Consider the following 54,406-nt stretch of genomic DNA (forward strand, 5'->3'; position numbering starts at 1 on the left):
CGAACAATTGTTGAGAAAACCCCCGTGCCTTTCGGCACGGGGGTTTTCTGCGTTTACAGGCCTTAGGACAGGTCCCTGGGGCGTATATGACGTGAGGGCGGTCGTACTGGGGCGCTAGCGTGGCCGGCATGAGTAGCTATGTGATCCGGTCCGTGCGCGCCGAGGAGTGGCCCGCTGCCAAGGAGCTGCGGCTCGCGGCGCTGCGGGATCCGGTGGCGCACCTCGCCTTCCTGGAGACGTACGAGGAGGCCGCGGCCAGGCCGGACTCCTTCTGGCAGGAGCGGACGGCGGGGGGCGCCGAGGGGGCACAGGGGACGCAGCAGATCATCGCCGAAGGGCCGGACGGGCAGTGGGTGGGGACGCTGACCGTCCTGATGGAGGAGCCCGGGACGACGGACTGGGCCGGGTTTCCGGTGGAGCGGAAGCAGGCCCATGTCGTCGCGGTGTTCGTGCGGCCCGAGGAGCGCGGGAGCGGGCTGACCGAGGTGCTGTTCGACGCCGGCGTGGAGTGGGCCTGGGAGCGTGGGGCGGAGCGGGTGCGGCTCATCGTGCATGAGGAGAACGGGCGGGCGCAGCGGTTCTACCGCAAGGTGGGGTTCGTGCCGAGCGGGGTGACCGTGGCGTTGGGGGACGACGAGGACCGGGAGTACGAGTTCGTTCTCGACCGGGTGCGGGACTGAGGGGTCTCACACCGGGAGTTCGGCGTTCGGCCAGCGGGTGCGGGCCTGTTCGCGGGAGCGGAGCAGGGCCAGCGTCGGCAGGCCGCGGTCCGCTCCGGTGGCCAGCAGCTCCGGCAGCTGGGGAAGCGGGGCCACGGCGGCCACGTCGTCCAGGACGAGTGTGAGTGGTGGGTCGAGGCGACCGGAGGATGACCGTCCGGCCATGTGCCGGCCGCGCTCGACCACGCTTGAGGTGAGGGCCGTGAGGAGGGGCATCGCGCCCGGGTTGGTGCGCGGGTCCTCGATGGATTCACCCACCACGTAAAGCGTGCCCCCCTCGTCCACGAAGGAATCCAGGGCGAGGGCATCGGTTCGGTTGGGGGTGCAGGCCTCGCGGACGTTGACCGTGAACAGGGCGGACAGGGCCCGGCTGGTCAACTCCTGGGCGATGTCGCGGCGTTCGGGGTGGGCGGTGAGGGCGGCCTCCAGCTCCCCCGCGGCGCCGGGAGCCGCCTTGGGATGCGTACGGAGGGTGCGTACGGCGTCCTGGACCTGGGTGCCCTGGCACCAGCGGTGGACGTGGCGGATGGTGCGGCCGTCGATGGCGGCGGCGTGCAGGTAACTCCGCAGGAGCGTTTCGGCCACGTCGGTGAGGGCCTGGTCCATTTTCGCGGTGGGGCGGATGGGGGCGAGCAGGGCGGTGGCCCGCGCCGCCGCGGCCGGTCTGTGCTCGCAGCCGGAGGTGGGGGACCAGTGGAGGCGGGACGGGGTGTCACAGAGGTGGGTGGGGTCGTAGACGTGGACCGGGCCGAGCTTGGCCCGGGCGTCCTTGGTGTCCTGCCAGATCGCGGGGTTCGAGGTGACGATCAGGGCGGGGCCCTCCGCGTCGCGCACGGCCTGGATCGCGGTGGGGTGGCGGGCCGGCGGGGGGCCGTAGTGCACTGTGCCCGCGGTGGGGGCGGCCTCCCATCCGCCGGTACGGGCGCTGTCGGCCAGGGAGGTGAGGGGCTGAGTGGGGGGCTGGGTGGAGGGCTGCGTCGTGGGGCGGGGGTCCGTGGGCGGCGGCGGGGCCGTGTGGGGGTGGGCTTCGGCGTACGTCGGCGTGGCGGGGGGCGGCGGTGCGTGCGTGTGGGCGGGGTCGTAGGGGACCGGGGGCTGGTGTGCCGGTCCCGGGTCCGTCGGTCGCGGCGCCGGGATGTCGTGGGGTGTCGCGCTCGGCGGTGTCGTGAGTGCCGCCCGCCTTCTCGCCCGGACGGCTCTCCAGCGGGCCACGGTGCCCAGGACGAAGACCGTCAGGACGATCAGGATCATCAGCTGGCCGATGAGCAGGCCCCAGAACAGGCCGTAGCCCGAGAGGCCGGTGGCGTCGGCCTCCGGCCAGGCGCCGGCGAGGTCGTGGGGCCGGGCGACGAGGTGGCGCATGGCCAGGGGGGTGCGGGCGAAGGTGACGCCCGTGGGCCAGGCTCCGTGGGCGAACAGAGCGGCCAGGCCGGTGGCCGTCCAGACCATGACGGTCATGCCGAGGAGGAAGGCGAGTATGCCGACCAGCAGGCCGTCGGGAATGCCTCCCTGGCCGTCCGGCCGGCGGTCGCGCTCGTCAACCGGTCTCATGCCGCTCTCCTACGCCACCGTCGACTCGGACGAGTCGTCCAGATCGAGGTGCTGTTCCATGAAGGCCGCCGCCCGTTCCTCCGCCTCCAGCTCGGCGGCGCGCAGGGCGTCGTCCGCGAGCTGGTGGTCGATGGACGACTCGGTCATCGCGCGGTCGGTGAAGACCAGCGGGCGTTCGGTCTCCGTGATCAGGTGTTTGACGACCTGGACGTTGCCGTTGACGTCCCAGACCGCGATGCCGGGGGTGAGGCTCGGGATGATCTCGACCGCCCAGCGGGGCAGGCCGAGCACCCGGCCCGTCGCTCTGGCCTCGTCCGCCTTCTGGGCGTAGATCGTCCGGGTCGACGCCATCTTCAGGATCGCCGCGGCCTCCTTCGCCGCCGCCCCGTCCACCACGTCGGACAGATGGTGGACCACCGCCACGAACGACAGGCCCAGGCGGCGGCCGAACTTCAGCAGCCGCTGGAACAGCTGGGCCACGAACGGGCTGTTGATGATGTGCCACGCCTCCTCCACCAGGAAGATGCGCTTGACGCGGTCGGGGCGGATCCAGGTGTGCTCCAGCCACACGCCGACGATGGCCATCAGGATCGGCATGGCGATGGAGTTGCGGTCGATGTGGGACAGGTCGAAGACGATGAGGGGGGCGTCGAGGTCGATGCCGACCGTCGTCGGGCCGTCGAACATGCCGCGCAGGTCACCGTCGACCAGGCGGTCCAGCACCAGCGCCACGTCCAGGCCCCACGCCCGTACGTCCTCTATGTCGACGTTCATCGCCTCGGCCGACTCCGGCTCGGGGTGCCGTAGCTGATCGACGATGTCCGTCAGGACGGGCTGGCGGTCGACGATCGTCTCGTTGACGTAGGCGTGCGCCACCTTCAGCGCGAAGCCCGAGCGCTCGTCGAGGCCGTGCCCCATCGCGACCTCGATGATCGTCCGGAGCAGCGCGAGCTGGCCGGTCGTCGTGATCGCCGGGTCCAGGGGGTTCAGGCGGATGCCGTGGTCCAGGGCCGCCATCGGGTCGAGCCGGATGGGGGTTATCCCCAGCTCCTGCGCGACGAGGTTCCATTCGCCGACGCCGTCCTCGCCCTGTGCGTCCAGGACGACGACCTGGCGGTCGCGGAAGCGCAGCTGGCGCAGGACGTACGTCTTCTCCAGTGCCGACTTGCCGTTGCCCGACTCGCCGAGGACCAGCCAGTGGGGTGCGGGCAGCTGCTGGCCGTACAGCTGGAAGGGGTCGTAGATGTAGCCCTTCCCGGAATACACCTCACGGCCGATGATGACGCCCGAGTCGCCGAGGCCGGGGGCGGCGGTCGGGAGGTAGACGGCCTGGGCCTGGCCCGTGGAGGTGCGCACCGGCAGGCGGGTCGTCTCGACCTTTCCGAAGAGGAAGGACGTGAAGGCGTCGGTGAGGATGGACATCGGATCCCGCATGCGGCAGCTCCTCTACCTTCGAATGCCGGTGGCGAACGGGAGCGTGTTCACGAAGGCGCGATGGTGCTCGCGGTCGCACCACTCCAGCTTCAGGTACGACTTTCCGGCCGAGGCGCGGATGGTCCGCTTGTCGCGGGCCAGCGCCTCGGGAGAGCGGGAGGAGACGGTGATGTAGCCGACCAGGTTGACGCCGGCCGCGCCGCTCGCGAGGTCCTCGCCGCGCTGGTCCAGACGGTTGTGGGCGGCGATGTCGCGAGGGTCGACGGTGCGGTTCATCTTGGCGGCGCGGGACGCCTCGGCCTCGTCGTTGGTCTTCTCGGTGAGCATGCGTTCGATGGCGACCTCGGTGGGTTCCAGGTCCATGGTGACGGCGACCGTGCGGATGACGTCCGGAGTGTGGACCAGGAGCGGGGCCAGGAAGTTGACGCCGACCGGGGTCATCGGCCACTCCTTCACCCAGGCTGTGGCATGGCACCAGGGCGCGCGGGTGGAGGATTCCCGCGTCTTGGCCTGGAGGTACGTCGGCTCCATCGCGTCCAGCTCGGCCGGCCAGGCGTTGCGCTTGGTCATCGCCTGGATGTGGTCGATGGGGTGGTCCGGGTCGTACATGGAGTGGATGAGCGAGGAGAGACGGCCCTGGCCCAGCGGTTGGCGTACGCGGATGTCCGCCTCCTGGAGGCGGGAGCAGATGTCCGTGAGCTCGCGGGCCATGACGACGGCGAGGCCGGCGTCCCGGTCGAGCTTGCGGCCGTTGAGCGGGCGGGCCGCGCGTGCCATGGCGTGGGCCTCGGCGGCGAGTTCGCGGGTGTAGTGCATACAGGCGACGAGGTACGCGCGGTGCTGCTCGCTGCTCGTCGACACCATCGACTGCAGCTGCTCGTACGACTGCTGAAGCCACGCCGGCGCCTTCTCGTCCCCGCGTACGGTGACGTCCTTGGCGTGCGCGTCCGGGTCGGCGGGGAGGGTGCGGGCGAGCATCTGGATGCGGGTGACGAAGCCGTCGCCGTTGGCCACGTGCTTGAGGAGGGTGCCGAAGCGGTCGACGAGGGCTTCCTGGTCCTCGGAGTCGCGCAGACCGACGCCGGGGCCCTCGATCTCGATCGCCGCCGTCACCGTACGGCGGTCCGCGTGCAGCAGTACGGCGATCTCGTCGGGGCCGAACGGGGCGGCCAGCCACGTGATGCGGCCGATGCCGGGCGGCGGGCCGACCTCCACCTCGCGGCCGTCCAGGCGGATGCCGGCCTCGACGACGCCGGAACGGTAGGCGGCGCCCTGCTTGGTGATCCGCTTGTAGCTGCGGTTGATCTCGAACCACTTGTAGAACGTGCGGCGCTTGTACGGCACGTAGACCGCGGCCAGCGCGAGCATGGGCAGGCCCATCAGCAGCACGATGCGCAGGGTGAGCACCGGGACGAGGAGCCCGCACATCATGCCGAGGAACGCGCCGACGATGATGAGCGCGATCTCACCGGTCTCGCGGTTCCGGCCGACGATCGCGTTCGGCCGGGCGCGGCCGATCAGATACGTACGGCGGGGCGTGACCGGATGGGACACGTGGGACTCGGTCGTCAACGCCCTTCACCTCCCGTGCGGTTGGTACTGCTGTTGCGGGTGTTGCTGGCGTGGGGGGTGTTCACCGGGCTGCCCGCGCGGGGAGCGGGGGCGGCGGAGGGGACAGATCCGCCGCCTCCGCTCGGGGTACGCGTGCTGTGCGCGGCGACACCGCCGGACGCCGGGTTGCTCGGGCGGGCTCCGCCCGATCCGCCCTGGCCTCCGCCGCCGTTGTGGTCGGCGCGGGTGCTGTGCGTCTTGATGCCCTGCGCGACGAGGGTCGCGGGGGAGGTCATGACGGCCGCGGCCTTGCCCTCGGCGCCCTGCATGATGCGGTTGCCGCGGGAGCCCGCGATCTCGTCGCCGAAGCCGGGGACGAAGCGGTAGATCATGCCGCTGGCGAAGATGGCCAGCAGGATGATGGCGAGGCCGGAGACGATCGCGGCGACCGAGTCGGGGCCGTCGTCGGCGGCGAGGGCTCCGGCGAGGCCGAGGACGATCACGATCACCGGCTTGACGAGGATGACCGCGATCATCACGCCCGCCCACCGGCGGACGTGGCCCCACAGGTTCTTGTCGACGAGGCCGGCGTACACGACGACGCCGAGCAGGGCGCCGACGTACAGCAGGACGGCCCTGAGGTACAGCTCCAGGTAGAGGATGCCGGCCGCGACGATGGAGACCAGCGACACCAGCATCAGCATGATCGGGCCGCCGCCGATGTCGTCGCCCTGTTCGAGTGCCTGCGAGAAGGTGCCGAAGAACGCGTCCGTCTGGTTGCCCGTCGTCTTCGCGAGCACGTCGCTGATGCTGTCCGTCGCGGAGACGACGGTGTAGAGGATCAGCGGGGTGAAGGCGGAGGCCAGCACGGTGAGCCAGAGGAAGCCGATCGCCTCGGACAGCGCGGTGGCGAGGGGGACCCCGCGCACGGCCCGCTTGGCCACGGCCAGCAGCCACAGCAGCAGCGTGAGGACGGCGGACGCGGCGAAGACGACGGCGTACTGCTGGAGGAACTTCGGGTTGGTGAAGTCGACGTTGGCGGTCTCCTTCACGGCCGTGGAGAGCTGCTTGACGGTCCAGGAGGCGGCGTCGGCGCAGCCCCTCGCGAGGGAGGAGAGGGGGTCGAGGGTGTCGGTGAGGGTGTCGGTGCCGGGGGAGCGTTGTGAGGGGGCGCTGCCTTGTTCGCAGTACTCCTTGGCGGGGCCGCGGATGAGGTCACAAGGGTCGTTGCTCCCCGACGGAGTCGGAGTCGGAGTTGGAGCGGCGGCGGCGCGGGTGGCCAGGAGCACCGCAGTGGCCTGGACTGCGGCGACGGCGGCGGTGACCTTGAGGAAACGGTGGTTAGCGCGCATACGTGAAGCCTCCGTACTCCTCGACAGCCTTCGTCATGTCATCGGCGGTGGAGGCCCGCTGGTCGCGGCCCACGGGCACGGGGCCGTCCTTCTGCTGGAAGTCGGTGACCTTCCAGTCGTTGTCGACCCACTTCAGCTGGTAGGTGGTGGTGTACCAACTCTCGGACACCGGGTTGGTGGAGTTCTCGCCGGACAGGCCGAAGAGCGAGGTGTACCAAACCTCGACGGTGGCCTCACTCGCGCTGGACGACTTGACCTTGGTACCCACCGGGATGACCCGGGAGACGAAGGTCTGGCCGGTCGGTGCCGTGCCGTCCTCACGGAGGCCGATCTTCGTCAGGAACGATTCGCTGGAGTACGCACTGTCCAGGTCGGCCTGCTTGGCTGCCGCGATGTCGGAGGCGTAGACGGTGTTGACGATCTCCTGCCGTCTGGCCTTGTTGAACATCTCGGCCGATCCCAGCGCCACGGAATAGTTGGCGGCAGCGCTCTCCGCGCCCTGCGCATCATGCGCAAACCCCGTCGGGATTCCGCCCGACTTCGACTGCACCGGCTTCTCGCCGCTCGCTGCCGTGGGGGCCGCCTCCGGCTGGGAGCCTGCTGATGTGGTCGGGGTGGGATCGTCCTCGCCGCGGTTCGCGAAGGCGATGGCGGCGATCAAAAGGACGATGACGCCGACCACCGTGACCAGGCTCCGGGAGGAGGAGCGGCCCCCTCGGCGTGCGCCTCCGTACGTGTCGTCGCCCTCGGGCAGGCGGGTGCGGGTGTGGCCCGTGCCGCCGTAGCCGCCGGAGGTCTCGTGCTCGTCCCCGGGAGTCATGCCGCGTACGCCCCCTCGGCCTCGTGCGGAAACGCGTAGGAGTACGACGGTAGCCGTGCTGGTTCCCGCGCGGGCGCGGTGTGGTGACTCGACATCAGGGAAACGCAACCTCAGCCGGTGGGCACGACGGACGGGTGGGGTGGAGGGGAGACCGAGCGGACGCGCCCCGCACGGGCGGTGGGCGCCCGGCTACACGGCCATGCCGTACACGATGGTGAACAACGTGCCCAGTGAACCGATGATGAAGACCCCCGTCAGGCCCGCGATGATGAGGCCCTTGCCCTGTTCCGCGCTGAAGGTGTCGCGCAGGGCCGTGGCGCCGATGCGCTGCTTTGCGGCGCCCCAGATGGCGATGCCGAGGCAGAGCAGGATGGCCACCGCCATCACCACCTCGATCATCACCTTCGCCTCGTTGCCCAGGCTGCCGAAGGGCCCCCAGTCCGGAGCGATCCCGCCGATAATGGTGTTGATGTCTCCCTCGTCGGCCGCAAAGAACATGTAAGTCACCGCCCCTGGTGGGTAGTTCCGCTTGCCCCTGCGGTGGCGCAGAGGTCACGCCTCATTCTCGCCGACAATGGCGCTGTCGGATGTCGACTTGGCGTCATTGGTTGGCGGGTTTCGTATGAATACCTTGCCACCGGTCCGGGCCGGCCCTCAGGTGATCCCTCGAACAGACGTCGGGCGGTAGGCAAGGAGTCATATGGTCACTCTGTGTATCACGGCAGGTCACGCCGGGCAATGAGGCCTGGGCGGAACCTGTGGTGTGGTTCCGTCGTTGACCCCTCTTACGGCACTGCTCGGTGAGCGCGCCGATGGTCCGCGGGTGATCTCCGTGATCTCCGTGAGCTCCCGAGGGAAGGCTAACCCGGACACGGCGAACGGGCCGCGGCTGGGTGCTGCGGCCCGTTCGTCTCCGGTGCGCCTCTGGGGCCTCACGGCCCCCTGCGCCGGGAGCCGGTGACGGAGGATCAGCCGGTGAAGGCGCTCGTCCCCGCGGGGGTGCCGAGGCCGGTCGGGCCGTCGTAGCCCGTGGTGGCGGTGCAGAAGTAGCTGGTGGGGCAGGTGCCGTTGGTGCCGGAGGTCACGTCGTTGAGGGCCGAGGGGTGCGCGTAGGGGAACCGGGCCGGGTAGGAGCCGCCGGACGGGGTGCCGGCCAGGGCGTAGACGCCTGCGATGACGGGGGCGGAGGCGCTCGTACCGCCGAAGGTGTACCAGCCCGCGGTGACGCCGTAGGAGTCGTAGACCGAGACGCCGGTCGCCGGGTCGGCGACGGCCGAGACGTCGGCGATCATGCGCTTGGCGCAGCCGGTGTCGGTCTGCCAGCTCGGCTTGGTGTCGTACGCCGAGCAGCCGGAGCCCGTCCCCTCGGTGCTGCTGGTCTGCCATACGCTCTCGGTCCAGCCGCGGGTGGTGGAGGCGGCGGAGAGCCTGGTGCCGCCGACGGCGGTGACGTACCGGGAGGCGGCCGGGTATTCGGCGCCGTAGGCCGAGTCGCCCGCGCTGACGGTGATGGCGACGCCCGGGTGGTTGAAGTACGAGGAGTCGTACGAGGTGTCGGAGGCGGACTCCGAGCCGCCGTAGCTGTTGGAGACGTACTTCGCGCCGAGCGAGACGGCCTCGTTCACGGCCTTGCCGAGGTTGGCCATGGAGGCGGAGGTGGCCTCGACCAGCAGGATGCCGCAGTTCGGGCAGGTCGCGCTGGCCATGTCCAGGTCGAGCGAGATCTCCTCGGCCCAGCCGCTGTCGGCGGCGGGGAGGGAGGTCGTGGAGCCGGTCTGGCCGACCTTCCTGAAGCAGCCGTTGGCGGTGGTGCAGGCGGGCAGGCCGTAGTGCGAGCGGTACTGCGCGAGGTCGGCGGCGGCGTTCGGGTCGTCGTACGCGTCGACGATCGCGATGGTCTCGCCGGAGCCCTTGGAAGCGGCGGCGGAGGTCAGGCCGTAGGCGCTCTGGAGGTCGGACGGGCCGTAGCCGGAGGGGGTGGAGGCGTCGGCGGCCCGGGGCGTGGCGTCGGCGCCGTCCTCCTGTGCCGCGCGCTGCTGGAAGGCGGTGAGTCCGCTGGTGACGCGGAGGGAGTCGCAGGTCAGCTCGCCCTTCTTCTTGGGCGTGGCGCAGGGGGCGGCGGCCCAGGTGACGGCCGGGGACGCGGGTTTGGCGGCGGCCGTGGACACGGTCTGGGAGGTGGCGCCCGCCGGGGCGGCCGTGGCGCCGAGGCCGGCGAGCAGGAGCGCGGCGGTGGCGGCGGCCGTCGAGCCGATGCGGGCCCATCTGGCGCGCGGCGGACGGGGGTTGGGGGGTGTGGTACGCAACGTACAGCCTCCTGAGGATGGTTGGCAGGGGCGGTGCGGGTGGCGGTGCCACCGGTACGTGGTCCCCGGCGGCGGGCGGTCGGCCCGCCGACGACTGTCGCTTGTTGCGTACGCGACAACAAGGTGAGTTGCGGAATCCTGACTTCCGCATTACTGAGGCGGGCGGGGGATTGCTGGTCGATGGCCGCGCCGTGGCCGGGCGATGGGCGCGCGATGGGCGGGGGATGGCGGTGGCTTGACCGGGCGTGCGGGAGGCCCGTGGCACGCGGGAGGCCCGTGGAGCGGGCAACGGGCGAGAGGGGCCGGGCTTGTGCGGGCCGGGCTGTGCGGGTCGGGCCTCAGCGGGGCTTGATGCCGTGCAGCAGGTGGTGGATCAGAGCCACGCGGCGAACCCCGTCGCCCGCGCCGCCATGCGGCTCACCAACAGGTTCGTGGCCCAGGACGACCAGGCCGGCGCGCTGCCGACCCTGTACGCGGCGACGGCGGACCTGCCCGGCGCGAGCTACGTCGGCCCGGACGGGGTGGCGGAGATGCGGGGCGGGCCGACGCTGGTGGGGCGTACCGCCGCGGCGAGCGATCCGGTGGCGGCGCGGCGGCTGTGGACGGTGTCCGAGGAACTGACGAAGGTCGGCTTTCCGGCGGTCGCCGCGGGGCTGTGACCGGTGCCGGCCTGAGCCGACGCGAGTCGACCTGAGTCGACCTGAGTTGATCGGGTTCGGTCGGCGTCGACCGGGATCGGCCCGCCGTGGGCGTACGGTTCGGGCCGGCCGTCTGCTGTCCCGCCCGCTCCTCGGCCTGCTGCCCCGCCTGCTCTCCGGCCTATTTCTCGGCGCAGAGGGCGTGACGGGTCAGTGCCGCGTACGCCCTGGCCACCTTCTTCGCGCCGTCCAGGTCCGTGGTGGCCTGCGTGGACCAGGAGGTCACGACGCTGCGCCGGCCGTCGCTCGTGGTGCCGTTGTCGTCGCCCCACCCCGGGTCGGTGCCCGGGTGGCCCCAGTAGCTGCCGCCGCAGTCGAGGGGGACGCTCATGAGCCCGAGGCCGTACGCGGCCCCCGGCATGACCTCCCGGGTCGCCGCGTCCACGGGCACGGTCTCCTTCATCTGCCGCAGTTCCGCCGGGCGCAGGAGCCGTCCGCCGAGCAGCGCGCGGAAGAAGCGGTTGAGATCGGCGGTGGTGGTGACGAGTCCGCCCGACGCGTCCACGTTGATCAGCCGGGTGACGTCCACCAGGGGCTCACCCGGGGCGAAGCGCTGGTACGCGGTCGCGTGCGGCAGGGGGAGGTCGGGGGAACGGCCGGGCCAGCTGGTGCCGGTGAGGCCAAGCGGCTCGATGACGCGGCGGGTGACCTCGGTGTACCAGGGGCGTCCCGTGACCTTCTCGATCGCCATGCCGAGGATCACGTAACCGGTGTTGGCGTAGCTCCACCCCTTGCCGGGCCGGAAGAGCGGCCTGTGGCGCATGGCGGCGGCGACGATCTTCTCGGCCGGCGTGGGGCTGAAGCGCATGCGCTCGAAGTCCGCGGCGCTCGCGGCGCTCGGGTAGCCGACGTCGGAGATGCCGCTGGTGTGCTGGAGCAGGTCGCGGACGGTGATCCTGCGGCCGTGGTGGCCGTTGCCCCGGACCAGACCCGGCAGCCACTTCTCCACGGTGTCGTCGAGAGAGAGCCGTCCCTCCCCGACGAGTTGCAGGACGACCGTGGCGGTGAAGGTCTTCGTGGTGCTGCCCATGCGGAAGTGACCGTCCGGGGAGACCGGCCGGCCGGTGCCGAGGTCGGCGACGCCGCTGGTGGCGACGCGGTGCCGGCCGTCGGGGCCGATGGCGCGGGTCTGGGCGCCGGTGATGCCGAGCGCGGTGAGGGCATCGAGATCGCGCTGGAGCTGTGACGGGTCCGTTCGGTGGTGGCCGCCGGGTTCGGGTGCGGCTGCCGTGGCTGTGCCGCCGGCGAGGACGGGCAGGGTGAGGGCCGCGGTCAGCGCTGCGGCGAGCGCGGTGCGGCGCCGCCGTAACGGTCGCGTACGTGCGTGGGGCGTACGTGCGTGGGGTGAGCGTGCGTGGGGTGAGCGTGCGTGGGGTGAGCGTGCGTGTGGTGTCGGCGTCATGCCTGTGAACGCTAGGCACGGCGGCGGGCCCGGACCATCCGGCCAACAGGTGCTCAGGAACGGGGGCTGACCGTAGGGCGTCGCGGGGGAAACCCCGCCGGCCGGGAGCCCTGCCCGGCGGAGCCTCACGTCCAGGTGCGGGCCTGCGTTTTGAAGACCTCGGGGTCGCTGTGCACCGGCAGGACGCACAGCAGGTGGCCGCCGGGAGCGCGCAGGATGCGGCACTCCAGCCAGCGCGAGACCTGCGTCGCGCCGAGGCCGATCAGGCGGGCGGTCTCGGCCTCCACGTCGTCCGTCTCGATGTCGAGGTGGAAGCGGGGGGCGTCGTCGATCGCCTGTACCGCCGTGACCAGCCCGGGGATGGCCTCACGCAGCGACGTGAACTGCTCCTCCGCCGGGTCCGGACGGGCGGGCACCCCGAGCGCGGCGGACCAGAAGGTGGCGGCGGCCTCCGGCTCGGGGGTGTCGATCAGGAGCGCGTACACACGGCTTCTATGCATGCGGTTTCTCGTGCCCCGCGACGAAGTGGTCGAACTCACCCGCCTGTACGCCCAGGACGAAAGCGTCCCATTTGCGGCGGTTCGTCGTGACGACGGTCTCCGGGGTACTGGTCTCGCGGAGGTGGACGGGCGCGTCCCCGTCGTCGCCGGTGTCGCTCTCGCCGAAGGCGACCTCGATCCACGGACCGGGCCCGGTCGCCTCCGGCGGGGCGACACGGGTCCAGACGAGGTCGGGGGGGAGATCAGTCATGGGGGACTTCGCCCTTCAGTACGGCGAGGAGGGCGTCGAAGGCGGCGGGGGTGGCGGTGAGTATCGCGCCGGTGGGGTCGCTGCTTTCGGTGAGATGGATCGTTTCGGCTGTGGTGGCGACGTGGACGCAGGAGGCGCCCTCGGAGCAGTACGACGACTTCTGCCAGTCCGACTTCATGGGCCTGCCCTTCATAGCTCCCGCACCAAGGCGTGGATGAGGTCCTGGGTCTTCTCCGGGCCGAGCGCGACTGCCTTGATGCGGTCGAACAGCGTGCGGTACTTGTCCAGCTGCGCGTGGGCGTCGAGGAACGCGAGGCCGTGAGCCTGGTCGAGGTAAACGGTGTCCAGCTGCGGTACCGGGCCGTGCGCGTAGTGGATCGACTGCCCGGATCCCGGGTAGGCGCCGGCGTCGAAGGTGATGGCACGCAGGGTGACGTGGTCTCGGTCGCTCATGTCCAGCAGGTACTGCAACTGCCGCCGGGTGACCGTCGAGCCGCCGACCTTCATCCGGAGGGCAGCCTCGTGGACGATCGCCTCGTAGGGGGTGGGGTTCTCCGCGCGGTAGAGGACCGTCTGCCGTTTGATGCGGAACGAGAGGCGGTGCTCGATGTCGGGCGGGGACAGTTCGGTGACCGCCTGGCGGAAGATCTCAAGCGCGTACTCGCGCGTCTGGAGTAGGCCGGGGATACGGGCTGTGGTGGCGTCGCGCAACGACTGGGCGTGGTGCTCCAGTTCGGCCAGGTCGAGGAGCGGTCGGGCCAGCAGCTCGCGGTACTCCTCCCACCAGCCACGTGACCGCTCGGTGGTCATGTCGCTGAGTGCCTGGATGAGGGGCTGGTCTGTGCAGTCGTAGTGGCAGGCCAGCGTGCGCACCCGTTCGGCGCTCACGCCTACGCGTCCAGCCTCCATGTTGCTGACCTGCGCTTGCTTGATGCCCATCAGCTGACCGGCCTCGGTGGCGGTCAGACCGGCCCGCTCGCGCAGTTTGCGCAGTTCGGCGCCGAAGCGCAGTTGGCGACCCGTCGGGTTCCTCACGGGCTTGCCGCCTCCTTGCTGTCACTCACCCGGGTGAAAGTAATCGTATTCCTCGGAAAACGGTGAATGTATTCACTGTGCACCGCTACCTTACAACTGGGCCCCTCGCCCAGAAGCGCACCGTCCGACGGGTCGGCACCGCCACTGGGCCACCGTACGCACGCTCCCAACTCCCCTCAGTGACCGGAGACTTCCATGGCCACCGTATCGCCGCCCTGGGCCTACACCCTTCACCTCCCGCACGATCCACACGCACCGGGGATCGCCCGTGCGACCCTCCGTAGCGTGCTCGACGCCCACGGCCTGTCCTCCCTCACCCCGACCGCCGAACTCGTCGCCTCCGAACTGCTCACCAACGCCCATCTCCACACCACCGGCCCCTACGCCCTGCGCCTGCGCGCGATGGGGCCCGGGCGGCTCCGGGTGGCCGTATGGGACGGCGATCCGAGGGTGCCGCCCGGTTTCCGGAACGCCGGCGCCGTACCGCCGTGTGACGCCGAGGGCGGACGCGGGCTGCACCTCGTGCGGGCCTGCGCGGACGCGGTGGGCGCCTCCGTGCTGAGGGAACCGGGCGCGTCCAGTGGCGGGAAGCTGCTGTGGGCGGAGTGTCAGGGGAGCGGAGGCGTCTGACGCTCCTCTCGATGATGAGGCGCACCCCGCGGCCTGCCCAGGCCTGGTTGCGCCGGGTTCCCGGTGGGAAGCTCCTAGACTGGCGCAGGCGTACTCCCAGTGGGCGAGGGGCGGTTGACGGTGCGTAAGGCGTGGATCGTGGGGGGCGTCGCCCTGGGGGCGGGGCTCAGCTTCGTGATGCTGCTCGTCGTCGGTGTGTATGTCGTCGCCGGGAACGTCGCGGGCGGGGTGAGCGGGGGCGCCAAGTCGCTGGCCAAGGGTGCCGTGCCCGCCGCCTATCAGCCCCTCGTGCAGAAGTGGGGCAATCTGTGCCCCGCCATCAATCCGGCGCTGCTCGCCGCCCAGCTCTACCAGGAGAGCGGGTTCAACCCGAACGCCAAGAGCCCCGCGGCGGCCCAGGGGATAGCGCAGTTCATTCCCGGGACCTGGGCCACGCACGGCGTCGACGGGGACGGGGACGGGGACAGGGACGTATGGGATCCGAACGACGCGATCCCGTCGGCGGCGACCTACGACTGCTCACTCGCCTCGTACGTGAAGGACGTACCCGGGAACCTGACCGAAAACATGCTGGCCTCGTACAACGCGGGTGCCTACGCGGTCATCAAGTACGGGGGCGTGCCGCCGTACAAGGAGACCCAGAACTACGTGAAGACGATCACGACGCTGGAGGAGAGCTTCGCCGCTCCCGTCAGCCGGGTCGATCCGTCGAAGCAGGCCGCCGGCGCCATCTACTACGCACAGAAGAAGCTCGGCACGCCCTACCTGTGGGGCGGCACCGGAACGGCGGCGCAGGGCGGACGGTTCGACTGCTCAGGGCTGACGCAGGCCGCGTACGAGAGTGTGGGGATCACGCTGCCCCGGGTCGCCAACGACCAGTACAACGCCGGTCCGCATCCGTCGCGGGAGGAACTGCTCCCCGGTGATCTGGTGTTCTTCTCGGACGACCTCACCAATTCCCGGGCCATCCGGCATGTGGGGATTTATGTCGGCGGCGGGTACATGATCGACGCACCGAGAACAGGTGCTGTGATCCGGTTCGACCCGATCGACACCCCCGATTATTTCGGAGCCACCCGGGTCACCGAAGATGGCGCGAAAGCGCTCCCCACGACGGTGTGAACCGAGCGTGAACCCACCCCCTGAGCTGCGGCGATGAGTCTCTCTTCGATAACGTCTGCGTGATCATTCGGTGGAGTGTGGAACGTATGAACAGGAGCCGTGCGTTCCTGGATACAGAGCAATCTGCAAACCAGCGGGGGTGGGCAGAAACGGCAGGCGCAAAGGCGTGCCGGGAGAGACGACGAAGGGGCCGTGCACCATGGCTGGACTCGCAGAATCCGGGTCGAACCCCGACGTCGATCTGCTGTACGACATCAACGGCCTCACCAAGGAAGCGCCCGCCTGGTTCGACCGGGCCATGGAGTACGTCGGCGAGTACGGCCTGCTGATCGCCATGGTCCTGCTCGTGGTGGGGTGCTGGTGGTCCGTGCGGCGGCGGGGCGACGAGGACGCGGCGTCCTCGGTGGCCGCGCTCGTCTGGGCGCCGCTGGCCGCGGGCGTCGCCGTGCTGGTGAACGTGCCGATACGAGGGTTCGTGGAACGGCCCCGGCCCTTCCTCACCCACGAGGGGCTGGACGTCCTGGTCTCCGGCAAGACCGACTACTCGTTCGTGAGCGACCACGCCACGATCACCATGGCGATGGGCGTCGGACTCTTCGTCGCCCACCGGAAGTTCGGGCTCTTCGGCATCGGCCTCGCGCTGCTCGAAGGGTTCTGCCGGATCTACATGGGCGTGCACTACCCGACCGACGTCGTGGGCGGGTTCGCGCTCGGCACGGCCGTCACGCTGCTGCTGTCCCCGGTCGCCATGGCCCTGCTGACGCCGGTCACCAAGGCGGTCGAGCGGTCGCCGCGGGCCGGGTGGCTGATCCGCGCGCGGGGGCGGTCGTACGACGGGCGGGACACGGTGATCCCGGGGGCGCGGCGGGAGACCGCGGAGGAGCGGGACCTGGCGGCCTGAGGACCGCCGCCCGTCAGAGGGCCTGTGGATACGTGAAGAACCGGTCGGGGTCGTACTGCTTCTTGAGCGTGGTCAGGCGGGCCGCCGCGGCGCCGTAGTACGCCGTGCGCCAGTCCTTCAGGGCCGGATCCGAGTAGTTCTGGTAGGCCGCGCCCGACGCGTACGGCTTCATCGCCGTGTGGGCCGCGGTCAGCCAGGACCGGGCCGCCGAGCCGTCGGTGCCGGCCCGCCAGGAGGCGATGTACTGGGCCAGCGTCCGGGAGCGGCGGTGGACGAACGCGGTCGCCGTCGGTGGGACCCGGTTGACCGCTCCGCCCAGTGCCGTGAACGCGATGCTGCCCGAGCCGCCGCGCACCGACGTCAGCTGCCCGAGCAGGGTCCGGACGCCGGCCGGGGAGAGCGAGCGGTCGAAGAAGTCGGAGCGGGCCGCGTAGGTCTCACGGCCGAGCGCGCCCTGCGGGGAGCGGCCCGGCGTGGAGCCCGGCAGACGGCACTGGGCGTCGGAGGAGAACGAGGAGCAGCCGGCGTAGATCTCCATCGCCTCCTCGTAGCCGCGGCGGCGGAGCGAGACGCTGCTCGCCGGGGCGCCGACCCGGTCCGCGAGGCGGTCGACCGCGTTCTGCAGTTCGCCGTACGTGCCGAGGGAGAACGCGGCGACGGAGACGGTGGCCCTGCCGCCGGAGGAGCCCGCCAGGTGCAGCGACGACCAGATCTCGTCCGGCTGGGACGGACCCCACTCCTGCCAGGCCTTCGTCACGGCGGCCGCCCTCGACCAGGGCCAGGACAGGTACGCCGTCACGGCCTGCGGCGCCGGATGGGTCCCAAAGCGCAGTTCCGTGACGACGCCGAAGTTGCCGTTGCCCGCGCCGCGCAGGGCCCAGAACAGCTCCTTGTGGTCGGTGGCGTTCGCGGTGAGCTGGGTGCCGTCGGCCGTGATCAGGGTGGCCTGGGTGAGGCTGTCGCAGGTCAGGCCGTACGCCCGGGAGACGACGCCGTGGCCGCCGCCGAGGGTGAGGCCGGATATGCCGACGGTCGGGCAGGTACCGGCGGGGATCGTCACGCCCTTCTCGGCGAGGGCGCGGTAGACGTCGATCAGCTTGGCGCCCGCGCCGACGACCGCGGTGCCGCCGCTCGCCCGGACACGGTTCAGTTCCGAGACGTCGACGATCAGCCGGCCGTCGCCCGAGGACCAGCCGGCGTAGGAGTGGCCGCCGTTGCGGATCGCCACGGGCAGGCCACGGGCACGGGCGTACGCGAGGGCCGTACGGATGTCGTCGGGGTGCGCCACGTAGGCGACCGCGGCGGGCTTCAGCGTGTCGAAGCGGGTGTTGTACAGCTGGCGGGCGGCCGGCCAGTCCGCGTCGCCGGGGCGGACCAGGGTGCCGTCGAGGTCGCGGGCGAGGGCGGGCCAGTCGGCGGCGGCGGTGGTGGTGGCGCCGGTCGACCGGAGCGGAGGATGGGACGCCGAGGACGCCGAGGACGCCGACGTTCTCGCGGCGGGGCCGCCGTCGGTCTCGCAGGCCGTCGCCAGCGCCGCGAACACGCCCGCGGTGCCGCCCATGAACGTACGCCGTTGCATGTCGTGCCCTTCCGTCGGCCTCGTGGAACGAGACGGCCTCGCGACGCCACGGGTTCCACGCCGGGGACGCCACGGGTTCCCCCGCCGGGGGCGGCACGGGTTCCACGGCCGGGCCGGAGCACGCGGACCGGCCCCGTGGGAGTGGCCGCGCCGGAACCTCTGTGTGCCCTTCCTGTAAGCGTTCCGTGACCTAACCACACCGCCGTCAGGGGTTCACCCTGCGTTCACTTACGGCCGTAGGCGCCTTCACCTGATCTGCCTAATTTCAGCCTTACGCGGTGCGGACCGTGCCTCGAGGGCGGCTCCGCATCACCCAGACTTCGCGCACGCCGCCGGATTCAGGACGGCGGCTCCTGGAAGGAACTCCCTCAAGTGAAGCTTCAGCGCATGAACCGGCGGGCCCTCACCCTCGGTGCTCTCGCCGTCTCCGGCGCCCTGGCCCTCACGGCGTGCGGCTCCGACGACACCAGCTCCGGCGGGGACAGCAGCGCGTCCTCGACCGCTGCCGCGGGCAACATCAAGTGCGACGACGCCAAGGGCCAGCTCCTCGCCGACGGCTCGTCCGCGCAGAAGAACGCGATCGACGCCTGGGTCAAGCAGTTCACCCAGGCCTGCGGTGTGCAGATCAACTACAAGGGCAGCGGCTCCGGCGCCGGTATCACCGCGTTCACCCAGGGCCAGGTCGCCTTCGCCGGTTCCGACTCCGCGCTGAAGCCCGAAGAGGTCACCGCCTCCAAGAAGGTCTGCTCCGGCGGCCAGGGCATCGACCTCCCGATGGTCGGCGGCCCGGTCGCCGTCGCCTTCAACGTCCCGGGCGTGGACAACCTCGTGCTGGACGCCCCGACGCTCGCCAAGATCTTCAACGACAAGATCAAGAACTGGAACGACGCGGCGATCAAGAAGCTGAACCCCGACGCGACCCTTCCCGACCTCAAGATCCAGGCGTTCCACCGCTCCGAGGACTCCGGCACCACGGACAACTTCACCAAGTACCTGATCGCCTCGGCCAAGAGCGACTGGCCCTACGAGGGCGGCAAGGCCTGGCAGGCCAAGGGCGGCCAGTCCGCGAGCGGTTCCTCCGGTGTCGCCCAGCAGGTGAAGCAGACCGCCGGCGCGATCGGCTACATGGAGCTGTCGTACGCCAAGGACGGCATCACCCCGGTCAGCATCGACACCGGCGCCGCCGCCCCGGTCGAGGCCACCGTGGAGAACGCCACCAAGGCCATCGCCGCCGCCAAGGTCGTCGGCACGGGCAAGGACCTCGCGCTGGAGCTGGACTACGCCACCAAGGCCGAGGGCGCCTACCCGATCACCCTCGTCACCTACGAGATCGTCTGCGACAAGGGCAACAAGGCGGACACCCTGCCCGCCACCAAGGCGTTCCTGCGTTACATGGCCTCCGAGGACGGCCAGCAGATCCTCGCCGAGAACGACTACGCCCCGATGCCCGACGACATCATCGCCAAGGTCCGCACCACCATCGAGGGCCTGAGCTGACCCGCGTGCGGTCCGGTCCGGGCACTGAGTGAACCCCGGACCGGACCGCACCGTCCGGTGCACCGCCGCCAGGAGCCGCCGCAGACCGCGACCGGCTCCACAGGGCCGTACAGCGCGTACGGCTCCGCAGACCGGAGAACCGATGGACATCACCACGAAGAACATCCCAGCCCCGACCCCACAGCCGACCGTGGCCGAGCAGAAGCGCGCGGCCCGTGGCGCCACCCGACCCGGTGACCGGATCTTCCTCGGTCTCTCCCGCGGGTCGGGCATCCTGCTGCTCGTGATCATGGCCGCCATCGCGGGCTTCCTCGCCTACCGCGCCTCGATCGCGATCAGCAAGGACGACGCCAACTTCCTCACCGCCTTCGAGTGGAACACCGGCGTCCTGCCGCCCAAGTTCGGCATCGCCGTCCTGGCGTTCGGCACGGTCGTCTCCTCGATCATCGCCATGGTCATCGCGGTCCCGATCGCCGTCGCCATCGCGCTGTTCCTCACCCACTACGCCCCGCGCAGGCTGAGCGGTCCGATCGCCTACGTGATCGACCTGCTCGCCGCCGTGCCGTCCATCGTCTACGGTCTGTGGGGCGCCCTCATCCTGGTGCCGAACATGACCGGCCTCTTCAGCTGGCTGGACGAGTACCTCGGCTGGACCGGCATCTTCTCCTGGCAGGGCGGCGCGCCCCGCTCGATGCTGACCGTCGGCGTCCTGCTCGCGATCATGATCCTGCCGATCATCACCAACGTGAGCCGCGAGGTCTTCCGCCAGGCTCCGCAGATGATCGAGGAGGCGGCCCTCGCCCTGGGCGCCACCCGCTGGGAGGTCATCCGCATGGCGGTGATCCCCTTCGGCCGCTCCGGTGTGATCTCCGCCTCGATGCTCGGCCTCGGCCGCGCGCTCGGCGAGACGATGGCCGTCGCGACCGTGCTCTCGCCGACCTTCGACATCCAGGCCAGCCTGCTCGACCCGGGCGGCGGCACCTTCGCCCAGAACATCGCCAGCAAGTTCAGCGAGGCCAGCGAGCTGGGCCGGGACGCGCTCATCGCCTCCGGTCTGGTCCTGTTCGTCATCACCCTGCTGGTCAACGGCGCGGCCCGCGCGATCATCGCCCGCCGCAAGGAGTACTCGGGGGCCAACGCATGAGCACCTCAGTCGCCGACAAGCGCCCCGCCAGCACCCTGCGCGGCGCCCGTCTGCCCAAGTGGTCGCCGTACGCGATCGCCGCGGGCTCCCTCGCCCTCGGTGTCGGCATCGGCCTGGCCGCCGGGCTGCACAGCAGGATCCAGTGGGGCCTGATCGCCGCGGTCCTGTTCATCGCCGGTTCGTACGCCATCGCCTCCCGTGTCGAGGGCAGCCGCCAGGCCAAGGACCGGATGGTGACCTCGCTCGTCTGGGTCGCCTTCCTGCTCGCCGTGGTCCCGCTGGTCTCCCTGGTGTGGACGACCGTCTCGCGCGGTGTGAAGGTCCTCGACGTCTACTTCCTGACCCACTCCATGGGCCTGGTCGCCGACACCGAGCCGGGCGGCGGCATCTACCACGCCATCCTCGGCAGCCTGGAGCAGGTCGGCCTGGCCACGGTGATCGCCGCTCCGATCGGGGTGCTCACCGCGATCTACCTGGTCGAGTACGGGCGCGGCAACCTGGCCCGCTCGGTCACCTTCTTCGTGGACGTCATGACGGGCATCCCGTCGATCGTCGCCGGTCTGTTCATCCTCAGCATCATGCTGATGTTCGACATGCAGCCCTTCGGCTTCGCCGGCTCGCTGGCGCTGGCCATCCTGATGATGCCGGTCGTCGTCCGCTCCACCGAGGAGATGCTCAAGCTCGTCCCGAACGAGCTGCGCGAGGCCTCCCTGGCGCTCGGTGTCCCGAAGTGGCGCACGATCCTGAAGGTGGTCCTGCCGACCTCGCTCGGCGGCATCATCACCGGCGTCATGCTGGCGGTGGCCCGTATCGCGGGCGAGACGGCGCCGGTGCTGCTGCTGGTGTGGGGCAACTCGCTCATCAACACCAACCCCTTCGAGGGCGCGCAGCAGTCCCTGCCGCTGTACATCTACCAGCAGTACGCGAACAGCGCCGGTTCCGGCGCGGCGTACGACCGTGCGTGGGCGGCGGCGCTGACGCTGATCGCGTTCGTGATGATTTTGAACCTGATGGCCCGCGGGATCGCCCGCTGGAAGGCACCCAAGACCGGTCGCTGACGCGGCCACAGCGACTGATCCGGAAGTGAAGTGGAGACATGGCCAAGCGAATCGACGTAAGCGGGCTCACCGCCTACTACGGGTCCCACAAGGCGATCGACGACATCTCGATGACGGTCGAGCCGCGTTCGGTGACGGCCTTCATCGGTCCGTCCGGCTGCGGCAAGTCGACGTTCCTGCGCACGCTGAACCGGATGCACGAGGTCACCACGGGCGGCCGCGTCGAGGGCAAGGTGCTGCTGGACGACGAGGACCTGTACGGGCACGGGATCGACCCGGTCTCGGTGCGCCGCGAGGTCGGCATGGTGTTCCAGCGCCCGAACCCGTTCCCCACCATGTCGATCTTCGACAACGTGGCGGCGGGGCTGCGCCTGAACGGCAGCTACAAGAAGTCGGAACTGAGCGACGTCGTCGAGAAGTCGCTCAAGGGCGCGAACCTCTGGAACGAGGTCAAGGACCGCCTGAACAAGCCGGGTTCCGGTCTGTCGGGTGGTCAGCAGCAGCGTCTGTGCATCGCGCGGGCGATCGCGGTGGAGCCGAACGTCCTGCTCATGGACGAGCCCTGCTCCGCCCTCGACCCGATCTCGACGCTCGCCATCGAGGACCTGATCGGTGAGCTGAAGGAGCGCTTCACGATCGTCATCGTGACGCACAACATGCAGCAGGCGGCCCGCGTCTCCGACCGCACCGCCTTCTTCAACCTGTCGGCGGTCGGACAGCCCGGCAAGCTGATCGAGATCGACGAGACGGAGCGGATCTTCTCCAACCCGTCGGTCCAGGCCACGGAGGACTACATCTCCGGCCGCTTCGGCTGAGCCGGCGCTCCCGAGCCGCGGCTCAGCCGACGCTCCCCCGACCCCTCGCGGTGCTGCATGGCGGTGCCACCGCGAGGACGAGAAGGGCCCGCCCCCGGCTACCGGGGGCGGGCCCGTTTCCTGTCCCGGGGGAGCGGCCGGCGGGCTCCTGTCCCGCGGCACCGGCCGGGGCGGAGTCCTCGGTCACGGCCCTTACAGGAACGCGAGGTTCACCAGCCCGAACGCCACGGCCGCAACGGCCGCCGCGGCCGGCATGGTGATGAACCAGCCCAGGATGATGTTCTTGGCGACACCCCACCGCACCGCGTTCACCCGCTTCGTGGCACCGACGCCCATGATCGCGGAGGTGATGACGTGGGTGGTGGAGATCGGGGCGTGGAAGATGAACGCCGTGGTGAACATGATCGACGCGCCGGTGGTCTCGGCGGCGAACCCCTGCGGCGGGTCCAGCTCGATGATCTTCCGTCCGAGTGTGCGCATGATGCGCCAGCCGCCCGCGTAGGTACCGAGCGAGAGCATGAGCGCACAGGCCACCTTCACCCAGATCGGGATCGGGTCGCCCGCCTGCTCGACATCGGCGATGACCAGGGCCATCACCACGATGCCCATCGTCTTCTGGGCGTCCTGGAGACCGTGGCCGAGGGCCATGCCCGCCGCCGACACGGTCTGCGCGATCCGGAAGCCGCGCTTGGCCTTGTGCGGGTTGGACTTGCGGAACATCCACAGAATCGCGCACATCACCAGGTAACCGGCGATCAGGCCGACGACCGGGGAGATGAACATCGGGATGACGACCTTCTCCAGGACGCCGGACCAGAGAACGTCGATACCGCCCGCGAGCGCCGCGCCCACCATGCCGCCGAACAGCGCGTGCGAGGAGGACGAGGGCAGGCCGAAGTACCAGGTGACCAGGTTCCACACGATCGCGCCCACCAGGGCGGCGAACAGGATCCACATGCCCCGGTTGCCGTGCGGCGTCTCGATCAGGCCCTCGCTGACGGTCTTGGCGACCCCGCTGCCCATGAAGGCGCCGGCGAGGTTCATCACCGCGGCCATCGCGAGCGCCGCACGCGGCGTCAGCGCGCGTGTGGACACGGACGTGGCGATGGCGTTGGCCGAGTCGTGGAAGCCGTTGGTATAGGTGAATCCGAGCGCGACACCGATGGTCACGATCAAGGCGAAGGTGTCCATGGAGGGGTCAGGACTCCTTGACCGCGATGGTCTCCACCGTGTTGGCCACGTGCTCGAAGGCGTCGGCGGCCTCTTCGAGCACGTCGACGATCTGCTTGAGCTTCAGCACCTCGATGGCCTCGTACTTGCCGTTGAAGAGCATGGCGAGCAGCTTGCGGTGGATCTGGTCGGCCTGGTTCTCCAGCCGGTTGACCTCGATCCAGTACTCGGTGAGGTTCTCCATGGTGCGCAGGTTCGGCATGGCCTCCGCGGTCAGCTCGGCGGCCCGCGCCAGCACCTCGATCTGCTGCTCGACGCCCTTGGGCAGTTCCTCCACGTTGTAGAGGACGACGAGGTCGACGGCCTCCTCCATGAAGTCCATGATGTCGTCGAGGCAGGACGCGAGGTTGTAGATGTCCTCGCGGTCGAACGGCGTGATGAAGGAGGAGTTCAGCTGGTGGAAGATCGCGTGCGTGGCATCGTCCCCCGCGTGTTCGGCGGCCCGCATACGCTCTGCGATCTCGGCCCGGGCGGAGGAGTCCGCCCCGAGCAGTTCCATGAGGAGTTTGGAGCCCGTGACGATGTTGTCCGCGGACGCGGCGAACATGTCGTAGAAGCTCGTCTCCCTGGGGGTCAGACGAAAGCGCACAAGGGGTCCTCGGGGTGCATCGGTTTCGGTCAGGCTGATGCTAGGCGCATCATCCGGCCACGGCTAACGGGCCGTCCCCCAGTGTCGCCCATCAGGCAGAGTGTTCGACACGGGGGCCGTCCGCAGACCCCATACCCAGCAAAGTTCGGTACGATATACCCAGTAGGGGTATATGTCTGGAGGACGCGATGACGACCACAGAGGCCGGCGCGGAAGCGCCCTCCGCCACCGGGGGGCCGGAGACCGTGACGGACCACGACCGCGGCGTGCACGGGTACCACAAGCAGAAGGACGAACACCTCAAGCGGCTGCGCCGCATCGAGGGCCAGATCCGGGGCCTGCAGCGGATGGTCGACGAGGACGTGTACTGCATCGACATACTCACGCAGGTGTCCGCCTCCACCAAGGCGCTGCAGTCCTTCGCCCTGCAACTCCTGGAGGAACACCTGCGCCACTGTGTCGCCGACGCGGCCGTCAAGGGCGGCACCGAGATCGACGCGAAGGTGGCGGAGGCGACGAAGGCGATCGGCCGCCTGCTGCGTACCTGAGGGCTGCGTACCTGAGGGCTGCGTACCTGAAGGCTGCGTGCCTGAACGGCGAAGGACCGTGGGGAGCGCCCCGGCTCACCCGCCGGAGGCGCGTTCCTCGGCCACCCGCAGCACCTCGTCGATGCTCTCCAGGCTGAGCCGGTCCTCGGCGGCCGAAGCAGCGATGATCAGCTCCCCGCACAGCTCTATCTCGGCGAGGGCCACGTGGTCCTGTACTGCCGTACCGCCGACCGGAGCCACGCGCATCACCTCATCTCTGCCGTCACCGGCTTCCTAGAGTAGGGAGCGGCCCACACACCGCGCATGGCACGGACGGGCTAGTTCTTGACGCCCGTCACGGGTCCGCGCCCGCGCGGCGCGGCGCCCTCACTCCTCGGCGATCGTGCCGGCGTAGATGTCCGCGGCGGCCGGCAGCCGTACGTCCGCGGGCGTCCCGAAGGCGTAGAGCAGGGTGGTCGAGGCGACCGCGACGGTGCCGTTGCGCCGGCCGCCGACGAAGCTGAACCGGTGCCGGACCTTGCGGACGCGCCCCTGCTCGTCGAGGTAGACGTCGAACGGAACCTCGGCCGAGGCGAACCCTTTCGCCGCCGACGCCAGCGGCCCCCTGTTCGCGGCGGACGCCCTCCTGGCCGCCGCCCCGAGATCCGCGGTGCCCCGGTAGTGCCGCACCGGCACTCCCGCGACCTCGGTCTCCTCCACGTACGTCGCCGTCCGGGTGCCGCGCAGCACCTCGGCCGCGGCGAGCGGATCGGTGGCGCCGCCGGTGACGAGGTTCCCGTCGGTCAGCGTCGCGGTGTCGACCCGGACCCACTTGTCGGCGGGCACACCGGCGCCCCGGTGCTTCATGAACAGGGCGCCGGGCGCGAGGAGTTCGGTGATCGGCCGGCGCACGCTGGTGCCGGCCGGGTCCTGCGGCAGCAGCACCTTCAGCCGCCCCGACTGCCGGCGGAAGTCGTACACGCCCTCGCCCCGGATGGTCACCCGGGTCCCGCCGGTGGCCATCTCCATCGACGTGCGGGCCTTCGAACTCCCGGCGTCCACCAGGGTGTCGGCGGCCCGGCGCAGCGTGCCGACCGGGTCGGCCGGGCGGGCGTCCCCGGCGGCGGCCCCGCTGCCGGAGCAGCCGGCGGTGGCGACACAGACCCAGACCATGAGCCCCGCCGCGACGAGCGTCCCGCCGGTGTGCCTCTGCCGCTGCGTCATCGCCTGCCTACCCCCAGCCGGTACGTCCGTCACGGGCCCCCTGTCGTCCCGGTTAACGACGGGTAGCAGGCCTCGTCACGCGCTCACCGACCGTTCACCTGGCCTGGGTACCGTTGTCGGCGTGGCGCAGCAGGACAGGACTCCCCCACCTCCCGACCGACCCGCACACCGCACACAGACAGTCGAGCAAGGCCGTTTCTGCGCGGCCCGCTGCACCTGCGGCTGGCGTGGCCCGGCACGCAGAGCCCGCAGTCTGGCCCGTGCCGACGCGGAGGGACACCTGCCCGACTGAACGCCGGGCGGCGGCGGGGCGACGCCGGTGCGGCGTTCAGCCTCCGCTACGAGTGTTCGAACACCCGGATCAGCAACTCGTCGACCAGGGTCCGGTCCCGGTGCTGGGTCAGGCGGTTCCTGGCGGCCTTCGGCGGCAGCCAGAGGATCCGGTCCACCTCGTCGCTCGGGGTGAACACGCCCTCGGTGGCCTCGGCCGCCCAGTAACGGACCTCCTTGGCACGCCCGTTGGCCACGTAGCGGACCGTGGACAGCTCGGTGCCCGGCACGGCGGCGTAGCCGGTCTCCTCGGCGACCTCGCGACGGGCCCCGACGAGAGGGGCCTCGCCGCGCTTCAGCTTGCCCTTGGGGTGGGACCAGTCGTCGTACTTGGGCCGGTGGACGAGGCAGATCTCCAGCTCGCCGCCGGCCGGGGAGCGGCGCCACAGGACGCAGCCGGCTGCCCGGACGGGGGTCTCCTTCGGATGGCTCATGGGGTCACCGCCTTCTGAACAGGTCTCGCGGGCGGACGGATCAGGGTGTGCCGACCGCCTGTTTCTGCCACGACTGCTGGAACGCGAAGCGCGCCGCCTCCACCTCGTGCCGCTGGTCGGCGTGGAGCACACCGAGCGCGTACGCCGTCGCCGGGGCGATCCGGGGGGTACGGGCCGCCTGGGCCGCGGCGGCGGCCGCCTCGGAGGCGTCGCGGTGCCGGTCCAGGGCCTGGCCCGCGGCCAGCAGGCGTACGTCCACGGGCGCGTCCGTGGAGTCGAGGACCTCGCGGGCGTAGCGGTGCAGGCGCAGGAGCAGGCGGACCTGGTGCCAGGGCGCGTCCTGCGGGTGCGGGGCCGGGTCGGGGGAGAGGCCGTGGATCAGGGCCTCCGCGTTGTAGGGGTGGCCCGCGGTGATGAGGGGCAGGGCGGTGACGGCGTCGGTGAGTCTGTCCCGGGCCGCGGCGGCCAGGGGGCGCAGGTCGGTGGCGGTCGCCGCGGGCACGAGGGGGACGTCGCTGGCGAGTAAGGCGACGGTGTCCGCGACCGCGTGGAAGCGGGAGGAGCCGAGGGCCTGGAGGGCGGTGCTGTGGGCCCGGGTCCGGGCCAGGGTCAGCTGGCGTTCGAGCAGGGCGCCCGCTTTGGCCGCGCCCACCGTGAGGTTGCCGCGGTCCGGTGCGGGCGCGGGGGCCGGGAGGCCGCCGGGTTCCGCCGTGCCCGTCCGTTCCGCACCGGCACCGCGGACGCCCACGGCGGAGGCGGCGGCCTGGGCGGCGCCCACCGCCTGGGCCGGGAACACCGCCCCCGACAGCCTGTGCAGCGCCAGCAGCAGCCGCTCCAGGCGGGCCGCGTAGGCGTGTTCCATCGCCAGGGTGCCGGACAGCCAGGCCAGTTCGGGGCGCACGGACTCCGACCAGTCCGCGTCCAGCAGGGGGCGGAACGTGTGCAGGCTGCCGCTGATCCGGCGGACCGCGCGGCGCAGGGCGAGGGCCGCGTCGACGGGGTCCTCCGGGCCGGCCGCGCCGCCCGCCCCCGGGCCGTTCGCCGTGCCGCCGGTCTCCCGGTGCAGCCGCAGGGCGCGGAGGAACTCCGTGGCCTGGGCCCGCAGGTAGCCCGCGAGGGCGTCCCCGGTGGGGGTCCCGCCGGCCCGGCCGGAGCCGGGCGCGGGGGAGGGGCCGGCCAGGGGCCCCGTCGGGTCAAGGTGTCGCTGTGCCACGCCGGCGCCTCCGGGCGTCTATGAGCATCTCCTGGACGTTGCGCAGGGGCTGGCCGTCCTGGTCGGTCGCGTGCCGGGTCCACTCGCCGTCCGGGCCGAGGTGCCAGGAGGCGGTGGCGTCGGACATGCCGGTCTCCAGCAGCCGGTTCAGGGCGGCGCGGTGGGCCGGGTCGGTGACCCGCACCAGCGCCTCGATACGGCGGTCGAGGTTGCGGTGCATCATGTCGGCGCTGCCGAACCACACCTCGGGCTCGCCCCCGTTGCCGAAGGCGAACACCCGGGAGTGTTCGAGGAAGCGGCCGAGGATCGAGCGGACCCGGATGTGCTCGGACAGGCCGGCGACGCCGGGGCGGACCGCGCAGATGCCGCGCACCCAGACGTCGCACGGGACGCCTGCCTGGGACGCGCGGTACAGGGCGTCGATGATCGCCTCGTCCACCATCGAGTTGACCTTGATGCGGATGAACGCGGGGCGTCCGGCACGGTGGTGCTGGACCTCCTTGTTGATCCGCGAGATCAGGCCGTCGCGCAGCGACTTGGGGGCGACGAGGAGGCGGCGGTAGGTCTCGCGGCGCGAATAGCCGGAGAGGCGGTTGAACAGGTCGGAGAGGTCCGCGCCGACCTGGGGGTCCGCCGTGAGCAGGCCCAGGTCCTCGTACAGCCTCGCCGTCTTCGGGTGGTAGTTGCCCGTGCCGACGTGGCTGTAGCGCCGCAGCGTGTCGCCCTCCTGGCGGACCACCAGGGACAGCTTGCAGTGGGTCTTCAGCCCTACCAGGCCGTAGACCACGTGGCAGCCGGCCTCCTCCAGCTTGCGCGCCCACTTGATGTTGGCGTGCTCGTCGAAGCGGGCCTTGATCTCGACCAGGACGAGGACCTGCTTGCCGGCCTCGGCGGCGTCGATGAGCGCGTCGACTATGGGGGAGTCGCCCGAGGTGCGGTACAGGGTCTGCTTGATGGCGAGGACGTCCGGATCGTCGGCCGCCTGCTGCAGGAACGCCTGGACCGACGTCGAGAAGGAGTCGTAGGGGTGGTGCAGCAGTACGTCGCGGGTGCGCAGGGCGGCGAATATGTCGGCCGCGGACGCCGACTCGACCTCGGCCAGGTCCCGGTGCACACCGGCGATGAACTTCTTGTACTTCAGCTCGGGCCGGTCGATGGAGGCGATGCGGAACAGGCCCGTGAGGTCCAGGGGACCCGGCAGCGGGTACACCTCGGCCTCGCTGATCTTCAGCTCCCGCACCAGCAGGTCGAGCACCTCGCGGTCGATGGACTCCTCGACCTCCAGACGCACCGGCGGCCCGAAGCGGCGCCGCATGAGCTCCTTCTCCAGGGCCTGGAGGAGGTTCTCGGCGTCGTCCTCCTCGACCTCCAGGTCCTCGTTGCGGGTGAGCCGGAAGGCATGGTGCTCCAGCACCTCCATGCCCGGGAACAGCTCCTCCAGGTGGGCGGCGATGACGTCCTCGAGAGGCACGTACCGGCCCGGGGAGCTCTCCAGGAAGCGGGACAGCAGCGGGGGCACCTTGACGCGGGCGAAGTGGCGGTGGCCGGTGACCGGGTTGCGCACGATGACCGCGAGGTTCAGGGAGAGACCCGAGATGTACGGGAAGGGGTGCGCCGGGTCGACCGCCAGCGGGGTCAGCACCGGGAAGATCTGGTGGCGGAAGAGCGTGAACAGGCGGGCCTGCTCCTTCTCCTGGAGCTCGTTCCAGCGGACCAGGTGGATGCCCTCCTCGGCGAGCGCCGGGGCGACGTCCTCGTGGTAGCAGGCGGCGTGCCGGGCCATCAGCTCGCGGGAGCGCGCCCAGATCATCTCCAGCACCTCGCGGGGCTGGAGGCCGGACGCGGACCGGGTGGCGACACCGGTGGCGATCCGGCGCTTGAGACCGGCCACCCGGACCATGAAGAACTCGTCCAGGTTGCTGGCGAAGATCGCCAGGAAGTTGGCGCGCTCCAGCAGGGGCGTGTTCGGGTCCTCGGCGAGTTCGAGGACGCGCTCGTTGAAGGCGAGCCAGCTGCGCTCACGGTCGAGGAAACGACCCTGCGGAAGCTGGGGTCCGTCGTACGGCGACTCCTCGTAGGCGTCGAGGTCGGCGTCGATGTCGGGTTCCAGGTCGGAGACGGCCGCCGACACGGTGTGCGGTCGGTGCGCGGCGATGGAACCGACGGAGGGCTGGGCGTGCTGGACCTGTGCCTGGGCGTTTGGCTGGCTCATGGAACCATTCTTCCGCGCATCGAGCGATACAGGCGCGTCGGACAGCGCGGGCCGCAGCGCGGCGGTCACGCGGTGGTCCCCGTTCCCCGTGTTTCCCTCGGGGGGCGGCGAAGGCTCTGGCACGGCGGGCTTCATTCGCTGAGCGTCGCAAGCCTGTCTGAACCGATGGTTACGGCGACATGGCGTGCGGGATATCGGGGGGCGGCCCCGGGGGGCCACGGGACGAGAGCGGGACGGCCCGCGGGACGTACACGCCGGTCGTCCGGGACCAGGGGGACGGGCGGGTCCCGTCGAGGCGGGTCCCGCCGGCGGGCGGCGGGCGGCGGTCGGTGGGAAGGGGCAGTGCTCGTGCCCGTCGGTACGGCCCCGGCGGCCGTGTTCGTGCCGGCGCCGGCCGTGGCGGCGGTCCTGCTCACGGCGGCGGCGCTGACTCCGCTGCTCCCGTCGGACCGCTGCTCCTGCTGGACCGCTGGGGCCTGCGGGGCCGCCGGGATCAGCGGTGGGCGGCCGGGATCAGCGGCGGGTGGCCGGGCACGAGTGGTGGAGGGTGCTGGTGGTGGTCGCGGCGGTGGTGGCGGGGGGTGTGCGGGGCGGACCCGGTACGGAGGTGGCGCCCGGTCCGGGCGTCGAGACCGTCGGGCGTCGGGCCGCCCCGGGGGCGTCGGGCCCGGAGACGTTCGCCTGCGGCGGCGGTCACGTCTCCGTGCGGTACATCAGGTCCGTCTCGTACGTCGCGAACCCGAGCCGTTCGTACACCGACACCGCCGCCGTGTTGTCCGCGTCCACGTACAGCATCGCCGTGGGCAGCCCCCGCCCCGCCAGATGCCGCAGGCCGATCGTCGTCAGCGCCTTGCCCAGCCCGCCGCCCTGGGCCCCCGGGCGGACGCCCACGACGTACACCTCCCCGATGCGCTCCCCGGCGTGCACCTTGGTCCAGTGGAAGCCGACGAGTTCGCCCTCGCGTTCCGCCAGGAAGAACCCCGCCGGGTCGAACCACGGCTCGGCCTTGCGGTCGTCGAGGTCCCGCTGGGCGAGGGACCCCTGCTCGGGATGGTGGGCGAAGGCCGCCGCGTTGACCGCGAGCCAGGCCGCGTCGTCGGCGCCGGGGACGAAGGTCCGTACCGTCACGCCGTCCGGCAGCACCGGCTCCGGAAGGTCCAGGTCGCTCAACGGCCGCCGCATCTGCCGCAGTTCGCGGAACAGCGTCAGCCCGAGGACCTGCGCCAGGTGCCGGGCCGCCGCGTGGCCGCCGTGCGCCCACACCCGCAGCCGTTTGCCCGACGCGGCGAGCAACGCGGAGCCCAGCGCCCGGCCGTGGCCGTGCCCCCGGTGCGAGGGGTGGACGACCAGTTCCGCCGCCGGTGCCTCCACCGGGTCCGTGTCCTCCAGCTGGGCGTAGCCGACGAGTTCGGCGCCGACCAGCAGGAGCAGATGGGACACGCCCTCGCGGGGGCCGCCCCGCAGCTGCAACCGGCCTTGTTCGGACACCGCCTGGCGCCCGTCGACGCGGGCGGCCTCCGTGAGCAGCCCGAGCACGGCCCCGGTCTGTTCCGGGGAGAGCGCGGAATGGGTCTCGATCGAGCGGGAGATGCCGGTGCGTGCGGTGTCGTCGCTGGTCATGCGTACGAGGGTAAGGGGACGGCCGGGCAAAGTGGCGGCACAGAAGCAACCAGGATGTAACCCGGAAACCTCTGTCGCGCTACGCGCGTTGACCCTAGGCTGCGCCGGAACGGGGGCCCACTTCCACACCAGAACCACAGGGGGGCGTATGCCAGCCACATCCCAGTCGCACCCGGCAAAAGCCGTGCGCCGCAGACGTCGTACCCGCCGGCTCCTCGCCGCGGCCGCCGGTCTCGCCACCGTCGGCGCGCTGGCCGCCGCGCTGCCGACCGCGGCGAGCGCGGGTGAGAGCAAGGGGAGGCCGGGCGGTCACGCGCCGGGCCGCTACCAGGACGTACAGCTGCTGTCCTTCAACGACCTGCACGGCAACCTGGAGCCGCCGTCCGGTTCCTCCGGCCGGGTCACCGAACTCCAGCCGGACGGCACCACGAAGACGACCGACGCGGGCGGTGTCGAGTACCTCGCCACGCACCTGCGCCAGGCCCGCGAGGGCAACGCGTACTCCATCACCGCGGCCGGCGGCGACATGGTCGGCGCCTCCCCGCTCGTCTCGGGGCTGTTCCACGACGAGCCCACCATCGAGGCGCTCAACAAGCTCGACCTGGACGTCACGTCCGTCGGCAACCACGAGTTCGACGAGGGCGCCAAGGAGCTGGCCCGGCTGCAGAACGGCGGCTGCCACCCGACCGCCGGCTGCTACACGGACAAGGAGTTCGAGGGCGCCGACTTCCCCTACCTCGCGGCGAACGTCCTGGACGAGAAGACCGGCAAGCCGGTCCTCAAGCCGTACTGGGTGTGGAAGAAGAAGGACGTCAAGGTCGGCTTCATCGGCGTGACCCTGGAGGACACCCCGGGTGTCGTCTCCGCCGAGGGCGTCAAGGGCCTGACGTTCAAGGACGAGGTCGAGACGATCAACAAGTACGCCAAGGTGCTGCAGAAGCAGGGCGTCAAGTCGATCGTGGCCCTGGTCCACGAGGGCGGGCTGCCCGCCTCCTCCGCGTACAACTACGACTGTGACGCGCCGGGCGCGGGCGACGGCGTCTCCGGCCCGATCGTCGACATCGCCAAGAACGTCTCCCCGCAGGTGGACGCGCTGGTCACCGGCCACACCCACGCGGCGTACGTGTGCACGATCCCCGACCCGGCGGGCAAGCCCCGCATGGTCACCTCGGCCGCGTCCTTCGGCCGTCTGTACACGGACACCACGCTGACGTACGACCGCTGGACGGGTGACATCGCCCGTACGGCCGTGCAGTCCGCGAACCACGTGGTCACCCGGACCGTCCCCAAGGCGGCGGACATGACCGAGCTGATCGGCAAGTGGAGCACCCTCGCGGCGCCCATCGGCAACCGCGCGATCGGCTACATCTCCGCCGACGTGCCGAGCACCGGCACCGAGTCCCCGATGGGCGACCTGATCGCGGACGCGCAGCTCTGGTACGGCAGGCAACTGGACGCCGGGACCGACCTCGCGCTGATGAACCCGGGCGGTGTCCGGGCCGGCCTCACCTACGCGGCCAAGGGCACCGAGGGCGACGGCGTGGTGACCTACGCCGAGGGCTTCACCGTGCAGCCGTTCTCCAACACGGTCAACCTCCAGGACTTCACGGGCGCCCAGCTGATCCAGGTGCTCAAGGAGCAGGTGAGCGGCTCGAACGCGAGCGCGCCGAAGATCCTCCAGCCGTCCGCCAACCTGACCTACACGCTGGACCTGACGAAGGCCGGCGCGGACCGGGTCGTCACGGACTCCATCCGGCTGAACGGGGCGGCCGTCGACCCGGAGGCCACCTACCGCGTCGCGACGAACAGCTTCCTCGCGGGCGGCGGGGACGGCTTCACCACGCTGGGCCAGGGCACGAACGACCTCGTCGGCACCGACGACCTGACGGCCCTGGAGCAGTACCTGACGGCGAACTCGTCGGCCACGAGCCCGGTCGCGCCGCCGGCGGCGAACCGGATCACGATCGTGCAGTAGACCGCCGGCACAGCCGCACGCCTCGACAGAGGTGAGGGGTGGGTGGGGGCGTACGCGTCATGCGTACGCCCCTTCTGCGTTTCATAAATCCTGTGTGAGTTCCCCTCGGTTCCGGGATTTCTCTGAGACTTTCATTTCAGAGGCGCCTCATAGTGAATCTTATTGAATTCCAAGGGGAATTGGCCTTTTCGGCTGCGGGAATGCCGTAGTGTTTTCCATGTCGACAGCGAACGACGCGAAAGCGAAAACCGCGGAGAATGCGGAGGACGCGAAAACCGCGGAGAACGCGAACGGCAAAGGCAGTTCACTCGCACGGATACCTCGCACGGATACAAGGAGAGAACCATGAGCTTCCACAAGATCACCCCCGTCAAGAAGTCCCGCAAGCCCGCCCCGGTCGCCAAGAAGGCCGCGCCGAAGAAGGCCGCCCCGAAGCGCCGTCCGGTCGCCCACAAGGGCTGAGGCCCGCCACGAGGCGGGGTCACCGGTCAGCGAGTCCGACTCGCGGCCGGGGCCCCGCCTCGGCCATGCCCGGAGCAGATCCGGGCCCGGCGCACATCGAGGGAGTCGCACCATGAGGGAAGTCCGCGAGGCCTTCCGGCGTTTCTGGCCGCTGACCCGCGGCGACCGCACGTGGCTGGTGGTGATCGTGGCGTGCGTGGTGGTGTCCGCGCTCACCGAGACCGCCTCGATCCTGCTGTTCGCGGAACTCACCGACAACGCCCTGAAGGCCGGTTCGCTCGCCGCGTTCTGGGGCCCGGCCGGGGCCTGGCTGGGCGTCGCCGTGCTCGGCGCGTTCGTCGGCTACCTCGGCAACTCGCTGGCCGCCTGGACCGCCGAGAGATTCGTCCTGCGGCTGCGGGCGGGCGTCTTCCGGCACGTCCAGGGCCTTCCCCCGCACTTCTTCCAGCAGCACCGCCAGGGCGACCTGGTCGAGCGGCTGACCGGTGACGTCGAGGCCATTGAGCAGATGGTCGTGTCCGGAGTCGTCGGCACCGTCTCCGCCGTCTTCTCCGCCGTCTTCTACGCGGCCGCCGCCTTCTGGCTGCGCTGGGACCTGGCCCTGGCCACCTTCGTCCTCGCGCCCCTCTTCCTGCTCGCCGCCCGCCGCTTCTCCGGCCGCATCAAGGAGGCCTCCCAGGACGAGCGGGCCGCCGACGGCGCGATCACCTCGGTGGTGGAGGAGTCACTGGGCAACGTCGTCCTCACCCAGGCCTACAACCGCCGCGGGGACGAGGAGCGGCGCCTCGACCGCGAGGCCCGCGCCTGGATGCGGGCGTCCGTGCGCGGGGCCCGGCTGAGCGAGCTGTACGAGCAGTTCGTCGAGGTCGTCGAGACGGTGTGCGTGCTCACGGTGGTCGGCCTGGGCGTCTGGGAGATCTCCGCCGGCCGCATGACCCTGGGCCAGCTGCTCGCCTTCGCCGCCTTCATCGGCTACCTCTACCCGCCGATCCGCGACCTCGGCCAGCTCGGCCTCACCCTCGCCGCCGCCACCGCGGGCGCCCAGCGCCTCGGCGAGATCCTGGACGCGAAGCCCTCGGTGGGCGACCCCGCCGCACCGGTGAACGACTGGCCCGTGCGCGGCTGGGTCGGCTTCCACGACGTGTCCTTCCGCTACCCGGGCGCGGCCCGCGGCTCCCTCGACGGCGTGACCTTCACCGCGGCCCCCGGCGAGCTGGTGATCATCACGGGCGCGAGCGGCGCGGGCAAGTCGACGCTGACCACACTCCTCACCCGCTTCTACGACCCGTCGGCGGGCGTGATCACCCTGGACGGCGTCCCGCTGCCGGACATGCCCCTGGAGTTCCTGCGCGAGAACATCACGCTGCTGCCCCAGGAGACGCTGATCCTCAAGGGCACGATCCGGGAGAACATCGCGTGCGGGCGCCCCGGCGCGAGCGAGGCGGACATCGAACGGGCCGCGCGCTCCGCCGCCGCGCACGACTTCATCGCCGCCCTGCCCGACGGGTACGGCACCGAGATCGCCCCCGGCACGGCCGCCCTCTCCGGCGGTCAGCTGAAGCGGATCACCATCGCCCGCGCTATGCTGCGCGCCGCCCCCGTGCTGGTCCTGGACGAACCGACCGCCGGCCTCGACTCGGTGGCCGCCCGCCAGGTCGTCCAGCCCCTGCGCCGCCTGATGTCCGGCCGGACCACCATCATGATCACCCACGACCTGAGCCTGGCCCCCGACGCCGACCGGATCCTGGTCGTCGACGAGGGCCGCCTGGTGGAGAGCGGCACGCACACCGAACTGGTCGCGCGTGCGGGGACGTACGCCCGTCTGGCGGGCCCGCTCCCGACGGCCCTGACCGAGGACACGCTGGCGCTCAGGGCCTTCCCGCGCCCGGACGACACCCTGACCCCGCGCCGCCTTCCACAGCCGGACGACACCCTGATCCTGCGCCGCTGACCGGCTCCCCGGGACCGGTACGGCGGCGCGGGCGGCGGGGTTCAGGAAGCCGTCGGCGTCCAGTCGCCCAGCCAGTCGGCGACCTCCTGGCCGGTGGCCTGGGCGTCCGTCAGGTGGGGCCGCTCGGTGCTCGCGGCGCCCGCCCCCGCGCCCTTGTTCATGTACTCGGCGAAGCGGTCGTCCTTCCAGGAGAAGCCGCTCATGTCGGTCCAGGGGGTGGTACGGATCGCGGCGCTGAGGGTGGTGTTGCGGACCGTGGCCTGCGGGTCGAGGGTGGCGTCGCCGCCGGCGTGCCAGGGGCGGCCGAGGTAGAAGGTGCGGTCGGAGACGCTGCCGTTCACCGTGGAGTCGGCGATCAGGATGCCCTTGCGGTTGGCGGCCGTCGAAGGGGCGGTGATGTAGCCGGCCGAGGTGCCGTTCCAGCGCTTCTTGAGGGTGATGACCGACGCGTCGATCACCGCGGTGGCCCGGCCGAAGATGAAGTCGACGTTGCCGACGATGTAGGAGTTCTTCATGTAGACCCGGCCGAGCCTGTCCTTGGCGGCCGTGTCCAGCAGCAGCGTGTCCTGGTCGCCCTCGACGATGATCGAGTCCAGGAAGACCTTGTCTGAGGCGGTGCGCAGGGCGACGGCCTGGTGGCCGGAGAGGGACTGGTTGGCGGCCTCGTCGAAGTCGTTGGAGATGGTGAGGTTGCGGGCCTGGAAGTTGTCCGCCTCGACGGCCACCGTGGCGCTGCCCCCGGTGCCGTAGGTGCCGGAGCCGTCGGGCTTCTGCGTTCCCGACGCGTTGTTGTAGACGATCACCGTGTCCTTACGGCTGCCGCCGGTGCCCTGGATGGTGACGTGCGGCTTGTTGGAGGGGACCTTGACGAGTTCGCGGTACGTGCCCGGCTTCACGGAGATGACCACCCGGGAGGCGTTGTTGACCGGTACGGCGTTCACCGCGGCCTGCACGGTCGAGTACTGGCCGCTGCCGTCCTTGGCCACGGTGAGCGTGGTCGCCGCGGCGGCCTTCGTGGTGGCCGTCGTGGCGGCCGTCGTGCCGATCGAACCGCGCGGCCCCGCACCGGACTTGAGCAGCGCGGGTACGTCCGCGGTCTTGTCGAGCGTGTAGGGGTAGTACGTCTTGGCGTCGAAGGCCGTGCCGCCGCTCTCGTTGCGCCCGGTCGTGGAGACGAAGGTGTTGCCCTTCTGCACGATGCTCGCCGTGCTGTCCTTGATGACCGGGTTGTTCACGCCCTGGAAGTAGGAGTTCTCCAGGAGCATCTTCGTCGCGCCGCGCGAGTAGTTGCCGTAGGAGGACTTGATCGTGGTCCCGGGCACGTCCTCCAGGAAGTTGTTGTAGAGGTGCGCGTGGGCCGCGTTGTCGGTGGACGGGTTGCGCTGCTCCGTCTCGCGGATCCAGTTGTGGTGGATCGTGATGTCGGTGACGACGTTCTCGGTCCAGCCGATGCCGAACGCCTTGTTGTCGTTGCTCAGCTTGTTCCAGGAGACGGTCACGTAGGTGCTGTCCTTGCGGACGTCGATGAGCCCGTCGGCCATGTTCCGCAGGTCGTTGTGGTCGATCCACACGTGGTGCGCCCCGTCCATCTGGACGGCGTCGAAGTCGTGGTCCTTGTCGTTCCAGACGCCCTGGTAGGCGTCCCGGATCGTCAGGTTCCGGATGATCACGTTGTGGACGCCGGAGCCGAGGAGGAAACCGCCGCCGACGATGTGCCCGGAGGTCCCGGCGCCGACGATCGTCTTGTCGGAGGCGACCTTGATCTCCTTGCCGACCGGGTTCATGTCGATGGTGGCGGCCACGACGATGACGTACGGCTCGGCGGCGGTCGCGTACTTCTCCAGCTCCGCGAGCGTCTTCACGGTGACGGTCTCGCCGTCCCGCCCGCCGTACGTCCCGTTCTGCCCCAGGGCGTTGACGGAGGCGAACCCGTCGGCGGCGGCGGTGGCCCAGGCGGGGGCCGCCGTGGCGGCCGAGGCCTGCCGCTGAGCGCCCGCTCCGAAGACGCCGACGTCGGTGCCGTAGGCGAGGGCGCCGGCCGCGATCAGGACGACCGGCAACCCGGCGGTCAGGACCGTGCTCCGTCTGCCGTGCCGGGCCTTGCTGCGTCGCTCACTCACGGGCTGCTCCATCCAAGTGCGGGGGACGACTGGGGTGATGCCTGCCTGTGGGAGCTGAAGGGGGGAAAGGTTGCCGGTTCAGCCGCGGCAGCCTGGCCGGGTGTCTCAAGCGGTGGACCGGCTGAGAGCGCCACCGGGTGACTGCGGGGAGGACCGTGACTGGCGCGCCGTAATGCGTCTATGGTGAAACCATGGCAGAGCACACGACCATTCAGGTGTCCCGGCAGACCCGCGACCATCTCGCCCAGGTCGCCAAGGAGCGTGGGATGACCCTGGGGCAGCTCGTCGAGCGACTGGCCTCCGAGCAGCCGACGGCTGAGCAGATCGCGGAGCGGGTGGCCGCCACGCGCAAGGTACTGCGGGAGCGCATGGGCTGCACGCTCACCGACGACGAGTTCGACAGCGGCCCGGACGTCCTGGCCAACGTCTACGCGATGGCGGCCGAGAAGGCGCGCGCTCAGCGGGAGCGGGCCGCGTGATCATCCTGGACACCAGCGCGGCTCTCGCGCTGGCCCACGGGCACAAGGCCCTGCACCATCTGGCCGACAACGTCGCTCGCACCCCGGGCGACTGGCTGCGCGTCCCGGCGCTCTGTCTCCTGAAGGCCGAGGAGAGCGACGCGGGCGTCGGCGGCAACCTGCTCGCGCTGCCCGGAATCCACATCGACCCGCTCGCCCAGGCCGCGGCCGTGACAGTGGGCGGGATGGTGCGTGACGGGTGGGGAGGAGCCGACACCTGTCACGCCATCTACGTGGCCACTCCGCACATGGAGACCGGAGGCATGTCCATCATCCTGACCGGACACGAGAACCACTACCCGCCGGGTTTCCTCACGGTGGACATCGACTCCCCCGGAATGCTCGGCTTCAGCTGACGCCGGGGGACACGCCCTGCCGTCCACCCCGGCTGACCGCGATCCGCAGGACCTCCTCCAGGGACTCGACCGCCCGGGTGAGCGCGAAACGCACCGCCCGCTCACCCGCCCCTGGATCGGCGAGTACGGCCCTGGACCCGGCCAGCACCTGTTCCCCGGACTCCAGCTGGGCCGCTTCCACGTCGTCGGCCAGCAGGGAGAGCCTGCTGTCACCACTGTCGGCACTCAGGTAACAGGGCTTGCCTTCGGGGCTCGTCCACGGCAGCAGACGCAGCGGTCCGGTCGTCGTCATGCGGAGACCTCCATCCCGTGGATACGGCGGGGGCCGACGTCGACGCCGTGCACGGCGAGCCACAGGGCCCGCCGTCGCTGCCGCTGGAGCCTTCGCTCATGGCGTTCCTCCGGCGTGAGGAGGTACGGGCGTACGAGCGGGGTGTCGTGCTCGAAGGACCCTGCGACGAAGGGGCGGCACTTGCTTGCCGACGTCGCGGCAGCGGGCGCCGAGGGGGACTGTCCGACCGTGAGTCCTGTCCGGACCGCTCGATGTCGGCCCCGGGCGGGCAGCAACGCCCGCACCAGTGCCAGCAGCAGCACTGCGCTGAGTCCAGTGATCCGTTCCCGCATGACGGCGCTCCTTCGTGCGTCGGCAACCCATGGACGAGCGGCGATCACCGTTCGTGACTCGATGGTCACTGTGCGGGCGTACGCTGCGGAAGGGGGTCGGTGTTGTCTGCGGCCCCAGGCAACAGGGAGGGGTGACATGGGCGAAATGGTTGACGCGGAAGGTGAGTCGGGGCGTGCGGTGCTGGGGCGGGCCCTTCGGTTTCTGCGCGAGAAGGAGGGCAAGTCCCTGGGACAGCTGGCGGACGAGACCGGGTACGACAAGAGCTACCTGAGCCGTCTGGAGTCGGGAGAGCGGCTGTCCAAGGTGACCGTCATGGAAGACCTGGACGGGTATTACGGGGCCGGTGACCTGCTGGTTCGCCTGTGGCGGGACGCGCGCAAGGAGGTCGTGAAGGACAAGTACAAAGCCTTCATGGAGCTGGAGGCGACGGCTCGGGTCATGTGGATGTTCCAGCTGCGGGTGCCGGGCCTGTTGCAGACCGAGGACTACGCCCGCGCGGTGTTGTCAGGGTTGTCTGGAGCCCAGACAACGGCTGGCAACGGCGACGAGGTCGAGGAGCAGGTGGCCTTGCGCATGGGGCGGCAGGAGCTGCTGTACCGCGATCCGGCGCCGAACGTGCGCGTGGTCCTGGACGAGGGTGCGCTGCGGCGCCCGGTTCCCGACGTGAAGGTGTGGACGGACCAGTTGTCGCATCTGGTGGACGCGGCGGACCTCCCGAACGTCGCGCTCCAGGTGCTGCCTTACTCCGCCGGCGTGCACGACCTCATGAACAGCGACCTCATCCTGTTGTGGCAGCGAGTCGGTGATCCCGTCGCCTACCTGGAGGGCAACGGCATCGGCGTGCTGATCGATGATCCGGACAAGGTCATGTCGTATCGCTTGTCCTACGATCTGGTCAGGGACGCGGCCCTGACTCCGGTGGAGTCGACGGCGTTCGTCAAGCGCCTTCTGGAGGAGTGCAGATCATGAACCGAACTCCCGAGCTCGGCACCGCTGTGTGGCGCAAGTCGTCCTACAGCGACGGGGGAGCCTCGAACTGCGTCGAGGTCGCCCACGGCTGCACCGGCCTGGTGCCCGTCAGGGACAGCAAGGTCCCGGACGGACAGGTGCTGGTCTTCGGAACGGCCTCCTGGGCGTCGTTCCTCACAGAGGTCAGGCGCCAGGTGCCGTGAGATCCTCCGGCGGCGGCGTCGGCGCCCCCGGCAGCCGTACCGTCGCCACCGTGCCGCCGCCCTCCGCGCGGGCCAGGCTCACCTCGCCGCCGGCCTGCCGGACCGTGCGGGCGACGATGGACAGGCCGAGGCCGGAGCCCGGCAGGGCTCGCGCTGACGGGGAGCGCCAGAAGCGGTCGAAGACGTGGGGGAGTTCGTCGGCGGGGATGCCGGGACCGTGGTCGCGGACCCGCAGGACGCCCTCGCTCAGCCGCACCTCGACCGTGCCGCCCTCGGGGCTGAACTTCACCGCGTTGTCCAGGATGTTGACCACCGCCCGCTCCAGCGCGGCCGGCTCCGCCCGGACGTACCAGGGCTGGAGGTCGGCGGTGATGGTCAGTTCCGGGCCGCGCAGGCGCGCTCGGCGCAGGGCCGACTCCACCGCGTCCTGCAACGACACCACCTGCACGCGCTCACCACGCTGGCCCTCCGAACGGGACAGCTCTTGCAAGTCCCCGATGAGCGCGGCCAGTTCCGTCATCTGCGCCTTGACCGAGGCGAGCAGCGCCTTGCGGTCGGCGGCGGGGAGGGGACGGCCGGTCTCCTCGCTGCGGGTGAGGAGTTCGATGTTCGTGCGCAGGGACGTCAGCGGGGTGCGCAGTTCGTGGCCGGCGTCCGCGATCAGCTGCTGTTGCAGCTCACGGGAGTTGGCCAGGGACGACGTCATCGAGTTGAAGGAGCGGGAGAGCCGGGCGACCTCGTCCTCGCTGGCCTCCTCCACCGGGATGCGGATGCTCAGGTCCTCGGTCCGGGCCACGTGCTCGACGGCCTCGGTGAGCTTGTCGACCGGGCGCAGACCCGCACGGGCCACGGCGAGCCCGGCGGCACCGGCACCGACGACTCCGATGCCGGAGACGAGGAGCAGGATGAGGGCCAGTTCGTTGAGGGTGGACTGGGTGCCCTTGAGAGGGGTCGCCATGAGGAGTGCGGTGCCGGGGTACAGCTGGGGCGGGCTGTCCCTGTCCTGGGTGACGATCAGAGGCGCGGTGATCACACGGACGGCGTTGCCGTCGGTGTCGGTGCCGTTGCGGATCAGTGCCTTGCCGGTGGTGCTCGCGTTCTCGATCACCTCGTGGTCGGAACCAGTCACCCTGACGGTGCCCACCGAATTCGAGGAGACACACGGTGTCCCGTCCGACTTGACCAGCTGGATGTAGTTGTTCCGGGTCCGCAGGTCGGGGAGGCCGCTCTGGTCGCTCTGGTCCGTCCGAGCGGTCTGGGGGCAGGTCGCGAGGAGGTCCACGACCTGCTTGGACGACTGCGGTCCCTGCGCCATCGCGGTGAGGTCCTTGTCGAGCTGGTCGTACAACTTCCCCTGCACGATGAACCAGCACGTCACCGACACCGCCGCCACCGCGAACGCCACCGCCGCCGCGACCAGCAGCGCGAGGCGCGATCGGATCGGCAGGGACCGGAACCGGCGTACGGCCTTCCTCACTCCGAGCCGCCCTGCCGCAGCACGTACCCCACACCCCGCACCGTGTGCACGAGCCGCGGCTCGCCCCCGGCCTCGGTCTTGCGGCGCAGGTACATCACGTACACGTCGAGCGAGTTGGACGACGGCTCGAAGTCGAAGCCCCAGACCGCCTTCAGGATCTGCTCGCGCGTGAGGACCTGGCGCGGGTGCGCCAGGAACATCTCCAGGAGCGTGAACTCGGTACGGGTCAGCTCCACCGGTCGTCCGCCCCGTGTGACCTCACGGGTCGCGAGGTCCATGCGCAGGTCGGCGAAGACGAGGGCCTCGTCGTCCTCGGCGGTACCCGCTCCGGCCGCCGCCGCGTACGAGCTGCGGCGCAGCAGCGCGCGGACGCGGGCGAACAGCTCGTCCAGCTCGAAGGGCTTGACCAGGTAGTCGTCCGCCCCGGCGTCCAGACCCGTCACCCGGTCACCGACCGTGTCGCGGGCCGTGAGCATGAGGATCGGCGTCGTGTCACCGGCCCCGCGGATGCGCCGCGCGGCGGTCAGGCCGTCCATCCGGGGCATCTGGATGTCCAGGACCAGCAGGTCGGGCCGGTACGCGGAGGCCTTCTCCAGGGCGTCCGCGCCGTCGACCGCGACCTCCGTGTCGTAGCCCTCGAAGGCGAGGCTGCGCTGGAGTGCTTCGCGCACCGCCGGCTCGTCGTCGACGATCAGGATGCGCTGGGTGTCACGGTCGCCTTCGGCGGGGCTCATGGGCGTGGATTCCTCGGGTGCGGTGGGACAGGAGGGCTGAAGTCTCTGAACGTTTTCAGCCTCGCACGGTTCCCGGCTGGCGCGGTGGGAAGAGCCGGGTGACATCAGCCCCGGACCGTACGGCGGCGGCTGCGCGCGGCACCCGCACGGCGGCCAGCGCCGTGGGCGGCGGCGGCCACCTCGGGCGCCCGCGCCACCGGCGCGTGCAGCTCGTACGCCACCTCAAGGGCCAGAGCGAAGCCGGCCGGGTCGGTGCCGGTCACCGTGTGCGAAACCTGCTTGATCATGACGTGCTCCCTACGGACGCGGGGGTCGGGGGTCGGGTGGCGGGTCAGCTGTCGGAGCCGCCGGCTCGCAGCGTGGCCAGGTCGGACTTGACGGTGTTGACCGGGATGGCGAAGCCGAGGCCCACGCTGCCCGCGTCGGACGAGGACGACCCGGAAGCGGCCGAGTACATCGCGGAGTTGATGCCGATGATGTTGCCGTTCATGTCGATCAGCGCGCCGCCGGAGTTGCCGGGGTTGAGCGAGGCGTCCGTCTGGAGCGCCTTGTACGTGGTGGTGGACGAGCCGGTGTCGCCGTTGAACTGCCGGCCGCCGAACTCGAACGGCCACTGGCCGCTGCCGCCGCTCTGGCCCTGGCTCTGGCTCTCGTCCGTGGAGACGGTCACGTCCCGGTCCAGGGCGGAGACGATGCCGCTGGTGACGGTGCCGGTCAGGCCCTCGGGGGAGCCGATCGCGACGACCTCGTCGCCGACCTGGACGCCGGAGGAGTCGCCGAGGGTGGCCGCCGTCAGCCCGGAGGCGTCCTCCAGCTTGATCAGCGCGAGGTCCTTGGCGCTGTCGGTGCCGACGGTCTTCGCGGTGTAGGTCTTGCCGTCGCTGGTGCTCACCTTGATCGAGGTGGCGCCGGAGATGACGTGGTTGTTGGTGATGATCTCGCCGTCGCCGGTGATGATCACGCCGGAACCGGTGGACTCGCCCGCGTTCGAGGTGGCGTTGATCTCGACGATGCTCGGGCTGACCGCCTTGGCCACCCCGGCGACCGTGCCCTTGTCGGCGGACGGCACCACCGTGGTGCTGGTGCTGCTGGAGGTGACCGTGTCGTTGCCGGTCAGCTCCTGGATGCCGTACGCGGTCCCGCCGCCTATCGCCGCGGCGGCGATCGCCACGGCGGCGAGCAGCGCGAGAGGGCCACGGGTCCGCTTCCCGGGAGCGTGCGCGGGCGCGGATCCGGCCGGAGCGGCGGTGAGGAGAGCCGTACCGCCGCCGTGACCGTCACCACCGCCGTGGCCGCCACCGTCACCGTCGCCGTAGCCACCGCCGTGGCCGCCGGTGGCGGTCCCGCCCGGCCACCCGGTCGTGCCCGGCTCGACGGCGACAGGCTGCGCGGGCGGCTGGGCCGGCGACTGGGCCGGCGGCTGGACCGGCGGGGGCGGCCACTCGGGGTCGACGGGCGAGGAGGCGTGCTGCTGGTCGCCCTGGTACGGGTTCTCGTACTCGCCGCTGCGGCGGAAGCTCTCGGTCATGACATGTAGCTTGTCCGCCGACCATGAGAGCTCCCTGAGCGCTTCCTGAGAAGCCCGGCAGAACCTCGTTGGTCCGATGTGAAGACGCTTCTCGCGGCTTTCGGGGCGCTCTCAGAGAACCCTCAGAGAGGCATCTCGGCGGAGCCGCACGCGGTGGTGAGCCGCTCGCAGTGGTGAGCTACACGCGGTGGTGAGCTACACGCAGCCGCAGGACTTCCGCACCACCAGCCGCGACGGGAACTGCTTCAGCCGCTCCTGCCGGGATCCCGCCACCCGCAGCCCGTCGTCGAGGACGAGGTCCACTGCGGCCCGCGCCATCGCGGAGCGGTCCGAGGCGACCGTGGTCAGCGGCGGGTCCGCCAGCGCCGCCTCCTTGATGTCGTCGAAGCCGGCCACCGCCAGCTCTCCGGGCACGTCGATGCGCAGTTCGCGCGCCGCGCGCAGCACACCGATGGCCTGGTCGTCGGTGGAGCAGAAGATCGCGGGCGGCCGCCGGGGCCCGGAGAGGATGCCGAGCGCGATGCGATAGGCGTCGTAGCGGTTGTACGGCGCCTCGAACAGCCGGCCCTCGGGAGAGACACCGGCCTCCCGGAGCGCGCGCCGCCAGCCCTCCACGTGGTCGGAGACGGGGTCGCCGACGGCGGGGGTCTCCGCGGTGCCGCCCACACAGGCGACGTACTCGTAGCCGTGCTCCAGCAGGTGGCGTACGGCGAGCTGGGCGCCGCCCAGGTCGTCCGTGACGACGGCGACGTCGTCGATGGCCTCCGGGCGCTCGTGCAGCAGCACCACCCGGGCGTCCCAGGCGTCGATCTCGGCGGCGGCGTTGTCGTTCAGCGCGTGGCTGACGAGGATGAGCCCCGAGACGCGCATCCCCAGGAAGGCGCGCAGATAGTGGACCTCGCGCTCGCCGACGTAGTCCGAGTTGCCGACGAGCACCATCTTTCCGCGCTCGGACGCGGCCTGTTCGACCGCGTGCGCCATCTCCCCGAAGAAGGGCTGGCGCGCGTCCGGCACGATCAGGCCTATGAGGTCGGTGCGCCGCGACGCCATCGCCTGGGCGACCCGGTCGGGGCGGTAACTCAGTTCCTTGATCGCTGCGAGAACACGCTCGCGCGTGGCCGGGGCGACCGGCCGGGGTCCGTTGTTGATGACATAGCTGACGACGGCAGTGGACGTCCCTGCCAGCCGCGCCACGTCATCCCTGGTTACCTTGGCCACGCGCGGAGTCTACGCGGATGGACCCGCTCTGGGCAGGGCGTGAGGACGCCTCCCCCGGCGGGAGCGTGAGGGAGGGCCGCCCTGCCCACGCCCGCTACGCCTCGGCCGCGATCTCGGAGGCGTCCAGAGCGGCCGTCTCGTCCGCATTCTCCGGCTTTGCCGCGGCGGCCTTCGCCTTCGCGTCGTCCGAGGCGCGGTCGCCCTTCTCCGGAGTAACGAAGCGATAACCGACGTTCCGGACGGTCCCGATCAGCGACTCGTGCTCGGGCCCGAGCTTGGCGCGCAGCCGTCGTACGTGCACGTCGACCGTCCGGGTGCCGCCGAAGTAGTCGTACCCCCAGACCTCCTGGAGGAGCTGCGCGCGGGTGAAGACGCGGCCGGGGTGCTGGGCGAGGTACTTCAGGAGCTCGAACTCCTTGAAGGTGAGGTCGAGCACCCGGCCCTTGAGCTTGGCGGAGTAGGTCGCCTCGTCGACCGACAGGTCGCCGTTGCGGATCTCCATGGGGGAGTCGTCGTTGACGATCTGCTGGCGGCCCATGGCCAGGCGCAGGCGCGCCTCGACCTCCGCCGGTCCGGCGGTGTCCAGCAGGACGTCGTCGATGCCCCAGTCGGCGGTGACGGCCGCGAGGCCGCCCTCGGTCACGACGAGGATGAGCGGACAGCCGGGCCCGGTGGACCGCAGCAGCTGGCACAGACTGCGGACCTGGGGCAGGTCGCGGCGTCCGTCGATCAGGATGACGTCGGCACCCGGGGTGTCGACGAGGGCGGGGCCCTCCGCCGGAGCCACGCGCACGTTGTGCAGCAGCAGGCCGAGAGCGGGAAGCACCTCCGTCGACGGCTGGAGGGCGTTGGTCAGGAGCAGCAGAGAACTCATACGTCTGGTTCCTCCTCGGTCCCTGCGAGGACGTGTGCGGTGCGGCACTGCTCTGCGATCCCGGGGCCCCGTACACCTGCGGTTTCCCGCTTCGTATACAACGCTTCCGAAAGCACAAAAGGACCCGGGGGCTTCGCTGCCCGAGTCCTCTGCCCAGGAGAATAGCCCACATGAGCACTGGTTCGGCAGGTCATGTGGCGCGTTCCACCGATCGTCCGCACTCTGAGACGAGCAGACGTACCCCTTTGCGGACGTTTCTGCACACCGCCGATGGTGTGACGATCGATTCCGTATACGACCCGGGAGTCGCCGTATACGACGCCTCGCCGTCATCTCCCGGCGATGTGGTGTTCGTCGTCGCGCACGGTTTCACGGGCGACGTGGACCGCCCGCACGTCCGCCGGATCGCGGCCGCGTTCGCCCGGTACGGGGCCGTGGTCACGTTCTCCTTCCGAGGTCACGGGGGATCCGGCGGGCGTTCCACGGTCGGCGACCGGGAGGTGCTGGACCTCGCCGCCGCGGTCGAGTGGGCCCGTTCGTTCGGGCACGCGCGCGTGGTCACCGTCGGCTTCTCCATGGGCGGCTCGGTGGCGTTGCGGCACGCCGCGCTGTACGGCGCGAACCCGCCCGAGGAGGAGCGGGTGCACGCGGGGCGCACGGAAGCGGCGCCGGACGCGGTGGTGTCGGTGAGCGCCCCCGCCCGGTGGTACTACCGGGGCACGGCTCCCATGCGCCGGCTCCACTGGCTGGTGACCCGCCCCGCCGGCCGCCTGGTGGGCCACTACGGATTCCGTACGCGCATCCATCACCGGGACTGGGACCCGGTGCCGCTGTCGCCCGTGGAGGCGGTCCCCCGGATCGCCCCGGCTCCCCTCCTGATCGTGCACGGCGACGCCGACGGCTACTTCCCCCTCGATCACCCCCGCATGCTGGCCGACGCCGCCGGCGACCACGGCGAACTCTGGCTGGAACCCGGCATGGGCCACGCGGAGCACGCGGCCACCGACGGGCTGCTGGCCCGGATCGGGGACTGGGCTGTCGGTGCGGCGGGCTAGCCTGACCGTGTACACCGCCGATTGATTGAGGAACCGGGATGGCAGAGGTCACGGTGCGCTACTGGGCCGCCGCGAAGGCCGCGGCCGGCGTCGCCGAGGAACAGTGCGACGCGGTCACGCTCGCCGAGGCGCTCGACGCGGCACGCGAGCGACACCCCGGCGAACTCGTGCGCGTCCTGCGGCGATGCTCGTTCCTCGTCGACGGTGACCCCGTGGGCACCCGCGCACATGAGACGGTACGGCTGGCCGACGGCGGCACGGTCGAGGTGCTCCCGCCGTTCGCAGGAGGGTGACGATGACCGACCAGCCGTACGAGGGCGCTCCGTACCAGGGGTACGAGGGGTACGAGGGGTACGAGGGGTACGAGGGGTACGAGGGGTACGACCCGTACCAGCGACAGGCGCCGCAGCCGCCGCAGCAGGCGTCCCCGCAGCCGTCGCAGGCCCAGCCGCACGCGTGGCCCGGGCAGCAGCGGGCCTACGAGGATCCGCAGGCGGCCCAGCACCACACGCAGCAGTGGCAGGGGCAGACCTGGGAGACCCAGGTGCACCAGCAGCCGATGCCGGCGGCCGAGACGGCCTACATGCCGCAGCAGGGGCCCGCCGAGCCGGTGCACCCCGCCTACGCGGCACAGCAGTCGCAGCCGCAGCCGCAGCCGCCCGCGCCGCAGGCACAGCGGGCCCGGACGCAGGCACCACCTCAGGGGCCGGCACCGGCGGCCGGGGCACCGGCTCCCGGCTACGGCCCCGCCACCGTCGCCGGCAACGCCCGCATCACCGACGCGCAGCGCGCCCGGCTGGAGGGCCGTTCGCCGGTCATCGAACCCGGGATGCAGCCCGCCGCGCTCACCGCGCTGCTCGGCCTGCTCCTGTCCGCAACGGCGGCGCTCGGCTCGTACGCACTCCTCGTCCCCCTCGTCGTCCTCCAGGCCGTCACGGCGGCCGGCTGGTTCCGGCTGAACGGCATGTGGCCCGCCCGGCAGGGCATCGCGCTGGCGTTCCTGGGGGCGCTGGCGGCGGACGGCGTGCTGCTGGCGGCCGGCCGGGAGAACGGGCCCGCGGCGATCCTCGGCACGCTGGGCGTGTGGGTGCTGCTGTCCCTCGTCCTCCAGCTGCGCTCGCACGCCGGCGCGGACGAGCGGATGTACGGCCTGATGGCGGGCGTCGCCTCGGCGGCCCTGGCCATCGTCGCGGCCGGACACCTGGCGGCCGAGCCGGACGCGGTCACGGTCGGCGCCGCCGCGGTGGCCGTCGCCGTCCTCGCCCGCGCGCTGCCCCTGCCGACCCCGGCCTCCGTGCTGGTCTCGCTGCTCGCCGCGGCGGGCGCGGGCATCGCGGTCGGCGGGATGACGGGCCTGGGAGCGAAGGGCGCGCTGCTCGGCGCCGGCGCCGCGGTGTGCGCGCTGATCGGACACCGGGTGGCGAGCTACGACTACCCGTCCCGGTTCGTGCACTTCACGGCGGGCGTGGCCCTGCCGCTGGCCGCCGCGGCACCGGCGGTCTACGTGCTGGGGCGGGCGCTGGTCTAGGCACCCGGAGCGGTGCCCGCACCGGGTGCCTCTCCTGTCACAGGTGATCGACAATCCTCCGGTGCGGGCCCGTCGCGGGGTTACCCTCGCGCTCGACGGCCACCCGGTCGTCAGGAACCGCCGCCCTGGGGGATACGCGCATGCGCGCACTGCGAGTACTGCTGGTCGTCGTCGTGATACTCGGCGGCCTCTTCGTGATCGCCGACCGCGTCGCGGTCAACTTCGCGGAGGGCGAGGTCGCGGACAAGCTGAAGGCCACGGAGAACCTGGCCGCCACGCCGGACGTCTCCATCAAGGGCTTCCCCTTCCTCACCCAGGTCGCCGGCGGTGAACTGGACGACGTCCAGGTCGGCATCGAGGACTACGAGGCGGACACCGGCACCGAGGGCGGCACGATCCGTATCGACGACCTGAGGGCGAACATGAAGGGCGTCGCGTTCTCCGGCGACTACAGCTCCGCCACCGCGGCCGACGCCACCGGCACCGCGTCCGTCACCTACGCCGAGCTGCTCAAGGCCGCCCGGTCCGAGCCCACGCAGGTGGCCCCCGGCGTCACCGCCAGCATCGTCGGCCTCTCCGACGGCGGCAACGGCAAGATCAAGGTCGAGATCGAGGCCACGGTGTTCGGCACCGAGCTGCCGGACCCGGTCCTCGTGCTCAGCACGGTCACCGCCGAGGGCGACACGGTGAAGGTGCACGCCGACACGCTGCCCTCGTTCAGCGGTGTCGACCTCGCCGAGAACCGGGTCCGGGCCATCACCGACTTCGAGCAGAAGATCGACGGCCTGCCCGGCGGCATCCAGCTCGACACGGTGCAGGCCGCGAAGAACGGTGTGGAGATCACGGTGAAGGGTTCGAACGTCAAGCTCGCGGGGTAGGGCGACAACGGTCGGCGGACCGGCGGCGGACCGGCGGCGGACCGGCGGCGGATGGACGGTGGACCGGCGGCGGATGGACGGTGTCCTCCGACCGGCGGTGGACGGGCGGTGTCCGTCAGGTGAGACGCCGCCCTCCGCGCCGTAGCGGTGATGACGGTGACACGCGCCCGGGAACCGTGGGACCACGGCCCGGGCGCCGTGCTGTTCTCATATTCCGGACGATCGCGTCTCATCATGCGACACGCCGGTGACACGCCCGCCCGACCGTCCCTACGATCGACCGCATGCAGTGCACTTTGAGCGTCTCCCGGTCAGGGGGACAGGCGGATCTCACGAAGCGGCGGGCAGTGGACCTGTGCCGCGTCGCCGCCATGCTCTGTCGCACTTTCTGAGCGGAAGCGCCCGGCTTCCGCGTTCCCCCGCGCCCTGCCCGGGGCGGCCCCGCACTGCCCCCCGGAACACGAACGCGCGCGCCCGTCTCACTTCACGCCCCGCCGTAACTGCCCCGGAGGAGAAAAGCATGAGCCGCAGCGACGTCCTGGTAGACGCCGACTGGGTCGAGGCCAACCTCGACGACCCGAACATCGCGATCGTCGAGGTGGACGAGGACACGTCCGCCTACGAGAAGAACCACATCCGCAACGCGATCCGCATCGACTGGACCAAGGACCTCCAGGACCCGGTCCGCCGTGACTTCGTCGACCAGGAGGGCTTCGAGAAGCTCCTGTCGGCCAAGGGCATCGCCAACGACACGCTGGTGATCCTCTACGGCGGCAACAACAACTGGTTCGCGTCGTACGCCTACTGGTACTTCAAGCTGTACGGCCACGAGAACGTCAAGCTCCTCGACGGCGGCCGCAAGAAGTGGGAGCTGGACGCCCGCGAGCTGGTCGAAGAGGTGCCCGAGCGCCCCACGACCGAGTACAAGGCCAAGCCGCAGAACAAGTCCATCCGCGCCTTCCGTGACGACGTGGTCGCCGCGATCGGTTCGCAGAACCTGGTCGACGTCCGCTCGCCCGACGAGTTCAGCGGCAAGCTGCTCGCCCCGGCGCACCTCCCGCAGGAGCAGTCGCAGCGTCCGGGCCACGTCCCGTCCGCCCGCAACATCCCGTGGTCGAAGAACGCCAACGACGACGGCACCTTCAAGTCGGACGAGGAGCTCAAGGAGCTCTACGCCGAGGAGCAGGTGGACCTGGCCAAGGACACCATCGCCTACTGCCGCATCGGCGAGCGCTCGGCCCTGACCTGGTTCGTCCTGCACGAGCTGCTCGGTGTCGAGAACGTCAAGAACTACGACGGCTCCTGGACCGAGTACGGCTCCCTGGTGGGCGTGCCGATCGAACTCGGCGCCAACAAGTAAGCACCCCGACCGACCTTTCATCACCTTTCAGGAGAACGACATGTGTGGAGCGAAGGCCGGCGGCCCGGACGCCTCGACGATCAAGCCCGGTGAGACCACCATCCAGGGTCAGGTGACCCGCGACGGCGAGCCGGTGACCGGTTACGTCCGTCTGCTGGACTCGACCGGCGAGTTCACCGCGGAGGTCCCGACCTCCGCCACGGGCCAGTTCCGCTTCTACGCGGCAGAGGGCACCTGGACCGTGCGCGCCCTGGTGCCCGGCGGCACCGCCGACCGCACGGTCGTCGCCCAGCACGGTGGCCTCGCGGAGGTCGCGATCGCCGTCTGACGCCGGACGGACACGGGCGCCGGCACCGGCGCCGGTATCGCGGGGCCGCGCCTCTCGGGTTGGACACCTGGGGTGCGGCCCTTCGGCGTGCCGTGCCGGCCGGGCCTACCCTGGACGTATGTACGCACGGCGGCGGCACACGTACTTCGCCCTGATGGGCACCTGCATCGCGCTGTTCGTCCTGGCCTGGGCCGTCGTGCGCCTGTGGTCGGTGCCCGTGGCCGTCGGGATGTGCGTGGTGGCGATGGTCATCCCGCCGTTCGCCGCGATGGTCGCCAACCGGCGCGGCCCCGACGACCGCTGGTGGGACGACCCCTCCGGCGATCCGACGTCCGACCAGTGGTGGGACGAGCTGGACGGACGGAAACGGCCCCGGTAGACGGCGCCCCGGGCGCGGCGTGGCTCAGTAGACGAGCGCCTGCGTCCCGTCCCCGAGTGCCTCCTGGACGAAGACCTGGGCGCCCGCGATCCGTACGCCCTCCAGGACGTCCTTCTCCGTGATGTCCCGGCGGGCCGCGCACTGCGTGCACAGGGTGACGCGGCCGGCCGCCAGGACCGAGTCGAGCAGACCGGGCAGCGGGGCGGCGTGCGGCAGTTCGAACTCCGCGGCCCGGCCCGGCAGGGCGAACCAGGCGGACTCCCCGGTCAGCCACAGGGAGACCTCCACACCGCTGGCCACGGCCACCGCGGCCACCGTGAACGCCTGCGAGCAGCGTTCGGGGGCGTCCGCCCCGGCCGTCACCTTGATCACGAGCTTCTTCGCCATGGCCGAATCGTAATCAACTCGCCTACAACTGCGGGTGCCGGCCGGAAGTCTCCTGTGAGCGCGCATACGGAATGCGCGCTTCACGTTCTGTGGGGGGACGTCTTGGAAGTACCCGAAGAGGCCGCAAACACGCCGGGTGCGCCGGTTGCGGCGGTTGCGCCGGTCGCTCCGGACGCGGTGCCCGCCGAGGCCGGCGCGCCCCGGCCGCGCCGCCGCGGGCGTACGGCTCTGCTGATCGCCGGTGCGGCCGTGCTCGGCGTCGTCGCCGGCACCTGCGCCGGCTACCTCGTCCAGGCCGGCCGCGAGCCGACGAAGCTGGCCTCGCTGTCGCAGCCGACGCTGACGCAGGCGAAGGGCGCGGCCCCCGAGCCGCTGTCCGCCGCCCGGGACCGCCGGGTGCGGACCGACGGGGACCTGCGCAAGCTGCTGGTGAAGAAGCCGGGCGGGGCGAAGGCCGCCGAGTGGCTGGCCGGCTCGGACGGCTGGATGGACCTGGCCGAGTACGCCGACAGCTACGAGGATCCGGCCGAGATGTTCGGCAACCTGGTCGGGGACGAGTTCCGCCGGGCCGCCGTCACCGGCTGGGAGGGCAGCACGTCCACGACCGAGGTCCGGCTGATCCAGTTCCGGCAGGAGGAGGCCGTCGCCGCCGCCGACTCCGCGGACAGCGGCCACTACTGGGCCGGCGCCGAGGACTCCACCGACAGCTGGGCCGTCCCCGGCACCACCGACGGCAGGGCGTACGTGCACAACGAGCCCGAGACCGATCCCGGATACCTGCCGCTGTACAGCGCGGAGGCACACGCCTGGCGCGGCGACATCGCCATGGAGATCTGGATCTACGACAGCAAGCCGATCCCCAAGAAGACGATCCTGGACCTGGCCACACGGCAGATGGAGCGGCTGTGACCGACAACCCCAACGAGCGGCACGGCGGGGCCGGCGGTCCCAGTGGTCCGGCCGCCCCTCCCGGTGCTGTCCCGCCCCCGGCCGGGCACGCGGGCGCCGGCCTCCCGGGGCCCGTGCCCGCGCCGTCCGGCGCGAGCGCTGCTCTGCGCCGCCGGATCGCCACCGTGGCCGGTTCCCTGCTGGTGGCCGGGGCCGTCGTCGGTGGGGTCGGGTTCACCGTCGTCACCGTGGACGGTGCCGAGCGGGACGCCGGGGCGCCTGTCTGGCAGTTCCCGAAGAGCACGGCCGACGAGAAGCAGGCGGCCGCCCAGGGGCTCGCCGGCCAGCTCGTGCCGTACGGGACCGACGGGTGGAGCCGGGGTCCGGACCTCGGCGCGTACGGCTCCGACGCGCGGCTCAGCGGCGCCCAGGCGACCGCCCTGCGCAAGGAGTCGCTGAGCGGTCTGCCCCGTACCCAGCGCAGGCAGCTGGAGAAGGAGATCGACCGCCAGCGGCTCACCGGCATGGCGATGCGCAGCTACCTCAGCTCCGAGGCGACCGCGCTCGGCGCGAACACGGGGACCTACTCGGTCAGCATCGTGCTCGCCCGGATGGAGTCCAAGGCGGCCGTCAAGGACATCTCCACGTTCCAGAACGAGTTCCTGGACGCGCTGGAGGTGTTCCGCAAGGGGCCGGAGATCAAGGGCCACAAGAACGCCGAGTGCTTCCTGCCGCCCAAGGACGCCGAAACGGACCTCGACACCATGTTCTGCTCCGCCTACCAGGGTGACGTCCTGGTCACCGCCACGGCGGACGGCGTCAAGCCGCTCGACACGAAGGGGGTCGCGTT

The 54,406-nt window shown here is 71.1% G+C and carries 56 protein-coding genes and 1 pseudogene (1 of these 57 cut by a window edge); 26 read left to right on the forward strand and 31 right to left on the reverse strand.

The annotated features are described in order from the left end of the window. The first annotated feature begins 128 nt into the window (after positions 1-128). A complete protein-coding gene (locus ACWD0J_RS21985) occupies positions 129-680 on the forward strand; it encodes a GNAT family N-acetyltransferase (protein WP_451497487.1) in 552 nt (183 codons plus the stop codon). A gap of 6 nt (positions 681-686) precedes the next feature. Here ACWD0J_RS21985 and ACWD0J_RS21990 read toward each other — a convergent pair whose 3' ends face one another. From ACWD0J_RS21990 to ACWD0J_RS22020, 7 genes are all read right to left on the reverse strand, one after another. Further along, a complete protein-coding gene (locus ACWD0J_RS21990; RefSeq protein WP_451497488.1) occupies positions 687-2,270 on the reverse strand; it encodes a type IV secretory system conjugative DNA transfer family protein in 1,584 nt (527 codons plus the stop codon). 9 nt (positions 2,271-2,279) lie between these two features. Beyond that, the gene (locus tag ACWD0J_RS21995; protein ID WP_451497489.1) at positions 2,280-3,704 is read right to left on the reverse strand and encodes an ATP-binding protein; all 1,425 of its coding nucleotides are present in this window, start codon (positions 3,702-3,704) and stop codon (positions 2,280-2,282) included. Between the two features lie 12 nt (positions 3,705-3,716). Next, a complete protein-coding gene (locus ACWD0J_RS22000; protein WP_451497490.1) occupies positions 3,717-5,276 on the reverse strand; it encodes an SCO6880 family protein in 1,560 nt (519 codons plus the stop codon). Then, entirely contained in the window at positions 5,273-6,607 is a 1,335-nt protein-coding gene (locus tag ACWD0J_RS22005) for a hypothetical protein (RefSeq protein ID WP_451497491.1), read from the reverse strand. Before ACWD0J_RS22005 ends, ACWD0J_RS22000 begins: the two co-directional genes overlap by 4 nt. Next, positions 6,597-7,427, reverse strand: a complete 831-nt coding sequence (locus ACWD0J_RS22010) for a hypothetical protein (RefSeq protein ID WP_451497492.1) — start codon at positions 7,425-7,427, stop codon at positions 6,597-6,599. The genes ACWD0J_RS22005 and ACWD0J_RS22010 overlap by 11 nt, the downstream gene beginning before the upstream one ends. A 189-nt stretch (positions 7,428-7,616) precedes the next feature. After that, positions 7,617-7,925: a hypothetical protein gene (locus ACWD0J_RS22015; RefSeq protein ID WP_095752152.1), complete on the reverse strand. Its 309-nt coding sequence runs from the start codon at positions 7,923-7,925 to the stop codon at positions 7,617-7,619. A 470-nt stretch (positions 7,926-8,395) separates the two neighbouring features. Continuing rightward, positions 8,396-9,733 carry a S53 family peptidase gene (locus ACWD0J_RS22020; RefSeq protein ID WP_451497493.1) on the reverse strand — a complete coding sequence of 446 codons (1,338 nt, stop codon included), beginning with the start codon at positions 9,731-9,733 and terminating at the stop codon, positions 8,396-8,398. 374 nt (positions 9,734-10,107) lie between these two features. Here ACWD0J_RS22020 and ACWD0J_RS22025 point away from each other — a divergent pair. After that, positions 10,108-10,392, forward strand: a pseudogene (locus ACWD0J_RS22025) (oxidoreductase); the annotation flags it as partial. Between the two features lie 160 nt (positions 10,393-10,552). On the opposite strand, the gene ACWD0J_RS22030 reads toward ACWD0J_RS22025, so the two are convergent. From ACWD0J_RS22030 to ACWD0J_RS22050, 5 genes are all read right to left on the reverse strand, one after another. Next, the gene (locus ACWD0J_RS22030; RefSeq protein ID WP_451497494.1) at positions 10,553-11,833 is read right to left on the reverse strand and encodes a serine hydrolase domain-containing protein; all 1,281 of its coding nucleotides are present in this window, start codon (positions 11,831-11,833) and stop codon (positions 10,553-10,555) included. A gap of 125 nt (positions 11,834-11,958) precedes the next feature. After that, a complete protein-coding gene (locus tag ACWD0J_RS22035) occupies positions 11,959-12,333 on the reverse strand; it encodes a VOC family protein (protein WP_451497495.1) in 375 nt (124 codons plus the stop codon). Continuing rightward, on the reverse strand, positions 12,326-12,583 hold the full coding sequence (locus tag ACWD0J_RS22040) for a DUF397 domain-containing protein (RefSeq protein WP_451497496.1): 258 nt from the start codon (positions 12,581-12,583) through the stop codon (positions 12,326-12,328). Before ACWD0J_RS22040 ends, ACWD0J_RS22035 begins: the two co-directional genes overlap by 8 nt. Then, positions 12,576-12,761 carry a DUF397 domain-containing protein gene (locus ACWD0J_RS22045; protein ID WP_451497497.1) on the reverse strand — a complete coding sequence of 62 codons (186 nt, stop codon included), beginning with the start codon at positions 12,759-12,761 and terminating at the stop codon, positions 12,576-12,578. Before ACWD0J_RS22045 ends, ACWD0J_RS22040 begins: the two co-directional genes overlap by 8 nt. Positions 12,762-12,772: 11 nt before the next feature. Then, positions 12,773-13,618 carry a helix-turn-helix domain-containing protein gene (locus ACWD0J_RS22050; RefSeq protein WP_451497498.1) on the reverse strand — a complete coding sequence of 282 codons (846 nt, stop codon included), beginning with the start codon at positions 13,616-13,618 and terminating at the stop codon, positions 12,773-12,775. Positions 13,619-13,813: 195 nt separating this feature from the next. On the opposite strand from ACWD0J_RS22050, the gene ACWD0J_RS22055 reads away from it, so the two are divergent. The 3 genes from ACWD0J_RS22055 (at position 13,814) to ACWD0J_RS22065 (ending at position 16,271) form a co-directional block, all read left to right on the forward strand. Continuing rightward, positions 13,814-14,248: an ATP-binding protein gene (locus ACWD0J_RS22055; RefSeq protein WP_451497499.1), complete on the forward strand. Its 435-nt coding sequence runs from the start codon at positions 13,814-13,816 to the stop codon at positions 14,246-14,248. A gap of 99 nt (positions 14,249-14,347) precedes the next feature. Then, entirely contained in the window at positions 14,348-15,370 is a 1,023-nt protein-coding gene (locus ACWD0J_RS22060) for a C40 family peptidase (protein WP_451497500.1), read from the forward strand. Between the two features lie 199 nt (positions 15,371-15,569). Beyond that, positions 15,570-16,271 (forward strand): phosphatase PAP2 family protein, encoded by a 702-nt coding sequence (locus tag ACWD0J_RS22065; protein ID WP_451497501.1) that lies wholly within the window; start codon positions 15,570-15,572, stop codon positions 16,269-16,271. 13 nt (positions 16,272-16,284) lie between these two features. On the opposite strand, the gene ACWD0J_RS22070 is transcribed toward ACWD0J_RS22065, so the two are convergent. After that, positions 16,285-17,850: an FAD-binding oxidoreductase gene (locus ACWD0J_RS22070; RefSeq protein ID WP_451497502.1), complete on the reverse strand. Its 1,566-nt coding sequence runs from the start codon at positions 17,848-17,850 to the stop codon at positions 16,285-16,287. A gap of 372 nt (positions 17,851-18,222) precedes the next feature. On the opposite strand from ACWD0J_RS22070, the gene pstS reads away from it, so the two are divergent. From pstS to pstB, 4 genes are all read left to right on the forward strand, one after another. Continuing rightward, complete coding sequence (gene pstS / locus ACWD0J_RS22075) at positions 18,223-19,347, forward strand: phosphate ABC transporter substrate-binding protein PstS (RefSeq protein WP_451497503.1); 1,125 nt, start codon at positions 18,223-18,225, stop codon at positions 19,345-19,347. 142 nt (positions 19,348-19,489) lie between these two features. Further along, positions 19,490-20,491: a phosphate ABC transporter permease subunit PstC gene (pstC, locus tag ACWD0J_RS22080; RefSeq protein WP_451497504.1), complete on the forward strand. Its 1,002-nt coding sequence runs from the start codon at positions 19,490-19,492 to the stop codon at positions 20,489-20,491. Beyond that, positions 20,488-21,549, forward strand: a complete 1,062-nt coding sequence (pstA, locus tag ACWD0J_RS22085) for a phosphate ABC transporter permease PstA (RefSeq protein ID WP_451497505.1) — start codon at positions 20,488-20,490, stop codon at positions 21,547-21,549. Before pstC ends, pstA begins: the two co-directional genes overlap by 4 nt. Before the next feature lie 38 nt (positions 21,550-21,587). After that, positions 21,588-22,364 carry a phosphate ABC transporter ATP-binding protein PstB gene (pstB, locus tag ACWD0J_RS22090; protein ID WP_451497506.1) on the forward strand — a complete coding sequence of 259 codons (777 nt, stop codon included), beginning with the start codon at positions 21,588-21,590 and terminating at the stop codon, positions 22,362-22,364. A gap of 192 nt (positions 22,365-22,556) precedes the next feature. On the opposite strand, the gene ACWD0J_RS22095 is transcribed toward pstB, so the two are convergent. Continuing rightward, positions 22,557-23,555, reverse strand: a complete 999-nt coding sequence (locus ACWD0J_RS22095; protein ID WP_451497507.1) for an anion permease — start codon at positions 23,553-23,555, stop codon at positions 22,557-22,559. A 7-nt stretch (positions 23,556-23,562) separates the two neighbouring features. Further along, complete coding sequence (locus ACWD0J_RS22100; RefSeq protein WP_451497508.1) at positions 23,563-24,183, reverse strand: DUF47 domain-containing protein; 621 nt, start codon at positions 24,181-24,183, stop codon at positions 23,563-23,565. 188 nt (positions 24,184-24,371) lie between these two features. Here ACWD0J_RS22100 and ACWD0J_RS22105 point away from each other — a divergent pair, with 188 nt between their 5' ends. After that, positions 24,372-24,731, forward strand: coding sequence for a metal-sensitive transcriptional regulator (locus ACWD0J_RS22105; RefSeq protein WP_451497509.1), 360 nt, complete (start codon positions 24,372-24,374; stop codon positions 24,729-24,731). 75 nt (positions 24,732-24,806) lie between these two features. Here ACWD0J_RS22105 and ACWD0J_RS22110 read toward each other — a convergent pair whose 3' ends face one another. The 6 genes from ACWD0J_RS22110 to mshD form a co-directional block, all read right to left on the reverse strand. Then, entirely contained in the window at positions 24,807-24,977 is a 171-nt protein-coding gene (locus ACWD0J_RS22110) for a hypothetical protein (RefSeq protein ID WP_451497510.1), read from the reverse strand. Between the two features lie 120 nt (positions 24,978-25,097). Next, entirely contained in the window at positions 25,098-25,934 is an 837-nt protein-coding gene (locus ACWD0J_RS22115) for a hypothetical protein (RefSeq protein WP_451497511.1), read from the reverse strand. Between the two features lie 338 nt (positions 25,935-26,272). Continuing rightward, positions 26,273-26,698 carry an NUDIX hydrolase gene (locus ACWD0J_RS22120; RefSeq protein ID WP_451497512.1) on the reverse strand — a complete coding sequence of 142 codons (426 nt, stop codon included), beginning with the start codon at positions 26,696-26,698 and terminating at the stop codon, positions 26,273-26,275. Between the two features lie 40 nt (positions 26,699-26,738). Continuing rightward, the gene (locus ACWD0J_RS22125; protein ID WP_451497513.1) at positions 26,739-27,911 is read right to left on the reverse strand and encodes a CHAD domain-containing protein; all 1,173 of its coding nucleotides are present in this window, start codon (positions 27,909-27,911) and stop codon (positions 26,739-26,741) included. Continuing rightward, positions 27,892-30,258: an RNA degradosome polyphosphate kinase gene (locus ACWD0J_RS22130; protein WP_451497514.1), complete on the reverse strand. Its 2,367-nt coding sequence runs from the start codon at positions 30,256-30,258 to the stop codon at positions 27,892-27,894. Before ACWD0J_RS22130 ends, ACWD0J_RS22125 begins: the two co-directional genes overlap by 20 nt. 558 nt (positions 30,259-30,816) lie before the next feature. Beyond that, positions 30,817-31,743, reverse strand: a complete 927-nt coding sequence (gene mshD / locus ACWD0J_RS22135) for a mycothiol synthase (protein WP_451497515.1) — start codon at positions 31,741-31,743, stop codon at positions 30,817-30,819. 148 nt (positions 31,744-31,891) lie between these two features. On the opposite strand from mshD, the gene ACWD0J_RS22140 reads away from it, so the two are divergent. Together ACWD0J_RS22140 and ACWD0J_RS22145 are read left to right on the forward strand one after the other, a co-directional pair. Further along, positions 31,892-33,718, forward strand: coding sequence for a bifunctional metallophosphatase/5'-nucleotidase (locus ACWD0J_RS22140; protein WP_451497516.1), 1,827 nt, complete (start codon positions 31,892-31,894; stop codon positions 33,716-33,718). Between the two features lie 574 nt (positions 33,719-34,292). Further along, on the forward strand, positions 34,293-36,131 hold the full coding sequence (locus tag ACWD0J_RS22145) for an ABC transporter ATP-binding protein (RefSeq protein WP_451497517.1): 1,839 nt from the start codon (positions 34,293-34,295) through the stop codon (positions 36,129-36,131). Positions 36,132-36,172: 41 nt separating this feature from the next. On the opposite strand, the gene ACWD0J_RS22150 is transcribed toward ACWD0J_RS22145, so the two are convergent. Further along, positions 36,173-38,251, reverse strand: a complete 2,079-nt coding sequence (locus tag ACWD0J_RS22150) for a pectinesterase family protein (protein WP_451497518.1) — start codon at positions 38,249-38,251, stop codon at positions 36,173-36,175. A gap of 191 nt (positions 38,252-38,442) precedes the next feature. Here ACWD0J_RS22150 and ACWD0J_RS22155 point away from each other — a divergent pair, with 191 nt between their 5' ends. Further along, entirely contained in the window at positions 38,443-38,730 is a 288-nt protein-coding gene (locus ACWD0J_RS22155) for a hypothetical protein (protein WP_451497519.1), read from the forward strand. Beyond that, positions 38,727-39,125 (forward strand): hypothetical protein, encoded by a 399-nt coding sequence (locus ACWD0J_RS22160; RefSeq protein ID WP_451497520.1) that lies wholly within the window; start codon positions 38,727-38,729, stop codon positions 39,123-39,125. Before ACWD0J_RS22155 ends, ACWD0J_RS22160 begins: the two co-directional genes overlap by 4 nt. Here ACWD0J_RS22160 and ACWD0J_RS22165 read toward each other — a convergent pair. Both ACWD0J_RS22165 and ACWD0J_RS22170 read right to left on the reverse strand, forming a co-directional pair. Beyond that, entirely contained in the window at positions 39,118-39,417 is a 300-nt protein-coding gene (locus ACWD0J_RS22165; RefSeq protein WP_451497521.1) for a hypothetical protein, read from the reverse strand. The genes ACWD0J_RS22160 and ACWD0J_RS22165 overlap by 8 nt on opposite strands. Beyond that, positions 39,414-39,749 carry a hypothetical protein gene (locus tag ACWD0J_RS22170; protein WP_451497522.1) on the reverse strand — a complete coding sequence of 112 codons (336 nt, stop codon included), beginning with the start codon at positions 39,747-39,749 and terminating at the stop codon, positions 39,414-39,416. The genes ACWD0J_RS22165 and ACWD0J_RS22170 overlap by 4 nt, the downstream gene beginning before the upstream one ends. A 136-nt stretch (positions 39,750-39,885) precedes the next feature. Between ACWD0J_RS22170 and ACWD0J_RS22175 the strand changes: the two genes are divergently transcribed. Then, on the forward strand, positions 39,886-40,719 hold the full coding sequence (locus ACWD0J_RS22175; RefSeq protein WP_451497523.1) for a helix-turn-helix domain-containing protein: 834 nt from the start codon (positions 39,886-39,888) through the stop codon (positions 40,717-40,719). Then, complete coding sequence (locus ACWD0J_RS22180; RefSeq protein WP_451497524.1) at positions 40,716-40,922, forward strand: DUF397 domain-containing protein; 207 nt, start codon at positions 40,716-40,718, stop codon at positions 40,920-40,922. Before ACWD0J_RS22175 ends, ACWD0J_RS22180 begins: the two co-directional genes overlap by 4 nt. Here the strand turns inward: ACWD0J_RS22180 and ACWD0J_RS22185 are convergent. From ACWD0J_RS22185 to ACWD0J_RS22210, 6 genes are all read right to left on the reverse strand, one after another. Next, entirely contained in the window at positions 40,903-42,399 is a 1,497-nt protein-coding gene (locus tag ACWD0J_RS22185; RefSeq protein ID WP_451497525.1) for a sensor histidine kinase, read from the reverse strand. The genes ACWD0J_RS22180 and ACWD0J_RS22185 overlap by 20 nt on opposite strands. Beyond that, positions 42,396-43,133 (reverse strand): response regulator transcription factor, encoded by a 738-nt coding sequence (locus tag ACWD0J_RS22190; RefSeq protein WP_451497526.1) that lies wholly within the window; start codon positions 43,131-43,133, stop codon positions 42,396-42,398. Before ACWD0J_RS22190 ends, ACWD0J_RS22185 begins: the two co-directional genes overlap by 4 nt. A 104-nt stretch (positions 43,134-43,237) precedes the next feature. After that, positions 43,238-43,420: a hypothetical protein gene (locus ACWD0J_RS22195; RefSeq protein WP_451497527.1), complete on the reverse strand. Its 183-nt coding sequence runs from the start codon at positions 43,418-43,420 to the stop codon at positions 43,238-43,240. Between the two features lie 44 nt (positions 43,421-43,464). Further along, positions 43,465-44,661 carry a S1C family serine protease gene (locus ACWD0J_RS22200; RefSeq protein ID WP_451497528.1) on the reverse strand — a complete coding sequence of 399 codons (1,197 nt, stop codon included), beginning with the start codon at positions 44,659-44,661 and terminating at the stop codon, positions 43,465-43,467. Positions 44,662-44,856: 195 nt separating this feature from the next. After that, a complete protein-coding gene (locus ACWD0J_RS22205; protein ID WP_451497529.1) occupies positions 44,857-45,879 on the reverse strand; it encodes a LacI family DNA-binding transcriptional regulator in 1,023 nt (340 codons plus the stop codon). A 94-nt stretch (positions 45,880-45,973) separates the two neighbouring features. Next, positions 45,974-46,753, reverse strand: a complete 780-nt coding sequence (locus tag ACWD0J_RS22210) for a winged helix-turn-helix transcriptional regulator (RefSeq protein ID WP_451497530.1) — start codon at positions 46,751-46,753, stop codon at positions 45,974-45,976. Between the two features lie 170 nt (positions 46,754-46,923). Between ACWD0J_RS22210 and ACWD0J_RS22215 the strand changes: the two genes are divergently transcribed. From ACWD0J_RS22215 to ACWD0J_RS22250, 8 genes are all read left to right on the forward strand, one after another. After that, positions 46,924-47,808 (forward strand): alpha/beta hydrolase, encoded by an 885-nt coding sequence (locus tag ACWD0J_RS22215; RefSeq protein ID WP_451497531.1) that lies wholly within the window; start codon positions 46,924-46,926, stop codon positions 47,806-47,808. A gap of 38 nt (positions 47,809-47,846) precedes the next feature. Beyond that, positions 47,847-48,101 (forward strand): MoaD/ThiS family protein, encoded by a 255-nt coding sequence (locus ACWD0J_RS22220; protein WP_451497532.1) that lies wholly within the window; start codon positions 47,847-47,849, stop codon positions 48,099-48,101. 2 nt (positions 48,102-48,103) lie between these two features. Further along, positions 48,104-49,336: a hypothetical protein gene (locus tag ACWD0J_RS22225; RefSeq protein WP_451497533.1), complete on the forward strand. Its 1,233-nt coding sequence runs from the start codon at positions 48,104-48,106 to the stop codon at positions 49,334-49,336. 140 nt (positions 49,337-49,476) lie between these two features. Next, entirely contained in the window at positions 49,477-50,214 is a 738-nt protein-coding gene (locus tag ACWD0J_RS22230) for an LmeA family phospholipid-binding protein (RefSeq protein ID WP_451497534.1), read from the forward strand. A gap of 284 nt (positions 50,215-50,498) precedes the next feature. After that, complete coding sequence (locus ACWD0J_RS22235; protein WP_451497535.1) at positions 50,499-50,606, forward strand: putative leader peptide; 108 nt, start codon at positions 50,499-50,501, stop codon at positions 50,604-50,606. A 128-nt stretch (positions 50,607-50,734) separates the two neighbouring features. Then, positions 50,735-51,574 (forward strand): sulfurtransferase, encoded by an 840-nt coding sequence (locus tag ACWD0J_RS22240; protein ID WP_451497536.1) that lies wholly within the window; start codon positions 50,735-50,737, stop codon positions 51,572-51,574. A 40-nt stretch (positions 51,575-51,614) separates the two neighbouring features. Beyond that, positions 51,615-51,902 carry a DUF1416 domain-containing protein gene (locus ACWD0J_RS22245; protein WP_073887848.1) on the forward strand — a complete coding sequence of 96 codons (288 nt, stop codon included), beginning with the start codon at positions 51,615-51,617 and terminating at the stop codon, positions 51,900-51,902. A gap of 118 nt (positions 51,903-52,020) precedes the next feature. After that, positions 52,021-52,281, forward strand: a complete 261-nt coding sequence (locus tag ACWD0J_RS22250; protein WP_451497537.1) for a DUF3099 domain-containing protein — start codon at positions 52,021-52,023, stop codon at positions 52,279-52,281. A 24-nt stretch (positions 52,282-52,305) separates the two neighbouring features. Here the strand turns inward: ACWD0J_RS22250 and ACWD0J_RS22255 are convergent, their stop codons facing one another. After that, positions 52,306-52,668 carry a DsrE family protein gene (locus ACWD0J_RS22255; protein WP_451497538.1) on the reverse strand — a complete coding sequence of 121 codons (363 nt, stop codon included), beginning with the start codon at positions 52,666-52,668 and terminating at the stop codon, positions 52,306-52,308. A gap of 54 nt (positions 52,669-52,722) precedes the next feature. Between ACWD0J_RS22255 and ACWD0J_RS22260 the strand changes: the two genes are divergently transcribed. Continuing rightward, entirely contained in the window at positions 52,723-53,577 is an 855-nt protein-coding gene (locus tag ACWD0J_RS22260) for a hypothetical protein (protein WP_451497539.1), read from the forward strand. Next, a protein-coding gene (locus tag ACWD0J_RS22265; protein ID WP_451497540.1) for a hypothetical protein crosses the window boundary here: on the forward strand, positions 53,574-54,406 show its 5' portion. Its footprint extends 52 nt past the window's final position; only the first 833 of its 885 coding nucleotides appear in the window; the start codon lies at positions 53,574-53,576; its stop codon lies beyond the right edge, outside the window. Before ACWD0J_RS22260 ends, ACWD0J_RS22265 begins: the two co-directional genes overlap by 4 nt.

Source organism: Streptomyces sp. NPDC003011, from assembly GCF_053591515.1.

What these genes read in the sequence shown, in the direction of transcription:
- ACWD0J_RS21985 (WP_451497487.1), top strand. Translation starts at nt 129, where the DNA reads ATGAGTAGCTATGTGATCCGGTCCGTGCGCGCCGAGGAGTGGCCCGCT.
- ACWD0J_RS21990 (WP_451497488.1), bottom strand. Translation starts at nt 2,270, where the DNA reads ATGAGACCGGTTGACGAGCGCGACCGCCGGCCGGACGGCCAGGGAGGC.
- ACWD0J_RS21995 (WP_451497489.1), bottom strand. Translation starts at nt 3,704, where the DNA reads ATGCGGGATCCGATGTCCATCCTCACCGACGCCTTCACGTCCTTCCTC.
- ACWD0J_RS22005 (WP_451497491.1), bottom strand. Translation starts at nt 6,607, where the DNA reads ATGCGCGCTAACCACCGTTTCCTCAAGGTCACCGCCGCCGTCGCCGCA.
- ACWD0J_RS22010 (WP_451497492.1), bottom strand. Translation starts at nt 7,427, where the DNA reads ATGACTCCCGGGGACGAGCACGAGACCTCCGGCGGCTACGGCGGCACG.
- ACWD0J_RS22015 (WP_095752152.1), bottom strand. Translation starts at nt 7,925, where the DNA reads ATGTTCTTTGCGGCCGACGAGGGAGACATCAACACCATTATCGGCGGG.
- ACWD0J_RS22030 (WP_451497494.1), bottom strand. Translation starts at nt 11,833, where the DNA reads ATGACGCCGACACCACACGCACGCTCACCCCACGCACGCTCACCCCAC.
- ACWD0J_RS22035 (WP_451497495.1), bottom strand. Translation starts at nt 12,333, where the DNA reads ATGCATAGAAGCCGTGTGTACGCGCTCCTGATCGACACCCCCGAGCCG.
- ACWD0J_RS22040 (WP_451497496.1), bottom strand. Translation starts at nt 12,583, where the DNA reads ATGACTGATCTCCCCCCCGACCTCGTCTGGACCCGTGTCGCCCCGCCG.
- ACWD0J_RS22045 (WP_451497497.1), bottom strand. Translation starts at nt 12,761, where the DNA reads ATGAAGTCGGACTGGCAGAAGTCGTCGTACTGCTCCGAGGGCGCCTCC.
- ACWD0J_RS22055 (WP_451497499.1), top strand. Translation starts at nt 13,814, where the DNA reads ATGGCCACCGTATCGCCGCCCTGGGCCTACACCCTTCACCTCCCGCAC.
- ACWD0J_RS22065 (WP_451497501.1), top strand. Translation starts at nt 15,570, where the DNA reads ATGGCTGGACTCGCAGAATCCGGGTCGAACCCCGACGTCGATCTGCTG.
- ACWD0J_RS22070 (WP_451497502.1), bottom strand. Translation starts at nt 17,850, where the DNA reads ATGCAACGGCGTACGTTCATGGGCGGCACCGCGGGCGTGTTCGCGGCG.
- pstC (WP_451497504.1), top strand. Translation starts at nt 19,490, where the DNA reads ATGGACATCACCACGAAGAACATCCCAGCCCCGACCCCACAGCCGACC.
- pstA (WP_451497505.1), top strand. Translation starts at nt 20,488, where the DNA reads ATGAGCACCTCAGTCGCCGACAAGCGCCCCGCCAGCACCCTGCGCGGC.
- pstB (WP_451497506.1), top strand. Translation starts at nt 21,588, where the DNA reads ATGGCCAAGCGAATCGACGTAAGCGGGCTCACCGCCTACTACGGGTCC.
- ACWD0J_RS22095 (WP_451497507.1), bottom strand. Translation starts at nt 23,555, where the DNA reads ATGGACACCTTCGCCTTGATCGTGACCATCGGTGTCGCGCTCGGATTC.
- ACWD0J_RS22105 (WP_451497509.1), top strand. Translation starts at nt 24,372, where the DNA reads ATGACGACCACAGAGGCCGGCGCGGAAGCGCCCTCCGCCACCGGGGGG.
- ACWD0J_RS22110 (WP_451497510.1), bottom strand. Translation starts at nt 24,977, where the DNA reads ATGCGCGTGGCTCCGGTCGGCGGTACGGCAGTACAGGACCACGTGGCC.
- ACWD0J_RS22115 (WP_451497511.1), bottom strand. Translation starts at nt 25,934, where the DNA reads ATGACGCAGCGGCAGAGGCACACCGGCGGGACGCTCGTCGCGGCGGGG.
- ACWD0J_RS22120 (WP_451497512.1), bottom strand. Translation starts at nt 26,698, where the DNA reads ATGAGCCATCCGAAGGAGACCCCCGTCCGGGCAGCCGGCTGCGTCCTG.
- ACWD0J_RS22130 (WP_451497514.1), bottom strand. Translation starts at nt 30,258, where the DNA reads ATGAAGCCCGCCGTGCCAGAGCCTTCGCCGCCCCCCGAGGGAAACACG.
- mshD (WP_451497515.1), bottom strand. Translation starts at nt 31,743, where the DNA reads ATGACCAGCGACGACACCGCACGCACCGGCATCTCCCGCTCGATCGAG.
- ACWD0J_RS22140 (WP_451497516.1), top strand. Translation starts at nt 31,892, where the DNA reads ATGCCAGCCACATCCCAGTCGCACCCGGCAAAAGCCGTGCGCCGCAGA.
- ACWD0J_RS22145 (WP_451497517.1), top strand. Translation starts at nt 34,293, where the DNA reads ATGAGGGAAGTCCGCGAGGCCTTCCGGCGTTTCTGGCCGCTGACCCGC.
- ACWD0J_RS22155 (WP_451497519.1), top strand. Translation starts at nt 38,443, where the DNA reads ATGGCAGAGCACACGACCATTCAGGTGTCCCGGCAGACCCGCGACCAT.
- ACWD0J_RS22165 (WP_451497521.1), bottom strand. Translation starts at nt 39,417, where the DNA reads ATGACGACGACCGGACCGCTGCGTCTGCTGCCGTGGACGAGCCCCGAA.
- ACWD0J_RS22170 (WP_451497522.1), bottom strand. Translation starts at nt 39,749, where the DNA reads ATGCGGGAACGGATCACTGGACTCAGCGCAGTGCTGCTGCTGGCACTG.
- ACWD0J_RS22175 (WP_451497523.1), top strand. Translation starts at nt 39,886, where the DNA reads ATGGGCGAAATGGTTGACGCGGAAGGTGAGTCGGGGCGTGCGGTGCTG.
- ACWD0J_RS22180 (WP_451497524.1), top strand. Translation starts at nt 40,716, where the DNA reads ATGAACCGAACTCCCGAGCTCGGCACCGCTGTGTGGCGCAAGTCGTCC.
- ACWD0J_RS22190 (WP_451497526.1), bottom strand. Translation starts at nt 43,133, where the DNA reads ATGAGCCCCGCCGAAGGCGACCGTGACACCCAGCGCATCCTGATCGTC.
- ACWD0J_RS22195 (WP_451497527.1), bottom strand. Translation starts at nt 43,420, where the DNA reads ATGATCAAGCAGGTTTCGCACACGGTGACCGGCACCGACCCGGCCGGC.
- ACWD0J_RS22200 (WP_451497528.1), bottom strand. Translation starts at nt 44,661, where the DNA reads ATGACCGAGAGCTTCCGCCGCAGCGGCGAGTACGAGAACCCGTACCAG.
- ACWD0J_RS22210 (WP_451497530.1), bottom strand. Translation starts at nt 46,753, where the DNA reads ATGAGTTCTCTGCTGCTCCTGACCAACGCCCTCCAGCCGTCGACGGAG.
- ACWD0J_RS22215 (WP_451497531.1), top strand. Translation starts at nt 46,924, where the DNA reads ATGAGCACTGGTTCGGCAGGTCATGTGGCGCGTTCCACCGATCGTCCG.
- ACWD0J_RS22220 (WP_451497532.1), top strand. Translation starts at nt 47,847, where the DNA reads ATGGCAGAGGTCACGGTGCGCTACTGGGCCGCCGCGAAGGCCGCGGCC.
- ACWD0J_RS22225 (WP_451497533.1), top strand. Translation starts at nt 48,104, where the DNA reads ATGACCGACCAGCCGTACGAGGGCGCTCCGTACCAGGGGTACGAGGGG.
- ACWD0J_RS22230 (WP_451497534.1), top strand. Translation starts at nt 49,477, where the DNA reads ATGCGCGCACTGCGAGTACTGCTGGTCGTCGTCGTGATACTCGGCGGC.
- ACWD0J_RS22235 (WP_451497535.1), top strand. Translation starts at nt 50,499, where the DNA reads ATGCAGTGCACTTTGAGCGTCTCCCGGTCAGGGGGACAGGCGGATCTC.
- ACWD0J_RS22240 (WP_451497536.1), top strand. Translation starts at nt 50,735, where the DNA reads ATGAGCCGCAGCGACGTCCTGGTAGACGCCGACTGGGTCGAGGCCAAC.
- ACWD0J_RS22245 (WP_073887848.1), top strand. Translation starts at nt 51,615, where the DNA reads ATGTGTGGAGCGAAGGCCGGCGGCCCGGACGCCTCGACGATCAAGCCC.
- ACWD0J_RS22250 (WP_451497537.1), top strand. Translation starts at nt 52,021, where the DNA reads ATGTACGCACGGCGGCGGCACACGTACTTCGCCCTGATGGGCACCTGC.
- ACWD0J_RS22255 (WP_451497538.1), bottom strand. Translation starts at nt 52,668, where the DNA reads ATGGCGAAGAAGCTCGTGATCAAGGTGACGGCCGGGGCGGACGCCCCC.